The sequence below is a fragment of the Mesorhizobium sp. B2-1-3A genome, assembly GCF_006442655.1.
Classification (GTDB): Bacteria; Pseudomonadota; Alphaproteobacteria; order Rhizobiales; family Rhizobiaceae; genus Mesorhizobium.
The window spans coordinates 1-56,368 of the sequence record NZ_VFWK01000004.1 but is presented as its reverse complement, the minus strand read 5'-3'; the positions used below and the strand labels follow the sequence as shown (position 1 = coordinate 56,368).

Annotated in this window: 53 protein-coding genes and 1 riboswitch (1 of these 54 cut by a window edge); of the genes, 28 read left to right on the top strand and 25 right to left on the bottom strand. The window is 63.4% G+C overall.

The features are described 5' to 3' along the window. From FJ977_RS15945 to FJ977_RS15915, 7 genes are all read right to left on the bottom strand, one after another. Positions 1–62, bottom strand: the start of a protein-coding gene (locus FJ977_RS15945; RefSeq protein ID WP_140772937.1) for a DUF2029 domain-containing protein. It extends 1,171 nt beyond the left edge of the window; only the first 62 of its 1,233 coding nucleotides appear in the window; the start codon lies at positions 60–62; its stop codon lies beyond the left edge, outside the window. Positions 63–85: 23 nt separating this feature from the next. Further along, positions 86–1,516: an aspartate aminotransferase family protein gene (locus tag FJ977_RS15940; RefSeq protein WP_181179974.1), complete on the bottom strand. Its 1,431-nt coding sequence runs from the start codon at positions 1,514–1,516 to the stop codon at positions 86–88. Positions 1,517–1,619: 103 nt separating this feature from the next. Next, positions 1,620–2,627, bottom strand: a complete 1,008-nt coding sequence (locus FJ977_RS15935; RefSeq protein ID WP_140772933.1) for an NAD(P)-dependent oxidoreductase — start codon at positions 2,625–2,627, stop codon at positions 1,620–1,622. Beyond that, on the bottom strand, positions 2,624–3,073 hold the full coding sequence (locus tag FJ977_RS15930) for an EamA family transporter (RefSeq protein ID WP_140772931.1): 450 nt from the start codon (positions 3,071–3,073) through the stop codon (positions 2,624–2,626). Before FJ977_RS15930 ends, FJ977_RS15935 begins: the two co-directional genes overlap by 4 nt. A gap of 123 nt (positions 3,074–3,196) precedes the next feature. Further along, positions 3,197–4,546 (bottom strand): FAD-binding oxidoreductase, encoded by a 1,350-nt coding sequence (locus FJ977_RS15925; protein ID WP_140772929.1) that lies wholly within the window; start codon positions 4,544–4,546, stop codon positions 3,197–3,199. A 2-nt stretch (positions 4,547–4,548) separates the two neighbouring features. Continuing rightward, the gene (locus FJ977_RS15920) at positions 4,549–5,982 is read right to left on the bottom strand and encodes a UbiA family prenyltransferase (RefSeq protein ID WP_140772927.1); all 1,434 of its coding nucleotides are present in this window, start codon (positions 5,980–5,982) and stop codon (positions 4,549–4,551) included. A 226-nt stretch (positions 5,983–6,208) separates the two neighbouring features. Then, positions 6,209–6,472, bottom strand: a complete 264-nt coding sequence (locus FJ977_RS15915; RefSeq protein WP_032930670.1) for a hypothetical protein — start codon at positions 6,470–6,472, stop codon at positions 6,209–6,211. A 226-nt stretch (positions 6,473–6,698) separates the two neighbouring features. On the opposite strand from FJ977_RS15915, the gene FJ977_RS15910 reads away from it, so the two are divergent. Together FJ977_RS15910 and FJ977_RS15905 are read left to right on the top strand one after the other, a co-directional pair. Further along, positions 6,699–7,538 carry an AraC family transcriptional regulator gene (locus tag FJ977_RS15910; RefSeq protein ID WP_140772925.1) on the top strand — a complete coding sequence of 280 codons (840 nt, stop codon included), beginning with the start codon at positions 6,699–6,701 and terminating at the stop codon, positions 7,536–7,538. Between the two features lie 140 nt (positions 7,539–7,678). Further along, complete coding sequence (locus tag FJ977_RS15905) at positions 7,679–8,563, top strand: NAD(P)H-binding protein (protein ID WP_140772923.1); 885 nt, start codon at positions 7,679–7,681, stop codon at positions 8,561–8,563. 94 nt (positions 8,564–8,657) lie between these two features. Here FJ977_RS15905 and FJ977_RS15900 read toward each other — a convergent pair whose 3' ends face one another. Beyond that, on the bottom strand, positions 8,658–11,147 hold the full coding sequence (locus tag FJ977_RS15900) for a mechanosensitive ion channel family protein (protein ID WP_140773921.1): 2,490 nt from the start codon (positions 11,145–11,147) through the stop codon (positions 8,658–8,660). Positions 11,148–11,352: 205 nt separating this feature from the next. Here FJ977_RS15900 and FJ977_RS15895 point away from each other — a divergent pair, with 205 nt between their 5' ends. The 5 genes from FJ977_RS15895 (at position 11,353) to FJ977_RS15875 (ending at position 18,142) form a co-directional block, all read left to right on the top strand. Then, the gene (locus FJ977_RS15895; RefSeq protein WP_140772921.1) at positions 11,353–12,612 is read left to right on the top strand and encodes a sarcosine oxidase subunit beta; all 1,260 of its coding nucleotides are present in this window, start codon (positions 11,353–11,355) and stop codon (positions 12,610–12,612) included. Positions 12,613–12,622: 10 nt separating this feature from the next. Then, positions 12,623–12,919: a sarcosine oxidase subunit delta gene (locus FJ977_RS15890; protein WP_140772919.1), complete on the top strand. Its 297-nt coding sequence runs from the start codon at positions 12,623–12,625 to the stop codon at positions 12,917–12,919. After that, complete coding sequence (locus FJ977_RS15885) at positions 12,916–15,909, top strand: sarcosine oxidase subunit alpha (protein WP_140772917.1); 2,994 nt, start codon at positions 12,916–12,918, stop codon at positions 15,907–15,909. Before FJ977_RS15890 ends, FJ977_RS15885 begins: the two co-directional genes overlap by 4 nt. Continuing rightward, positions 15,902–16,489 (top strand): sarcosine oxidase subunit gamma, encoded by a 588-nt coding sequence (locus FJ977_RS15880; protein ID WP_140772915.1) that lies wholly within the window; start codon positions 15,902–15,904, stop codon positions 16,487–16,489. Before FJ977_RS15885 ends, FJ977_RS15880 begins: the two co-directional genes overlap by 8 nt. Positions 16,490–16,699: 210 nt before the next feature. Continuing rightward, positions 16,700–18,142 (top strand): MFS transporter, encoded by a 1,443-nt coding sequence (locus FJ977_RS15875; protein WP_140772913.1) that lies wholly within the window; start codon positions 16,700–16,702, stop codon positions 18,140–18,142. A 28-nt stretch (positions 18,143–18,170) separates the two neighbouring features. Here FJ977_RS15875 and FJ977_RS15870 read toward each other — a convergent pair whose 3' ends face one another. Next, positions 18,171–18,875: a nitroreductase gene (locus tag FJ977_RS15870; RefSeq protein WP_181179880.1), complete on the bottom strand. Its 705-nt coding sequence runs from the start codon at positions 18,873–18,875 to the stop codon at positions 18,171–18,173. 180 nt (positions 18,876–19,055) lie between these two features. Between FJ977_RS15870 and FJ977_RS15865 the strand changes: the two genes are divergently transcribed. The 5 genes from FJ977_RS15865 to FJ977_RS15845 all read left to right on the top strand — a co-directional run bounded on the left by FJ977_RS15865 (position 19,056) and on the right by FJ977_RS15845 (position 26,728). Beyond that, on the top strand, positions 19,056–19,643 hold the full coding sequence (locus FJ977_RS15865; RefSeq protein ID WP_246683121.1) for an XRE family transcriptional regulator: 588 nt from the start codon (positions 19,056–19,058) through the stop codon (positions 19,641–19,643). A gap of 95 nt (positions 19,644–19,738) precedes the next feature. Further along, positions 19,739–22,192, top strand: coding sequence for an FAD-dependent oxidoreductase (locus FJ977_RS15860; RefSeq protein WP_140772910.1), 2,454 nt, complete (start codon positions 19,739–19,741; stop codon positions 22,190–22,192). Further along, positions 22,189–23,088 carry a homocysteine S-methyltransferase family protein gene (locus FJ977_RS15855; protein WP_140772908.1) on the top strand — a complete coding sequence of 300 codons (900 nt, stop codon included), beginning with the start codon at positions 22,189–22,191 and terminating at the stop codon, positions 23,086–23,088. Before FJ977_RS15860 ends, FJ977_RS15855 begins: the two co-directional genes overlap by 4 nt. Continuing rightward, positions 23,088–24,269, top strand: a complete 1,182-nt coding sequence (locus FJ977_RS15850; protein ID WP_140772906.1) for a pyridoxal phosphate-dependent aminotransferase — start codon at positions 23,088–23,090, stop codon at positions 24,267–24,269. The genes FJ977_RS15855 and FJ977_RS15850 overlap by 1 nt, the downstream gene beginning before the upstream one ends. Beyond that, positions 24,266–26,728: an FAD-dependent oxidoreductase gene (locus FJ977_RS15845; RefSeq protein WP_181179878.1), complete on the top strand. Its 2,463-nt coding sequence runs from the start codon at positions 24,266–24,268 to the stop codon at positions 26,726–26,728. Before FJ977_RS15850 ends, FJ977_RS15845 begins: the two co-directional genes overlap by 4 nt. 211 nt (positions 26,729–26,939) lie before the next feature. Here FJ977_RS15845 and FJ977_RS15840 read toward each other — a convergent pair whose 3' ends face one another. Genes FJ977_RS15840 through FJ977_RS15810 form a run of 7 tightly spaced genes read right to left on the bottom strand, consistent with a single transcriptional unit; the run spans position 26,940 to position 33,493 of the window. Then, positions 26,940–27,527, bottom strand: a complete 588-nt coding sequence (locus FJ977_RS15840) for an NAD(P)H-dependent oxidoreductase (protein ID WP_140772905.1) — start codon at positions 27,525–27,527, stop codon at positions 26,940–26,942. Continuing rightward, positions 27,527–28,108 (bottom strand): NAD(P)H-dependent oxidoreductase, encoded by a 582-nt coding sequence (locus FJ977_RS15835; RefSeq protein WP_181179876.1) that lies wholly within the window; start codon positions 28,106–28,108, stop codon positions 27,527–27,529. Before FJ977_RS15835 ends, FJ977_RS15840 begins: the two co-directional genes overlap by 1 nt. Further along, complete coding sequence (locus tag FJ977_RS15830) at positions 28,108–29,511, bottom strand: FAD-binding oxidoreductase (protein ID WP_140773918.1); 1,404 nt, start codon at positions 29,509–29,511, stop codon at positions 28,108–28,110. The genes FJ977_RS15835 and FJ977_RS15830 overlap by 1 nt, the downstream gene beginning before the upstream one ends. Beyond that, on the bottom strand, positions 29,511–30,812 hold the full coding sequence (locus FJ977_RS15825) for a cytosine deaminase (protein ID WP_140772901.1): 1,302 nt from the start codon (positions 30,810–30,812) through the stop codon (positions 29,511–29,513). The genes FJ977_RS15830 and FJ977_RS15825 overlap by 1 nt, the downstream gene beginning before the upstream one ends. Positions 30,813–30,816: 4 nt before the next feature. Then, positions 30,817–31,665 (bottom strand): ABC transporter permease, encoded by an 849-nt coding sequence (locus FJ977_RS15820; protein ID WP_140772899.1) that lies wholly within the window; start codon positions 31,663–31,665, stop codon positions 30,817–30,819. Further along, positions 31,652–32,476: an ABC transporter ATP-binding protein gene (locus tag FJ977_RS15815; protein WP_140772897.1), complete on the bottom strand. Its 825-nt coding sequence runs from the start codon at positions 32,474–32,476 to the stop codon at positions 31,652–31,654. Before FJ977_RS15815 ends, FJ977_RS15820 begins: the two co-directional genes overlap by 14 nt. A 12-nt stretch (positions 32,477–32,488) precedes the next feature. Further along, positions 32,489–33,493 carry an ABC transporter substrate-binding protein gene (locus FJ977_RS15810; RefSeq protein WP_140772895.1) on the bottom strand — a complete coding sequence of 335 codons (1,005 nt, stop codon included), beginning with the start codon at positions 33,491–33,493 and terminating at the stop codon, positions 32,489–32,491. Positions 33,494–33,760: 267 nt separating this feature from the next. Between FJ977_RS15810 and FJ977_RS15805 the strand changes: the two genes are divergently transcribed. The 4 genes from FJ977_RS15805 to FJ977_RS15790 all read left to right on the top strand — a co-directional run bounded on the left by FJ977_RS15805 (position 33,761) and on the right by FJ977_RS15790 (position 35,820). Continuing rightward, on the top strand, positions 33,761–34,144 hold the full coding sequence (locus tag FJ977_RS15805; RefSeq protein ID WP_140772893.1) for a RidA family protein: 384 nt from the start codon (positions 33,761–33,763) through the stop codon (positions 34,142–34,144). 219 nt (positions 34,145–34,363) lie between these two features. Next, positions 34,364–35,167 (top strand): creatininase family protein, encoded by an 804-nt coding sequence (locus tag FJ977_RS15800; protein WP_140772891.1) that lies wholly within the window; start codon positions 34,364–34,366, stop codon positions 35,165–35,167. Positions 35,168–35,269: 102 nt separating this feature from the next. Further along, a complete protein-coding gene (locus FJ977_RS15795; protein WP_140773917.1) occupies positions 35,270–35,524 on the top strand; it encodes a type II toxin-antitoxin system ParD family antitoxin in 255 nt (84 codons plus the stop codon). After that, entirely contained in the window at positions 35,524–35,820 is a 297-nt protein-coding gene (locus FJ977_RS15790) for a type II toxin-antitoxin system RelE/ParE family toxin (protein WP_140772889.1), read from the top strand. The genes FJ977_RS15795 and FJ977_RS15790 overlap by 1 nt, the downstream gene beginning before the upstream one ends. Before the next feature lie 150 nt (positions 35,821–35,970). Here the strand turns inward: FJ977_RS15790 and FJ977_RS15785 are convergent, their stop codons facing one another. Next, positions 35,971–36,480 (bottom strand): tyrosine phosphatase family protein, encoded by a 510-nt coding sequence (locus FJ977_RS15785; protein WP_140772887.1) that lies wholly within the window; start codon positions 36,478–36,480, stop codon positions 35,971–35,973. Next, a complete protein-coding gene (cobD, locus tag FJ977_RS15780; protein WP_140772885.1) occupies positions 36,477–37,523 on the bottom strand; it encodes a threonine-phosphate decarboxylase CobD in 1,047 nt (348 codons plus the stop codon). Before cobD ends, FJ977_RS15785 begins: the two co-directional genes overlap by 4 nt. Between cobD and cbiB the strand changes: the two genes are divergently transcribed. Further along, the gene (cbiB, locus tag FJ977_RS15775) at positions 37,522–38,496 is read left to right on the top strand and encodes an adenosylcobinamide-phosphate synthase CbiB (RefSeq protein ID WP_140772883.1); all 975 of its coding nucleotides are present in this window, start codon (positions 37,522–37,524) and stop codon (positions 38,494–38,496) included. The genes cobD and cbiB overlap by 2 nt on opposite strands. Here the strand turns inward: cbiB and cobO are convergent. Genes cobO through FJ977_RS15755 form a run of 4 tightly spaced genes read right to left on the bottom strand, consistent with a single transcriptional unit; the run spans position 38,493 to position 40,630 of the window. Then, a complete protein-coding gene (cobO, locus tag FJ977_RS15770) occupies positions 38,493–39,122 on the bottom strand; it encodes a cob(I)yrinic acid a,c-diamide adenosyltransferase (RefSeq protein ID WP_140772881.1) in 630 nt (209 codons plus the stop codon). The genes cbiB and cobO overlap by 4 nt on opposite strands. Position 39,123: 1 nt before the next feature. Then, complete coding sequence (gene cobU / locus FJ977_RS15765) at positions 39,124–39,639, bottom strand: bifunctional adenosylcobinamide kinase/adenosylcobinamide-phosphate guanylyltransferase (protein ID WP_140772879.1); 516 nt, start codon at positions 39,637–39,639, stop codon at positions 39,124–39,126. Then, a complete protein-coding gene (locus tag FJ977_RS15760) occupies positions 39,632–40,435 on the bottom strand; it encodes a CbtA family protein (RefSeq protein ID WP_140772877.1) in 804 nt (267 codons plus the stop codon). The genes cobU and FJ977_RS15760 overlap by 8 nt, the downstream gene beginning before the upstream one ends. A gap of 15 nt (positions 40,436–40,450) precedes the next feature. Further along, positions 40,451–40,630, bottom strand: a complete 180-nt coding sequence (locus tag FJ977_RS15755) for a CbtB domain-containing protein (protein WP_140772875.1) — start codon at positions 40,628–40,630, stop codon at positions 40,451–40,453. 35 nt (positions 40,631–40,665) lie between these two features. Next, positions 40,666–40,864, bottom strand: a riboswitch (cobalamin riboswitch). Positions 40,865–41,008: 144 nt separating this feature from the next. Here FJ977_RS15755 and FJ977_RS15750 point away from each other — a divergent pair. After that, entirely contained in the window at positions 41,009–42,178 is a 1,170-nt protein-coding gene (locus FJ977_RS15750) for an aromatic ring-hydroxylating dioxygenase subunit alpha (RefSeq protein WP_140772873.1), read from the top strand. A 3-nt stretch (positions 42,179–42,181) separates the two neighbouring features. On the opposite strand, the gene FJ977_RS15745 is transcribed toward FJ977_RS15750, so the two are convergent. Then, positions 42,182–43,381, bottom strand: coding sequence for an MFS transporter (locus FJ977_RS15745; RefSeq protein WP_140772871.1), 1,200 nt, complete (start codon positions 43,379–43,381; stop codon positions 42,182–42,184). A 208-nt stretch (positions 43,382–43,589) separates the two neighbouring features. On the opposite strand from FJ977_RS15745, the gene FJ977_RS15740 reads away from it, so the two are divergent. Together FJ977_RS15740 and FJ977_RS15735 are read left to right on the top strand one after the other, a co-directional pair. Further along, entirely contained in the window at positions 43,590–44,588 is a 999-nt protein-coding gene (locus tag FJ977_RS15740) for a DUF1624 domain-containing protein (protein WP_140772869.1), read from the top strand. Then, positions 44,585–45,061: an isoprenylcysteine carboxylmethyltransferase family protein gene (locus tag FJ977_RS15735; protein ID WP_140772867.1), complete on the top strand. Its 477-nt coding sequence runs from the start codon at positions 44,585–44,587 to the stop codon at positions 45,059–45,061. The genes FJ977_RS15740 and FJ977_RS15735 overlap by 4 nt, the downstream gene beginning before the upstream one ends. Positions 45,062–45,067: 6 nt before the next feature. Here the strand turns inward: FJ977_RS15735 and FJ977_RS15730 are convergent, their stop codons facing one another. Both FJ977_RS15730 and mgtE read right to left on the bottom strand, forming a co-directional pair. Beyond that, positions 45,068–45,454 carry a MerR family DNA-binding transcriptional regulator gene (locus tag FJ977_RS15730; protein WP_006203215.1) on the bottom strand — a complete coding sequence of 129 codons (387 nt, stop codon included), beginning with the start codon at positions 45,452–45,454 and terminating at the stop codon, positions 45,068–45,070. A 137-nt stretch (positions 45,455–45,591) separates the two neighbouring features. Beyond that, positions 45,592–47,004: a magnesium transporter gene (gene mgtE / locus FJ977_RS15725; protein WP_140772865.1), complete on the bottom strand. Its 1,413-nt coding sequence runs from the start codon at positions 47,002–47,004 to the stop codon at positions 45,592–45,594. A gap of 415 nt (positions 47,005–47,419) precedes the next feature. Here mgtE and FJ977_RS15720 point away from each other — a divergent pair, with 415 nt between their 5' ends. From FJ977_RS15720 to FJ977_RS15685, 8 genes are all read left to right on the top strand, one after another. After that, positions 47,420–48,040, top strand: a complete 621-nt coding sequence (locus FJ977_RS15720; protein WP_140772863.1) for a response regulator transcription factor — start codon at positions 47,420–47,422, stop codon at positions 48,038–48,040. 123 nt (positions 48,041–48,163) lie between these two features. Next, positions 48,164–49,354, top strand: coding sequence for an aminotransferase class V-fold PLP-dependent enzyme (locus FJ977_RS15715; protein ID WP_140772861.1), 1,191 nt, complete (start codon positions 48,164–48,166; stop codon positions 49,352–49,354). Between the two features lie 11 nt (positions 49,355–49,365). Then, complete coding sequence (locus tag FJ977_RS15710) at positions 49,366–50,319, top strand: CoA ester lyase (RefSeq protein ID WP_140772859.1); 954 nt, start codon at positions 49,366–49,368, stop codon at positions 50,317–50,319. 38 nt (positions 50,320–50,357) lie between these two features. Further along, positions 50,358–51,542: a malate--CoA ligase subunit beta gene (locus FJ977_RS15705; protein ID WP_140772857.1), complete on the top strand. Its 1,185-nt coding sequence runs from the start codon at positions 50,358–50,360 to the stop codon at positions 51,540–51,542. A gap of 128 nt (positions 51,543–51,670) precedes the next feature. After that, positions 51,671–52,570, top strand: a complete 900-nt coding sequence (gene sucD, locus FJ977_RS15700) for a succinate--CoA ligase subunit alpha (protein ID WP_140772855.1) — start codon at positions 51,671–51,673, stop codon at positions 52,568–52,570. A gap of 649 nt (positions 52,571–53,219) precedes the next feature. Further along, positions 53,220–54,089, top strand: coding sequence for a MipA/OmpV family protein (locus FJ977_RS15695; protein ID WP_140772853.1), 870 nt, complete (start codon positions 53,220–53,222; stop codon positions 54,087–54,089). Between the two features lie 135 nt (positions 54,090–54,224). Continuing rightward, a complete protein-coding gene (locus tag FJ977_RS15690) occupies positions 54,225–54,884 on the top strand; it encodes a response regulator transcription factor (RefSeq protein WP_246683203.1) in 660 nt (219 codons plus the stop codon). Continuing rightward, positions 54,881–56,206, top strand: coding sequence for a HAMP domain-containing sensor histidine kinase (locus FJ977_RS15685; RefSeq protein WP_140772851.1), 1,326 nt, complete (start codon positions 54,881–54,883; stop codon positions 56,204–56,206). Before FJ977_RS15690 ends, FJ977_RS15685 begins: the two co-directional genes overlap by 4 nt. Positions 56,207–56,368 lie beyond the last annotated feature (162 nt).

The window sequence follows — 56,368 nt, the reverse complement described above, 5'->3', positions numbered from 1 at the left end:
GCCAGACCGGTCTCGGTGACCCGGTCTAGCGGGTTTTTCGCGGGGGGAGACTTGGTCAGCATCGTTCTGCCCAATGAGCTTTCTTCTAGCGAACCTGGCTTTTGACGAAGTCCTTCACGATCGACACGATGCCGCGCGACAGCAGGCTGTCGAAGGCATCGACGAAGCGGTCGACATGTTCGCGCTGGCAGATCAGCGGCGGTTCGAGCCTGATGACGTTGCGGTTGTACTCGGTGAAGGCGACGAGCACGTCGTAGTCGCGCAGCAAGAGCGCGCCGACAAAACCCGACAGCGAACCCTTCAGCTTGTCGTCAAGCACGCTGACGATGGGCCTGAGCACCATCGGCAAGGTCTGCGAGAAGTCGTGGAACTCCAGGCCGACCATGAGACCCTTGCCGCGCACATCCTTGATGATCTTGGGGTATTTGTCCTTGAGCGCCTGCAGCCGCTGCAGCAGATAATCGCCGGTGACAGCAGCGTTGTCGATCAGCCCCTCGTCATAGAGCACGTTGAGCGCCTCGATCGAGGTGACGCAGGCCTCGCCCATGCCGCCGAAAGTCGCCATGGCATGGATCATCGCGGTCTTCGGCGTGCCATAGGCCTTCATGTAGATTTCGCGCCTGGCGATCATCGCGCCGACCGCCGCCTTGCCGCCGCCAAGCGACTTGGCGAGCGCCGTCACATCCGGCACGACGCCGTAATGCTCGAAGGCATAGAAGCGGCCCGAACGGCCATAGCCGCATTGCACTTCGTCGGCCACCCACAGCACGCCATACTGGTCGCACAGCGCGCGCAGCTTCTGCCAGTATTCGGCAGGCGCCTGGATGATGCCGCCGCCGCCCTGGATGGTTTCAAGCACGATGACGCCGACCTCGGGATCGGAGCGGAACAGGCGCTCGACAGCCTCGATGTCGCCGAAGGGGATGCGCACCGTATTGTCAGCCATCTTGAAGTCGGCGCGGTAGAGCTGGCCGTCGGTGATGCCGAGCACGCCCTTGGTCTTGCCGTGGAAGGAATTCTCGGCGTAGACGATTTTCGGCCGCTTCGGGCCGGCGGCGCGCTCCGCGAGTTTCACCGCCGCTTCCATCGCCTCCGAGCCGGACGAGCCCAGAAACACCATGTCGAGATCGCCGGGCGAGCATTTGGCGATGTTGTGCGCCAGCGCGGCCGCATATTGCGACATGAAGGCGATTGCGATCTCCTGGCGCTTTTCCTCCTGGAACTTTTTGCGCGCCTCAAGCAGGCGCGGATGGTTGTGGCCGAAGGCCAGCGAGCCGAAGCCGCCAAAGAAATCGAGGATCTTGCGGCCGTTCTGATCGATGTAGAACATGCCTTCGGCACGCTCGATCTTGATCTTGTGGAAGCCGAGCAGCTTCATGAAATGCAACTGGCCGGGATTGAGATGCGCCTTGAACAGGTCGGTCATGCGGGCGACATCCATCGCCTTGGCCTGCTCGACGCTGATCAGATCGGGCTTGGCGATGGTGGCGGGCGACAGCGCCGGCGCGTTGACCATGGTGCGCGCATTGGTCTGTTCGGGCTTGGCCATGACGGTCATTTCAATCTCCTGTCCGCGCCACGACCAGCGTCGTGCGCCATAAAACTGTTTGGCGAGCCCGCTATTCGGCGGGCACATGTTTGGTGGCGACGGCGTGCCCGGCCTTCTTGGCGCGGTATTCGCTGTAGGCGGCGATCAGCATGTCCTCGTCGCGATATTGCGGCACCCAGCCGAGCTGGCGCTCGGCCTTGGACACGTCGAGCACGCATTCCTCGTCGGCGATCAGATATTGCTCCGGGTCCATGATCGGCATGTTCACGAGATCGAGCAGGTCGAGCGTGCGCTTGACCGCCCAGCCCGGTGTCGGGATCAGGATCGATTTCGAACCGGCATGCCGGATCAGGTCGCCGAGCAGTTTCTTCACCGGTGGCGGATTGAGCGAGCCGAGATTATAGGCCTCGTTGGGCACGCCGGCCTTCCAGGCGGCGCGCGCAGCTTCCGCGCAATCGAACACAGAGATGAACTGATAGGGGTTTTTGCCCGAGCCGATCATCGGCACCGGAAGGTTCCAGTCGATCAGCTTGAACAGTTTCTCCAATATGCCGAGCCGGCCTGGGCCGATGATCAGGCGCGGGCGAAACAATGAGATCGACATGCCGCGCTTGCGCCATTGCGCGGCGAGTTCCTCGGTCTTCTGCTTCGACCAGCCATATTCGCCGAGCGGCGCGACGGGGTGCTCCTCGGTCATGGGCTGTGTGACCGTGTGGCCGTAGATCATGTCGGTCGTGTAGTGGACGAGTTTTGGCGCACCGGCTTTGTCCATGGCCTGCATGATGTGCTCGGTGCCGTGGAAATTGACCGGGAAGAAGAAGTCGTGCCGCTTGGCCCGCACCTGGATCGGCGACAGCATCTTGGCCGACAGATTGTAGACCATGTCGTCGGCCTTGAGCCCGACAGCCGCGACCGACGCCGGATCGGTCACGTCGCACTTGATAAAGCGGACATTGCGGTAGTGCGCCAGATCGCCTTTGACGATGTCGGCGACGACAACCTCTTCGCCATCGGCCACAAGCTTCGGGGCAAGGTGACGGCCGACGAAGCCGTCACCGCCGAAAATCACATGTCTCATCGAACGGTCTCGTTTGCAGGAATCTTGTCGGGCGCGATGGAAGCGGTCTGGTCTTCATGCCCTCGCCCACCCAAGTCTCGACCACTCTGCGCGATCAGCACGGTGCCGACGCAGATGAAGGCGATGCCCGCTATACGCCAGCCATTGAGGTCTTCGCGAAAGACGAAATAGGCGAAGATGGCGACAGCGACATAGGCGAGGCTGAGGAACGGATAGGCAAAGGAAAGCTCGACCTTGGACAGCACGTAAAGATGCGAAGCCATGGAAATCACGAAGGTACAAAGGCCCAGGAACACCCAGGGGCTGAACACGATCTGCAGCAATTTGAGGAGCGGATTGACGCCTTCGAACGAGATCGGTCCAAGCGACATCATGCCTTGCTTCAGCATGAGCTGCGCGGCGGCATTGGTCATGACCGTAAAGAGAATGAAGACGATATATTTCATGCCAGCTCACCCACCCGTGTCATCGACTAATACAAATCTGAAAAGATATCGTGAACTCACAAGAATGTTTTGAGTAAACCGTGAAATTAATCGCTCACTAACCACGATTCATTCCAATTTTATCTATTCGGCTGCCTCGACTCCGCGCCGCCGCAGATCGATGCTGCCTGCCGTGCGCGTCCAGAAATCGGACATGAAGGCAGGGTCGCGCAACGCTTCCAGCCTCGGCCAGTCGGCGAAGGAGGCAGCGAAGGTCGCGGCACTCATGCGCGCATCCTTGTAAGGGTTGACCGCCCCGCCGGCCGCGGTCGTGATGCGGTCGAGCTCGCCAAGCAGGGCAAGCGTCGCCGCCCCCTTGTTGGGGAAATCCAGCGTCAGCGTGTAGCCAGGCCTAGGAAATGACAGCAGCGCCGGCGAGCGGACCCCGCCGAAACGCTTCAGCACGGTGAGGAAGGAGCCCTGCCCCGCCCGTCGGGCCGCCGTCAGCAGCTCTGGCACAACGATGCGCGCAGCCTCCTCCGGCACCACGCTCTGATGTTGGAACAGCCCTCTGGGGCCATAAAGCCGGTTCCAGTCACGCACACCGTCGAGTGGGAAGAAAAAGCCGTGGTAGCCGGTCTGGCGCGGCACGGTGGCCCGGCCCTTCTTCCATCGGTAGGCAGCGTTGAAAGTGGTCAGGAACGGCCGGCTGAGCACATTGAAGGGCGGCTGGAACGGTATCGCCAGCTTGCCGCCGGCGCGCGAGGCCGCATGCGAACCGTGTTCGGCATGGTTGCCGGTAAACAGCAGGCCACGCCCGCTGTTGCGGCCACCGGCGAGTTGATCGATCCAGGCGACGGCATATTCATTGGCTTGGTCCGCCGCTTCGGCGAGGTCAAAGAACTCGGCGAGGTCGCGAAACGGTGTCGTCTTTTCGACGATATCGAGCGAAGGCACTCGCATCAGCCGGATCGAGGCGGACAGGATGAGGCCGGTCAGGCCCATGCCTCCGATTGTCGCCCGGAACAGGCGCGGATTATCTGATGCCGAGCAGCGATGGGTCCTTCCATCGGACCGCAGCAGCGTGAGGTTTTCGACATGGCAGCCGAAGGTGCCGCGCCGGTGATGGTTCTTGCCGTGCACATCATTGGCGATGGCACCGCCGAGCGTAACGAATTGCGTGCCCGGAACGACAGCCGGGAAGAAGCCGTAGGGTGCAGCGTGCGCGATGATATCCGCCAGCAGCACGCCGGCATCCGCTTCGAGCACACCGGTCTCGGCATTGAAGGCGCGGATGCGGTTCAGCGTCCGCATGTCGACGACCGCGCCGGCGTGGTTCTGGCAGGAATCGCCGTAGGAACGCCCGTTGCCATAGGCCAGCAGCGATGCTTCCTTCGCTTGGCCGCCTTTCAGCAGCGCGATGGCGTCATCGGCGTTGATCGCGAGTGCCGCGGGCGGCGTGGCAAGGCCAAAGCTCCGGAAGCGTTCGACCATGCCTACCAGCCCCCGATGACCAGCAGCACCGCGCCGATCAGCACCACGATCTGGCTGCGCCAGTCACGGATGATGAAGACGACCGGGTCGTCATGCATCTCGTCGCGGCGCGCCAGGATCCAGACGCGCATGGTGAGGTAAAGCACGATCGGCGGCAGCGGCCAGATCAGCCATGGATGCGGATAGAGCTCGCGCACCGCGACACTGTCCATATAGAGCGCCAGCACCAGCGCCGAGGAAAAGGCCGACGCCATGCCGGCCTGGGCGACGATCTCCTGGTCTTCGGTGCGATAGCCACGGCCGGCGATGCGCTCACCAGGCGGAATGGCGGTGGTGCGCAGTTCGACAAAGCGCTTCACCAGCGCCAGCGACAGGAAGAAGAAGATCGAGAAGGCGAGCAGCCAGAACGAGACATCGACGCCGGTCGCGGCAGCACCGGCGAGCACGCGGATCGTGTAGAGGCCGGCAAGCGTCAGCACATCGACCAGCAGCATGCGCTTGAACGACAGCGAATAGGCCGTGGTGACGGCCATGTAGCCGCCAAGCACGGCCAGGAATTCAGGTGCCAGGAACAGCCCGGTGCCGACGCCGATCGCCAGCAGCACCGCGATCGCGCCAAGGCCGAACGGGATCGACAGCGCGCCGCTGGCGAACGGCCTGTTGCGCTTGGTGGCGTGTTTGCGGTCGAGCGCGAGGTCGAAGAAATCGTTGAGGATATAGATCGCCGAGGCCACCGCGCTGAACGAGATGAACGCCAGCACGCATTGCCAGATCATGTTGGTGTTGAAGTACTCGTGCGACAGCACCATCGGTACGGCGATCAGCGAGTTCTTCAGCCACTGATGCACGCGCAGCATCTTGATGATGGTCCGCAAGGTCGGCTTGGGAGCCGGCATGGTTTCGGCGCCGTTCGCCGCCTGCCAGCGTGCGGCGTGGCGGTCGGGCGCGACGACGATTGCATTGCGCGCGGCATCGAAGACCTGGAGATCGTGGCGGCTGTTGCCGGCATAGTCGAAGCCGCCATCGCCGTAGGCCGCGACCAGCGAGGCGCGCTTCTTGCCCGAGGTGAGATTGTCGAGACCATCGGTCGCCAGCACCCGGTCGAAAATGCCGAGATGGCAGGCAATGGCGTCGGCGAATTTGCGCGGCGTTCCGGTCGCCAGCACGATCTTGCGTCCCTCGGCATGTTCGGTCCGGAGCCGGTCGAGCAGCGGCGCGCGATAGGGCAGCGACGCGGGGTCGATGTCGATGCGCTGCGCGATCGACTGCTTCAGCCGCGCCGGCCCGCCGGCCGCCCAGAAAGGCACCAGGAATATATAGAGCGGGTTCTTCTTGAGGAGGAGGAACAAGCCTTCCCACAACAGGTCGGTCGCGATCAGCGTGCCGTCGAGATCGACCGCAAGCGGTATTGCGTTCCTGTCCGACCGCGCATCCATGCCCGTCCTGCCCTGCCAGCGTATGATCCGGAAAACCGGAATCCCGTTGCGCGCCGCGTTTCGGCGTCTTGAGGCTGGTATAGCGGGGGATGACGTAGCGAACGTTAAAACGCCTGGTTGCAGGCGGCTGCCGCACCGGTATTTCCGGCGTCATTGTTAAACAACGGCTACTTGAAACGATAAAAGGCCGGGCAAATACCCGGCCTTTCCAATGATACCGCCAGAATTACTTGATGCGGGCGACGCCGCCGGAGATTTCGACGGTTTCCGAACCGGTCAGGGCTTCGAGGTCACCGTTCGGCAAGGTGACGAAGCAGCCGTTCTGGCAGAATTCAACGGTTTCACCGCCGGCCAGGGCAAGGTCGGTCTTGCTGCCGCCCTCCGTCACGACCAGCGTACGGGTCTCGGCGTCCTTGTTGACCGCGCTGGCGGCATGAGCCGAGCCGCTCACGGCGAGCAAGGCGACGGCAGCGACGAGAGACTTCCACATGGTGCAATATCGGTGTTCCCACCGCCTCTGTTGCATTTCGCAAGGCATTTTCGCCCTTTGCTTGAGAGCTTATATGAGATGGAAGCTGAACCGCAACTGAATGCCGTATTCATGCCGCAATTGGTTTTGGCATTCTCCAATGCCGGTTACCGGCACACGCCCGGCCCTGTTAATTTAACCGACCGGCACAATATGATGCCGAAGGCGGCAAACGCGAAGAAAGACAATGCACGGCACCGAGACAACGCACGGCAATTGGCTGGAAACGATCGGCGTTGGGGTTGAGACGCGGAGGATTGCCGCTGGACTGACCCATTATGTGCCCGCATCCATCAACCACCGGCTTGGAATCCACGTCGGGGCGCCGGTCAACGCGTCGTGCCACTGCGATGGAAAACATCACCGGCGCGTCCAGTCGGATGGCGACATCGATATTGTCCCCGCCGGGCTCGACGGCGACTGGGAAGACGACGCGGATTGCACCATCCTGCGGCTGTGGGTCAGCCCGGCGCTGGTGCGGCGCGCGGCCGGGGATCTCGAGATCGATCCGGACCGGGTCGTCGTCCATCCCCAGTTCCAACGTCGCGATCCGAGGATCGAACATATCGCCCATGCGCTGGCGACCGGTCTCAGCCCGGACGTGCCATCCGACCGGCTGTATTTCGAAAGCCTGGCCAGGGCATTGGCGATACAGATCATCCAGGGTGCTTCGTCAAAGTCGGACGTTCCGGCAAGGCAAACGCTTTCCTTCCGCCAGAAGCGCAGGCTGGCCGATTTCATCGAAGCCAATCTCGCTCAGGACCTTTCACTGGACGAGCTGGCGCAGGTGGCTGCCATCAGCGTCTCGCATCTGAAAGTGCTGTTTCGCCGCACATTCGGCATGCCGCCCCATCAATATGTTATCCATCGACGGGTAGAGCGGGCCAAGGCCCTGCTGCACCAAGGAAAAGTGCCGCTCAGCCAGATCGCGCTGGAAGCAGGGTTCGCGCATCAGAGCCACATGGCTCAAAGCATGAAGCGCATCCTCGGCGTCACGCCTGGCGCACTGATCCGCATGCGGCGATAGCAGGCGATCCGGCATTTTCGCCGTCTTCGGCTTCGAATCCAATCATCCGTTTTTGTCTTCCGCCGTCCATATCTGGGCGACCCCAGCCCACCAATCCGGCATTCCTGGGCATCCCATTGGTCAGATCGAAGGATATGGGCATGTTTGTCGTTTTGGGTGCTGCCGGAAAGATCGGACGGGCGACGGTTGGTGCGCTCCGTCGACATGGCGTTCCGGTCAGGACCGTGGTGCGAAACCCGTCGCACGCCGACGAATTCCGCGGGCTCGGTTGCGACGCGGAAATTGCCGATCTGCGCGATGCGCCGGCTTTGGCGCGGGCAACAAGGGGCGCGACAGCGGTGCAAGTGATCTGCCCAACCGGCGTCCGCGCCGACAATGCGGCAGCCGAGATGGAATCCACCATACGATCCATCATGGACGCACTCGATCAGACCAGGCCGGAAAGCATCCTGGCGATCTCGGATTATGGCGCCCAGCTTGCCGCCGGCACCGGCATCACGCTGACCTTCCATCATCTGGAATCGCAGTTGAAGAACATCCCGGCGGCGCTGACGGTGCTGCGCTCGGCCGAGCACATGCAGAACTGGAGCCGCCTGGTTGGCAGGGCCATCAAGACCGGCGTGCTGCCGAGCCTGCATCATCCCGTGTCCAAATCCTTCCCGACCGTCTCAGCCGGCGATGTCGGCCTGATGGCGGCCGATCTGCTTCTTTCGCCCGGCGGAGAAGCGTTGCGCGTGGTTCATGCCGAGGGGCCTGATCGCTACAGCGCAACCGATGTGGCGCGGACGCTTAGCGAGATTGCCGGCGGCGAGATCGTCGCTCGCGAATTGCCGAGACAGGACTGGATTCCCGCCCTCGTCGGCGGCGGCATCGGCACGAGCTACGCCGAACTGGTCGCCGCGATGTTCGACGCCCACAACGCCGGCCGCATCGATGTGGAACACGGCGTCGGCGAGATCAGACGCGGCAAGACCGATTTGCGCACGGCACTGTCGGCGCTGGTCGCGAACCGTGAGCGGGCCTAGAGCAATTCCGGGAAAAGTGTGAACGGTCTCCGTCCGGAATTGCATTAAAACAAAGAGTTAGAGCGGTTCGCCGTTCCGGAAACGGTGAAATGCGCTAGTCGGGATCGGGCTTGCGCGGCTTGCGTCCTGATTTGGCCAGCTTTTTCGCTTCAGCCGCGGCTTCTGCCTTGGCCAGTTCCTGTTCGGCAAAGTCGGCCTCGATCTTGTCGTCGTCGGTAGGCCAGGCCTTTGCATGCTTGGTCTCGACGACAGCGCGGGGCGTCGACGGTATCTCGATATGCTGGTCGTCGAATTTTTCGAGAACGGTGAAGCGGATATCGTTTTGCACGGCGCTGCCGTTCATAATATCGGCCAGGAACACGCGGATCTCGAATTCCAGCGCGGCGGCGCCGAAATTGGAAAACAGCACGAAGGGCTCGGGGTTCTTCAGCACCAGCGGATGGCTGCGCGCGATTTCCAGCAGGATGGCATGCACCTGCTTGACGTCGCTGCCATAGGCGACGCCGACCTTGATCTCGACACGGCCGAGCTTGTTGCGGTGCGTCCAGTTGCCGACAGCGTTGTTGATCAGGTTCGAATTGGGCAGGATCACCGACTGCCGCTGGAAAGTCTCGATCTCGGTGGCGCGCACGCTGATCTTCCTGACCGTGCCGCTGACGTCGCCGGCGACGATCCAGTCGCCGACCTTGAACGGCCGCTCGGCCAGAAGGATAAGGCCGGAGACGAAATTCGACACCACATTCTGCAAGCCAAAACCGATACCCAGGGAAAGCGCGCCGGCGACCAGTGCCAGGCTGGAGAGGTCTATGCCGGCGGCCGAGATGCCAACGAGCGCCGCCAGCGCGACACCGGCATAGCCGACCGCCAGCCGGATCGAGTTTCGCACCCCGGTATCGACCTTGCCGCGCGCCATCACGGAACCGTCCAGCCAGCCCTGGAACCAGCGCGTCAGGAAATAGCCGATGACGAAGACGACGATGCCCGAAAGGATGCCGGTGACCGAAATCGTCACCGACCCGATATTGATCCCGGTTGCCAGCTTGTAGGCCCAGGCCTGGATGTCGCCGGGCTGGAAGCCCCACATCAGCAGGATCAGCGGCAGGAAAACCAGCACGATCAGCAGATTGATGGCTACACTGACGACAAGGCCGAGCTGGTCGAGTGCCGTGTCTTCGTAGCTGGAATTGGTCGACAGCCAGCGCCCGACGGTGGTGTTGGCGAACGCCCCCTCCTCGCCGATCGCCTGCGCCGAGAGGAAGCCGATATAGGCGGTGATCAGCGCCGTGCCGGTGACCACGACCTGCAGCGAGACGAACAGCGCAAGGCCGATGAAGCCGAGCAAGGCGGCGGTGATGGTGAACAGGCCGAGCGCCAGTGCCAGGTAGCGCAGCCATGCCGGCCACGGTCGCCAGCTTCCGTCACGTGCCTTGAACGGCCGCAGCATCGCCATGAGGATCAGGATGATGCCGACGACAATGGTGGCGACGAAACTGCGCGCGATGGTCAGCGACAGCGGCGATCCCATCTTGTCGTTGATAATGGACAGGAACGTGTTGGCGCTGATGACCACGGCCATGGCCGTCGCCAGGCGCACCAGCCAGCGCGCCGGCCCGGTTTCGACAGGGATGAGACGCCAGTTCGGCAGTCGCGGAGACAGTGCCGCATTGGTCAGCCGGTTGACGCAGAACACCACCCCGATGGCGGTCGCCAGTGCATTGAGGAACAGGCCAATGTCGCCACGCAACACATTGTAATAGTTGAAAAAGAAGATGGTCGAGCCGAGAAACGCGCCGACCGCCAGCGTCGGCAGCAAGGTAGACCAGAAGGCCACCGACAAGCGGCTGAGATAGGACGGGTCTTCGTTGGAAGGATCTGCCTCAAACACGCGCCCGAACAGGCGCCTGCCGCCGACCAGCAGCACCAGCGCCAGCCCGAGCGCCACGAAGGTTGCCGCCAGAATGGCCTGGAACTTGAACTTGAAAGCGAAGCTCAGCCAGGACGATACCGCCTTGTAGAAATTGGCGTATTCGTCCTGGGCGTCGGAAAACACCTGCGGGCTCAGTGCGTCCGACAGGACGTAGCGCTTGGTCAAAAGGTTGCGGAACAGCTCGCTGCGCATATTGCCGATCTTGTCGATCAGCCCGCTGATACGGATCGACAGGTTCTGCGCGCTGGCGACGACCGCGTTGATCTCGGCCTTTTCCGACGCCAGTGCCTGGCGCTCGCCGGTCACGATGTCGGGCTCCTGCGGCTGGCCCGCGGCCGGCGGCGGGCCCAGCACGTCGATGCGATTGTTGATATCGGTCAGCCGCGGACGGAACGCCAGCGCACTGGTCAATGCCGCCCGCGACAAATCCTCCAGTTGCAGGCGTATGTCCACGAGCGAGGAATCGTCGTCACTGTCCTGCTGTATTTTCTTCTCGAGATCGTCGGTCTTGGCCGTCAGGCCTTGGATGACCTTCTGTTGATCGGTGATCAATCCGGCGGAGCCCTGACCAAGCGCCTGCGCCATCGCCTCGAACGAAGGCGGCGCCGAAATAACCAGCGCGAGGATCAGAATGAGGCGGAGCAATCTCAAAAGCATGATGTATTGGCGACTCACGGGCGGCAAAGGCATTCAAAAGCCTGTCCTTGATAAAGACGGCCATATCTTGGGGCAAGCCGTCGCATCCGATCGCGTTCGGATCGCGATCCGAGCGTCGGCCAGTCGAAAGGCAATGGCGCAATATTGGCTTTGCGGATACAGCCTGCTCTATAGTCTGCCGCATCGCCCGAACCGGATGACAATGATGGCAGAGTACTCGGCCTTTTCGCTGCTCGCGAACGCGCTCAAGGGAAACAAGGACTGGAAGCCGGCCTGGCGCAAGCCCGACCCGAAGGCTTCCTATGATGTCATCATCATCGGTGGCGGCGGCCACGGGCTCGCGACCGCCTACTATCTGGCCAAGGAACATGGCATCACCAATGTCGCCGTGCTCGAAAAGGGCTGGCTCGGCTCCGGCAATGTCGGCCGCAACACCACGGCCGTGCGCTCGAACTACCTGCTGCCCGCCAACACCCGCTTCTACGAACATTCGATGAAGCTGTGGGAGGGCCTGTCGCACGAGCTCAACTACAACGTCATGTTCTCGCAGCGCGGCTGCCTGAACCTGGCGCACACGCCTGGCCAGTTCGACGACTATGCAAGGCGCGGCAACGCTATGCGCCATCTCGGCGTCGACGCCGAACTGATGACGCCTGCCGAAATCAAGCGCCTGATCCCGGCGCTCGACATTTCCAGCGATGCACGATTTCCGGTGGTCGGCGGCCTGATGCAGCGGCGCGCCGGCACCGCCCGTCACGACGCGGTGGCCTGGGGCTATGCGCGCGGCGCCGACCGGCGCGGCGTCGACATCATCGAGAATTGCGAGGTCACCGGCTTCCTGCGCGATGGCGACCGCGTCACCGGTGTCACCACGTCACGCGGCGATATCCGCGCCAGGAAAGTGGCGGTCGCGGTGGCCGGCAGCACCGGGCGCGTCATGCAGTTGGCCGGCATCGAGACGATGCCGATCGAAAGCCATGTGCTGCAGGCCTTCGTGACCGAATCGCTGAAGCCTTTCATCGACACCGTGGTGACCTTCGGCATGGGCCATTTCTACATGTCGCAGTCCGACAAGGGCGGCCTTGTCTATGGCGGCGACATCGACGGCTACAACAGCTACGCCCAGCGCGGCAACCTGCCCATCGTCGACGAGGTGATGAGCGAGATGCTGGCGCTGTTCCCGGGCCTTGCGCGTGTACGCATGCTGCGCTCCTGGGGGGGCGTATGCGACATGTCGATGGATGGCTCGCCGATCATCACCACGGGACCCCTGCCCGGCATGTATCTCAATTGCGGCTGGTGCTATGGCGGCTTCAAGGCGACGCCGGCTTCCGGCTGGACCTTCGCCTGGACCATCGCCAAGGATGAGCCGCACGATTTCAACGCGCCGTTCACCCTCGACCGCTTCCACCGCGGCCTCGTCATCGACGACAAGGGCCAGGGCGCGAACCCGCGGCTCCATTAGGAAACATCCTGTGCTCATCACTTGCCCCTATTGCGGCCCGCGCGACGTCATCGAGTTCACCTATCAGGGTGACGGCAACCGCGAGCGTCCCGACCCCGCCTCGCAGAATTTCGAGGCCTGGAACGCCTATGTCTACGACCGGCTGAACCCGGCCGGCGACCACAATGAGATCTGGCAGCATTCCGGCGGCTGCCGCGCGCATCTCAGGGTCACGCGCAACACACTGACGCATGAGATTTCGAGCGTCGCCTTCGTGCGCGGCGACCATGTCTCGACCGCGCGCCGCAAGGCGGAGGACAAGGCATGAGCCCGCGCCGCACCGACACTGGCGGCCGCGTCGACCGGCTGAAGACGATCCGTTTCACCTTCGACGGCGTCGCCTACACCGGCCATGCCGGCGACACGCTGGCGTCCGCGCTGCTGGCCAAGGGCGTCACGCTTTTCGGACGCTCGTTCAAGTACCACCGCCCACGCGGCCTGCTGACTGCTGGTGTGGAGGAACCCAACGCGCTGGTGACGGTGCTGAAGGGCGAGGTGCGCGAACCCAACATCCCGGCGACCATGGTCGAGATCCACGACGGGCTTGTGGCGATCAGCCAGAACCGCTTCCCGTCGCTGGCCTGGGACGTCAATGCCGTCAACCAGCTCGGCGGCAAGATCCTGTCCGCCGGCTTCTACTACAAGACCTTTATGGGGCCGGTGATCGGGCCGCTCAAGGGCACGCGTTTCTGGATGTTCTGCGAGCATTTCATCCGCCGTGCCGCCGGTCTCGGCAGCGCCGGTTCGGCGAAGGATTCGGCCCGCTATGAGCGCATGAACGCCTTTTGCGACGTGCTGGTGGTCGGCTCCGGTCCCGCCGGCCTGATGGCCGCCAAGGCCGCCGCCGATCAGGGGGCACGCGTCATGCTGGCCGATCTCGAGCCGCGTTTCGGCGGCTCGACCAACTGGTCCGAGGAAACCATCGATGGCGCGCCGGCCGCCGATTGGGCCCGCCGCACCGTCACTCAGCTCGAAGGCCGCGACAATGTCCGCCTTTTGCCGCGCACCACGGTCTGGGGCTACTACGACAGCAACACGCTTGCCGCGCTCGAGCGGGTCAGCGACCACAAGGAACAGCCCGCCAAGGGCGAGCCGCGCCATCGTTATTGGGCAATCCGTGCCAAATCCGTGGTGCTGGCCACCGGCGCCTTCGAGCGGCCGCTGGTCTTCCCGGGCAATGACAGGCCGGGCGTGATGCTGGCCCATGCCGCCGAGCGCTACGCCAACGAGTTTGGCGTGCTGCCGGGCGAGCGAATCGCGCTGTTCACCAACAATGACAGCGCCTATCGCGCGGCCATCTCCCTGAAGAAGGCGGGGGCGGCAATCGTCGCCATCGTCGACGTCCGGTCCGAGCTTTCGCCCGAGATGCGCAAGCTGGCCACCGAAGCCGAAGCCGAGATCTTTGCCGGTCACGCCGTCGTCGCCACCGAGGGCGGCAAGGCGCTTTCCGGCTTCAAGGTTCAGCGTTTCGACATGGTCACCGGGGCGCTCACCGGTGATGAGCGAAGCATCCATGCCGACTGCCTGCTGATGTCGGGGGGCTGGTCGCCGACCATCCAACTGGCCAGCCAGGCCGGCGCCAAAGCGGAATGGAATGCCGCGCGGCAAGCCTTCCTGCCGCCAAGGCCGACACAGAAATGGGTCGGGGCCGGCGCCTTCACCGGCAGTTTTTCGACGGTCGAGGCGATCGCCGAAGGCCGCGCCGCCGGTCTTGCCGCCGCGGGTGGAACAGGCACGCCCGCGGCATTGCCCACTGTGGAAGCCGTGGCCGGCGACCCCGATCCGGCGCCCGTCTTCGAGATCAGGGCCAAGGGCAAGAGCTTCGTCGACTTCCAGCATGACGTGACGGCTGAGGATGTAAGGCTGGCGCACCGCGAAGGTTTCGTCTCGGTCGAGCACCTGAAGCGCTACACCACGCTTGGCATGGCGACCGACCAGGGCAAGAGCTCCAACATTCCCGGCCTTGCCATCATGGCCGAGGCGCTGGGCAAGCCGATCCCGGAAGTCGGCACGACACGCTTCCGGCCGCCCTTCGCGCCGGTGTCGATCGGCTCGCTTGCGGCCGAGCGCTTCGGCGACCTGAAGCCTGAGCGGCTCACGCCGATGCATGACTGGCACCACGACAACGGCGCGACCATGTACTCCGCCGGCCTCTGGTACCGGCCGATGATCTACGGGCTTTCAGGCGAAACGATCGAGCAGGCCTATGTGCGCGAGGCCAGGGCGACGCGCGAAAGCGCCGGCATCGTCGATGTCTCGACACTGGGCAAGATCGCCGTGCAGGGACCCGACGCCGCCGCCTTCCTCGACCGCGTCTACACCAACATGTTTTCGACGCTCGCCGTCGGCAAGGCGCGCTACGGGCTGATGCTGCGCGAGGACGGCTTTGCCTTCGACGACGGCACCACCTGGCGGCTCGGCGAACAGGATTTCCTGATGACCACCACCACGGCCAACGCCGGCAAGGTGATGCAGCATCTGGAATATTTCCTCGACGTGATCTGGCCGGAGCTGAAAGTCCATGTCACCTCGGTGACCGACGAATGGGCGGGTGCCGCGATCGGCGGACCGAAGGCCAGGCAGATCCTGGCTGCTTGCGTCACCGGCACCGCCGTCGACAATGCGACCCTGCCCTTCATGGGCATCGTGCGCGGCGAGATAGCAGGCGTTCCGGTGATGATTTGCCGGCTGTCCTTCTCCGGCGAAATGGCCTTCGAGGTCTATTGTGGTGCCGGCCATGGCACCCACGTCTGGGAAGCGCTGATCGAAGCCGGCAAGCCGTTCGGGCTGGTCACCTACGGGCTCGAGGCACTGGGCACGATGCGCATCGAGAAAGGCCATGTCACCGGCGCCGAGATCGACGGCCGCACCACGGCGCGCGACCTGCATCTCGACTGGATGCTGTCGAAGAAGAAGCCGTTCATCGGCTCGGCCATGATGGACCGCGAAGGCCTGATCGCGTCCGACCGCCTGGAGCTGGTCGGCCTGATCGCACTGGACAACCGGCCGCTCAATGGCGGCGCGCACATTGTCGAGGCGTTGGACGAGGCCAATCCACACGGCTCGATCGGCCACATCACCGCCTGCTGCTATTCGCCTGCGCTCGGCAAGCATATCGCGCTGGCGCTGGTCGAGGGCGGCAAGGCGCGGCACGGCACGCGTGCCCACGTCTCCGATCCCTTGCGCAACCGCTTCGGGCCGGTCGAGATCGTCTCCAACCATTTCTACGATCCGGAAGGGACCCGCATGCATGGTTGAGCGTCAATCCCCCCTCGAGCCGGAATTCCATGTCGGCTCGCACGGTAATTTCGAACATGGCGTCGAGATCCTCCTGACCGAAACGAGGCCGGGCTCGATCGTGCAGCTCGCCGCCTGGCCGGGAGAGGAGAAGAAGTTGATCGCGGCCATACGCACCGTCACCGGGCTGGCGTTGCCCGACGGCGCCGGCGGTGGCCTGAGCGAGGGCGCGAAATCGGTGTTCGGCTTCGCACCGGGGAAATTCACCGTGGCCGACGAAGCCGAAGGGTTGGCCGCTTCCTTTGCCAAGGCGGTGACGCCGGCCATCGGCACGGTGACGGACCTGTCGCATGGCCGCACCGCCATCCGCATCGCCGGACCGAAAGCAGAGTGGGTTCTGGCGAAATTCTTCGCCATCGACTTCGCGCTGCCGGCCTTCCCCATCGGCACGGGCCGCTCGACCACCCATCACGACGTCTTCGCCCAGATCCAGCGCACCGGCGCCGACCAGTTCGACATCTATGTCTTCCGCTCCTTCGCGCGTTCGTTCTGGAAGGCGCTTTGCCATGCCAGCGAGGAAGTCGGCTACGAAGTACAATAGGCGGCGGCGACGTATGGCCGCTCGCCCGTCGCTCCTGACCTCCGTTGCTTCTGGCCTCCCCGTTGCTTCTGGCCTCAATGCCGGCCGGTTCTGCCGCTAGAGAATCCTGCCGCGGGCGCCCATGATGGAATCACGTGGCCGCCCAAACGGTCCAAGGGATACAAAATCCCGTCTTGAGAGTCGGCGCATTCGTTTGGTTCGAACATCCCCATGACCGCAGAAATATCCGCCGGCGCCACGGATCGCGCCGAGGTGTCGGCCAGAGCCTTGCTTCTGCTGCCGCTGACGGTCGCTTGCGGCGTGTTCATGACCAGCCTCGACCAGAACGTCGTGGTGACGGCGCTGCCCGGCATCGGCGAAAGCCTCGCCCGCCCGCCCAGCCAGCTTGGCCTCTTGATCACCGTCTATGTCGCCAGCCTGATCATCTCGATGCCGCTCGGCGGCTGGGCGGCCGACCGCTTCGGCCTGCGCAATGTCTATTGCTTTGCCTTGCTGGTGTTCGCCACCTCGTCGGCACTCTGCGGCCTGTCGAACGACATCTGGACACTGGTCGGTGCCCGCGCGCTGCAGGGATTTGGCGGCGCGCTGATGGGCACGCTCGGCCAGGTCGTCATCCTGTCGAGTTTTCCGCGCAACCGGACGCTGAAGATCAACATGTACATTTCCGTGGCCAGCCAGACCGGCCCGCTGGTCGGGCCGCTCGTGGGCGGCGCGCTGACCACCTACATTTCCTGGCGCTGGATCTTCTTCATCAATGTGCCGTTCGCGCTGGCGGCGGCAATCCTTGCCGCCTCACTGTTCCCGACAGTGACCAAGCCGGTGCGCACGCGCTTCGATTTTCCAGGCTTCCTGCTGGTCGGCAGCGGCATGATCCTGCTTGTCTTCGGCATGGACTCGCTCGCCGCCAAGGATGCCGCCGGCGGGATGATTGCCGGTGAACTGGCGCTGGCGGTCGTCATCCTGGCGATTGCCTCGCTCTACTGCCTGCGCGTGGCCAATCCCCTGCTCGACCTCAAGCTGCTGCGCATCCGCACCTTCCGCATCTCGTTCCTCACCGGCGGCGGCCTGGACACGATCGGGCTCAGTTCCGTCGCCTTCCTGCTGCCGCTGATGTTCCAGCTCGGCTTCGGCATGAGCGCGGTGCAGGCGGGATCGCTGACCTTCGTTGCCGCGCTCGGCTCGGTGGTCATGCGTTTCTTCATGCCACGCGTTCTCAACCGGTTCGGGTTTCGCCGCGTACTGGTCTTCAACACACCTGTTGTGGCAGTGATGGTCGCGGGCTTCGCCTTGATGCAGGCGACGACGCCGGTCTGGATCGTGCTTGGCTACATCTTTGTTTTCGGCGTCTTCCGCTCCATCCAGTGGGCCTCGACCGGAAACCTCGCCTATTCCGACATCGCCCCCGAACAGCTCGCCCGCTTCAGCGCCCTCTATTACATCCTCTGGCAGCTGGCGGTGGCCATCAGTGTCGGCCTTGCGGCGGCGATGCTGTCATTCCTGGCCGGCGGCGGCCCTGCCGTGACCAATGATTTCCGGATCCTGTTCGCGATCGAAGGCGTCATCACGCTCTGCGCGCTGCTCGCCTACCTCAAGCTGACGCCGCAGGACGGCGCCCATGTCAGCGGCCACGGCATGCAGATGAATACGGAATAGCCGACCGCCAAGTCCTTTCGGCGGCGCTCTATTCGCTGAACGTCACCCACTCTTCCAACGGCACGCGATCGGTGCGGAAGGCGTTTTCCGGCTTGGAGGTGTCTTCGTAACCAAGCGCCATGCCGCAAACGACGATCTCCTCGTCGGGAATGTTAAGCACCGGCCGGATCTGCCGGTGATAGGGCGCGAATGCGGCTTGCGGGCACGTGTGCAGGCCCCGGCCCCGCGCCGCGACCATGATGTTCTGTAGGAACATGCCGTAGTCGATCCACGAGCCCTGGTTGAGCCGGCGATCGATGGTGAAGATCATGCCGACCGGCGCGTCGAAGAAAACGAAATTGCGGTCATGCTGGGCGCGCATCTTGTCGACCTCGCGCCGACCGATGCCAAGCGCGCCATAGAGGCCGAAACCGTTCGCGCGGCGGCGGGTAAGATACGGCTCGAAGAACTGGGTGGGATAGTAGCGATACTCGTCCCAGTCGGCCTTTTCGGCGCGGATACCGGAATTCAGGATGGCATCCGATATCTGTTGCTTGGTCTCGCCCTTGGTGACGTAGACCTTCCACGGCTGCATGTTTGTGCCGGACGGCGCGCGCGCCGCAACCGCCAGAATGTCCCGGATGGTGTCGTCGTCGATCATGTCGGGCAGGAATGCGCGCACAGAACGGCGCGACATGATCGCCTCGTCGACGATCTCGGCATCACCCGCGACTCGAGCCTTCTTTTCCAGCATGGGCCGTCCCTTAGCCTTTTTGTCGATCGGACGTCCCCACTCGCCGCTCGCGGCGGAGCCTTTGCATGAACCACCAAAATCCTGCAAGCAAATCTTGAGCATTGGTGAAAATCCACTTGATTTTTTCACGAGCTTGATTTCTCATGAAATTAGGAATGAAATTTTCACGAAGAGAGCGTTTTGCCCTCCACTACCGCACGAACATTGCAGGGACCTGACGAACGCGTTCTGGCCGGCGACATCAGGGCGCTGCGCCGGGCACGCGGGCTGACGCTCGCCGAAATCGCGCTGAAGCTTGGCCGCTCGGTCGGCTGGGTCAGCCAGGTCGAGCGCGGCCTGTCGACGCCGTCGCTGAGCGATCTCAGGGCCTTTGCTGAACTGTTCGGCGTGCCGATCAGCCTGTTCTTCAGCCACGACGTGCCTGTCGAGAGTGAACGCGGCGTGGTGGTGCGCGCCGGCAGGCGCCGCACGCTTGGCACAAGCGAGACCGGCCTGGTTGAAGAACTCCTGTCGCCCGATCTCGGTGGCAGCTTCGAGATGGTGCGCTCGATCTTCGCGGCAGGCGCGGAGATGAAGACCGAGCAGCTGCGGCCGACCGAGGAAGCCGGCTATATCGCCTCGGGTATTTTCGAAATCGAGATAGCGGGCGTCTGGCACCGGCTCGGCGAAGGCGATTCCTTCCGCTTCGAAGGCAAGCCCTATCGCTGGCGCAATCCAGGCACCCAGCCCGCGGTGATCATCTGGGTGGTTTCACCACCCGTCTATTGAATGCATGTCGCCCAAAAGTGTGCCGCGGTTTTGGGATAACGACTTGCATCACAACAAAAATGGAAGCGCAACGCGCTTCAGCTTGGGAGAAGAACATGGCGGGTTTGCCGAGCACGGCGCGCGTGGTGATCATCGGAGGTGGCGTTGTCGGCACCTCCTCGCTCTATCATCTCGCCAAGTCAGGTTGGACCGATTGCGTGCTGCTGGAGAAGAACGAGCTGACGTCAGGCTCGACCTGGCATGCCGCCGGCAATGTACCGACCTTCTCCTCGTCATGGTCGCTGATGAACATGCAGCGCTATTCGACCGAGCTTTACCGGGGCCTGGCCGACGCTGTCGACTATCCCATGAACTATCACGTCACCGGTTCCCTGCGCCTCGCCCACTCCAAGGAGCGCATGCAGGAGTTCCAGCGCGCCAAGGGCATGGGCCGCTACCAGGGCATGGACATCGACGTGGTCGGTATCGACGAGATCAAGCGCCGCTATCCCTTCATCGAGACACACGATCTGGAAGGCGCGCTCTACGACCCGAGCGACGGCGACATCGACCCGGCGCAGTTGACCCAGGCGTTGGCCAAGGGCGCGCGCGACATGGGCGCCAAGATCATCCGCTTCTGCCCCGTCACCGGCGTGCGCCGTGAGAAGGATGAATGGGTGGTTGCCACGCCGCAAGGCGAGATCCGCTGCGAAATCGTCGTCAACGCCGCCGGCTACCGGGCCGCCGAGGTGGGCAAAATGTTCGGCCGCGAGGTGCCGATGATGGTGATGAGCCATCAGTATATCCTCTTCGAGGAAATCCCCGAACTGGCGGCATGGTCGAAGGAACAGGGCAAGAAGCTGCCGCTGCTGCGCGACGTCGATACGTCCTACTATCTGCGCCAGGAGAAGGCCGGCATGAATCTCGGCCCCTATGAGCGCAATTGCCGCGCGCATTGGGCCACCCTCAACGATCCGATGCCGGACGATTTTTCCTTCCAGCTCTTCCCCGACGATCTCGACCGGCTGGAACATTATCTGGCCGACGCCGTCGCCCGCGTGCCGATCCTGGGCACCGCCGGCCTGTCCAAGGTCATCAACGGGCCGATCCCCTATGCGCCGGACGGCAACCCGCTGATCGGCCCGATGCCCGGCGTGCCCAATGCCTTCGAGGCCTGCGTCTTCACCTTCGGCATTGCGCAAGGCGGCGGCGCCGGCAAGGTGCTGGCCGAATGGGTCACGCAAGGCCAGACCGAATGGGACATGTGGTCCTGCGACCCACGCCGCTTCACGTCCTTTGCCTCGGCGCCGGACTACTGTGTCGCCAAGGGCCTCGAAATCTACGGCAATGAATACGCCATCCAGTTCCCGCGCCATGCCTGGCCTGAAGGGCGCGACAGAAAACTGTCGCCGATCCACGACCGCACCAAGGCGCTCGGCGGCCGCTTCGATGCCTACAATGGCTGGGAACGCGCCACCTGGTATGCGAAAGACGGCGACGACATTTCCGAGGAAGCCACGCTGACCTTCCGCCGCGACGGGCCCTGGCAGCATCGCGTTCGTGAAGAGTGCCTGGCGGTGCGTGACGCCGCCGGCATCCTCGACCTGCCCGGCTTCTCGCGCTTCAACCTCGAAGGTCCCGGCGCCGCCGACTGGCTGAGCCTGCAGGTCACCGGACTGGTGCCGAAACCCGGCCGCATCGGCCTCGTCTATTTCGCCGACGACAAGGGCCGCATCGTCACAGAAATGTCCGTCGTGCGCCACGACGAGAATGTGATGACGCTGATCACCGCCGCGGTCGCGCAATGGCATGATTTCGAATGGCTGAAATCGCGCATGCCCAAGGACGCGCCATTCAAGCTGATCGACCGGACCGAGGAATTCTCCACTCAGATCCTGGCCGGCCCCAATTCGCGGAAAATCCTCGCCGAAGTCTGCGACGCAGACCTTACGTTGCCGTGGCTGACGCATCAGGAAACGAAGATCGCCGGCCGCTGGGCCAAGCTGGTGCGCGTCTCCTTCGCTGGCGAACTCGGCTGGGAAATCCACACCAGGGTCGACGACACATCAGCAATCTTCGACGCCGTCTGTGCGGCAGGACAACAGCATGGCCTGAGACCGTTCGGCATGTATGCGCTGGATTCGCTCAGGCTGGAAAAGGGCTACCGTACCTGGAAGGGCGATCTCTCGACCGACTATTCGATCTTGCAGGGTGGGCTCGAGCGCTTCGTCAAATGGGAAAAGCCCGACTTCCGTGGCAAGGCCGCACTGCAGAACGAGAAGCAGCAAGGCGTGAAGAAGCGTTTCGTCACCCTGGTCGTCGAGAACCCCGGCGATTGCGACGCGCCCTACATGTCGACGCTGTGGCACGGCGGACAGATCGTCGGCGAGACCACGTCGGGCGGCTGGGGCCATCGCATCGACAAGTCCATCGCGCTCGGCATGTTGCGCGTCGATTTGACCGAGCCCGGCACATCGGTCGAGGTCGAAATCTTCGGCGACCGTTTCAAGGCGGTCGTGCAGAAGGATGAACCGCTCTGGGATCCCAGGAACGAAAGACTGCGCGCATGAAGGCGGTCACCCTCACAGACGGCGGCATGGGCCAGGAACTGGTCCGGCGCAGCAAATCCGAGCCGACGCCGCTGTGGTCGGCCAGGGTGCTGATCGACGAACCCGATCTGGTGCGCGACCTGCACGCCGAATTCATCCGCGCCGGCGCCCGCGTGATCACCATCAACACCTATTCGGCGACACCCGAACGCCTGGCGCGCGAGGGCGCCGAGGACCTGTTCAAGCCGCTGCAGAAGCGCGGCATCGAACTGGCCAGGCAAGCTTGCGACGAAGCCGGCGACGCGGCGATCGCCGGCTGCCTGTCGCCGCTTTTCGGCAGCTACGCACCGGCGCTGACCATTTCCTACCAGGAGACGCTCGACATCTACCGCCGCATCGTCGCCGAGCAGGCGGATGGCGTCGATCTCTTCCTGTGCGAAACCATGGCGTCGGCCGATGAAGCGCGCGCGGCCGTCACCGCGGCATCGGAAAGCGGCAAGCCCGTCTGGGTGTCCTGGACGCTCGCCGACCACGGCACGCCAAGGCTGCGCAGTGGCGAAGCCCTCGCCGCCGCGTCCGCAGCGCTAGGCGACCTGCCGATCGCCGCACGGCTGGTCAATTGCTGCCGGCCCGAAGCCGTCAGCGCGGCACTGCCGGAACTGATCGCGCTCGGCGGGCCGGTTGGCGCCTATGCCAACGGCTTCACCTCGGTCGAGGCGCTCAAGCATGGCGGCACGGTCGAGGTGCTGCATGCCCGCCACGATCTCGATCCACCGGCCTATGCCGATCAGGCCATCGGCTGGGTCGAAGCCGGCGCAGAAATCGTCGGCGGTTGCTGCGAGGTCGGCCCTGCCCATATCGCGGCGCTGCGTGGCCGGCTCGAACAGGCCGGCTACCAGATCTCGGGAGTTCAATGATGCCAAAACCATCATCGCGCATTTCCGGCATCGTGCCTTCGGGCAAGGATGGCTGGGAAGTCCATTCCGCCGCCTGGGCCCGCAAGGAAGCCGGCGAGGACATCATCATGCTGTCGGTCGGCGACCACGATTTCGACACGCCTTCCCAAACGATCGAGGCCTGCGTCGCCGCGGTCCGCGGCAGCAATCACCACTACACACCGCTGCCTGGCCTGCCGCGCCTGCGCCAGGCGATGGCGGCAGCCTCCAGCGCCTGCACCGGCGTCGAGACGACACCGGATCAAGTGATCGCGACGCCGGGCGGCCAGGCGGCCCTCTACGCGGCCGTGCAGGCCGTGCTCGACCAGGGCGACCACGCCATCGTCGTTGCCCCCTACTACGCCACCTACCCCAACACGTTCAGTGCCGCGGGTGCCAGTTTCACCGTCGTCGAGACGCCGGCCGAGGATGGTTTCCAGCCGCACGTCGACATGATCCGCGCTGCACTCAAGCCCAACACGCGCGCCATCCTGATCAACACGCCGAACAACCCCACCGGTGCGGTCTATTCGCGAGAGCGGCTCGAACAGCTGGCCGAAATCTGCAGGGAGCACGACCTCTGGCTGCTGTCGGACGAGGTCTACTGGACGCTGGGCGGCGGCGAGCACATCTCGCCGCGCTCATTGCCCGGCATGGCCGAACGCACGCTGGTCATCAATTCCATGTCCAAGAGCCATGGCATGACCGGCTGGCGCATGGGCTGGCTGACCGGTCCTGAAGCGATGATCACGCTGCTCATCAATCTCAATCTGGTGACGACCTACGGCCTCCCGGCCTTCATCTCGGTCGCCTGCGCCGAGGCGCTGGAGAACCATTACGGCGTGAAGGACATTGCCGAGCGCTACGCGGCGCGCCGCACCGTCCTCCTCGATGCCGTGCGCGGCATGAATGACGTCAGCGTGCGCGGCTCCGAAGGCGGCATGTATGTCATGCTCGACATATCCGCGGTCGAACCCGACGACGAGAAATTCGCCTTCGCCTTCCTCGACAAGGAGAAGGTCGGCGTGATGCCGGGTTCCAGCTTCGGCGAAGCCGCCGCCGGCCACATCCGCATCAGCCTCTGCCAGCCGGAGCCCGTGCTGCAAGAAGCAGCAGCCCGGCTACGCCGTTTTGCTTCCACATATCGCCGCGAGGCCGCATGACCAAGACCATTCCCACCAAAACCATCCCCACCAAGGCCCGCGCGGTTATCATCGGCGGCGGCGTTTCCGGCTGTTCGGTCGCCTACCACCTGGCCAAGCTTGGCTGGACCGACATCGTGTTGCTTGAGCGCAAGCAGCTGACCTCGGGCACGACATGGCACGCCGCCGGCCTGATCGGCCAGTTGCGCGGTTCGCAGAACATGACTCGGCTGGCGAAATATTCGGCCGACCTCTACGTCAAGCTGGAAGCCGAGACCGAAGTCGGCACCGGCATGCGCCAGGTGGGCTCGATCACCGTGGCGCTGACCGAGGAGCGCAAGCACGAGATCTACCGGCAGGCGTCTCTGGCCCGTGCCTTCGATGTCGATGTGCGCGAGATTTCGCCCAACGAGGTCAAGGAGATGTATCCGCATCTCAACGTGTCCGACGTCGTCGGTGCGGTGCATCTGCCGCTCGACGGCCAGTGCGACCCCGCCAACATCGCCATGGCGCTGGCCAAGGGCGCGCGCCAGCGCGGCGCCACCATCGTTGAGAATGTGAAGGTGACCAAGGTCCACACCAAAGCCGGCCGTGTCACCGGCGTGTCGTGGGCGCAAGGTGAAGACCAAGGCACGATCGAGGCCGATATCGTCGTCAACTGCGCCGGCATGTGGGCCCGGGAACTCGGGCGTCAGAACGGCGTCACCATCCCGCTGCACGCCTGCGAGCATTTCTATCTCGTCACCGAGCCGATCCCCAGCCTCTCCCGCCTGCCGGTGCTGCGCGTTCCCGACGAGTGCGCTTACTACAAGGAAGATGCCGGCAAGATGATGCTCGGCGCCTTCGAGCCGGTAGCCAAGCCCTGGGGCATGGACGGCATCCGCGAGGATTTCTGCTTCGACCAATTGCCCGAGGACATGGACCATTTCGAGCCGATCCTCGAAATGGGCGTCAACCGCATGCCGATGCTGGCGACCGCCGGCATCCACACCTTCTTCAACGGCCCCGAAAGCTTCACGCCTGACGACCGCTACTATCTCGGCGAGGCGCCGGAACTTCGGGGCTACTGGATGGCGACCGGCTACAATTCTATCGGCATCGTCTCTTCGGGCGGCGCCGGCATGGCGCTGGCGCAGTGGATCAACGATGGCGAAGCGCCCTTTGACCTGTGGGAAGTCGACATCCGCCGCGCCCAGCCCTTCCAGAAGAACCGCCGCTACCTCAAGGAGCGCGTCTCAGAAACGCTCGGCCTCCTCTATGCCGACCATTTCCCCTACCGGCAGATGGCGACGTCGCGCAACGTTAGGCGCTCGCCCCTGCATGAGCATCTGAAAGCGCGCGGCGCCGTGTTCGGCGAAGTCGCCGGCTGGGAGCGCGCCAACTGGTTCGCCCGCGAAGGCCAGGAGCGCGAATACCGCTATTCCTGGAAGCGGCAGAACTGGTTCGACAACCAGCGCGACGAGCATCTAGCTGTCAGGAACAAGGTCGGGCTGTTCGACATGACCTCGTTCGGCAAGATCCGCGTCGAGGGCCGCGATGCCTGTGCCTTCCTGCAAAGACTCTGCGCCAACGACATGGACGTGGCGCCGGGCAAGATCGTCTACACACAGATGCTAAACCAGCGCGGCGGCATCGAGAGCGATCTCACCGTCTCGCGCCTGTCGGATACGGCCTATTTCCTCGTCGTCCCGGGTGCCACGCTGCAGCGCGACCTCGCCTGGCTGCGCCGGCATGTCGGCGACGAATTCGTCGTCATCACGGACGTCACTGCTGCTGAAAGCGTGCTCTGCCTGATGGGCCCGGATGCGCGAAAGCTGATCCAGAAAGTCAGCCCCAACGATTTCTCCAACGAGAACAATCCGTTCGGCACGTTCCAGGAGATCGAGATCGGCATGGGCCTGGCCCGCGCCCACCGCGTCACCTATGTCGGTGAACTCGGCTGGGAACTCTATGTCTCGACCGAACAAGCGGCCCATGTCTTCGAGGCGATCGACGAGGCCGGCGCGGATGTCGGCCTGAAACTCTGCGGCCTGCATACGCTCGATTCCTGCCGCATCGAAAAGGCTTTTCGGCATTTCGGCCACGACATCACCGACGAGGACAATGTGCTGGAAGCAGGCCTCGGCTTCGCGGTGAAGACGGCCAAGGGCGAGTTCATCGGCCGTGATGCGGTGCTGAAGAAGAAGGAAGCCGGCCTGTCACGCCGGCTGGTCCAGTTTCGCCTGAAGGACCCGCAGCCCCTGCTCTTCCACAACGAAGCGATCCTGCGCGACGGCAAGATCGTCGGCCCGATCACCTCAGGCAATTACGGCCACCATCTCGGCGGCGCCATCGGGCTGGGCTATGTGCCCTGCCCGGGCGAGAGCGAGGCGGATGTGCTGGCCTCGTCCTACGAGATCGAGATCGCCGGCGAGCGTTTCGCGGCGGAAGCCTCGCTGAAGCCGATGTATGATCCGAAGGCGGAACGGGTGAAGATGTAGCGCCTCTTTCTTCTCCCCTTGTGGGAGAAGGTGGATCGGCGCGCAGCGCCGAGACGGATGAGGGGTGCGTGACGAAGCGCGGCGTGAAAAGATCGAAGGATCTCAAGCGCTTACTTCTGCAAAGCAGAGATCCTTCGCGCACCCCTCATCCGACCTCGCTTCGCGAGGCCACCTTCTCCCACAAGGGGGAGAAGGGAAAGTCGCGCATCCTTCAAAACCTTTCCAGCTTCGCCCGCACCTTTGCCAGAAACGCCGCTCTCGTTGCCGGCGTCGAGGCATCCATCAGATAATGCGCCAGGAAAAACGTCTTGCAGCGTGTCGCGCACAGCGCCCGCATGCCGCGCAACAAGGTCTTGCGTCCGGGCTGCCCGACGACGACGCTCCACCAGGTCGGCGCGCCGCAGGTGGTGATGACGCCGACCTTGGTCACATGCCTCATCAGCGATGTGATCCGCCCCTTGCCCGCCGGCAGCTTGAAGGCGACATCGGTCGCCCACACCCGGTCAAGCCAGCCCTTCAGCATCGCCGGCAGCCCGTACCACCAGGTCGGATAGACGAACAGGATCGCTTCAGCCCAGGCGAGCAGTTCGAAATACGGCTTCAGCGCGGGATCGCGCGGCGCCTGGTCATTATAGGTACGCCGCTCGTCGCAACCCATCACCGGATCGAATTTCTCGGCGTAGAGATCGAGCAGCCGCACCTCCCAGCCCCTTGCCTTCAGCACGTCGAGAGCGGTGTCGCGGACCGCTGCGCAAAAACTCTCCGGCACCGGATGGCAATAGACCACGAGGACCCGCATCAGAACGCATCCATGCTCGCCGCGACCTTCGTCATGAACGACTTCCGTGTTTCATCGGTCGACAGGTTCATCGCGTAATGCGCGAGGTAAGTCACCGGCGCGCCGGGCTTTACCGTCGCGCGCAGCATGCGCTTGATCAGCCTGCGCGGCGGATCGCCCATCAGCACGGCGCGAAACCGGCTGCCGCCATAGGTGGTGACGGCCGCGACCTTCCTGATGTTGTGCAGCGACGGCTGCACTTTGCCGTCGACCAGCCTGAACGACACGCCAGGCAGGAAGACGCGATCGAAGAAGCCCTTCAGGATCGCCGGGAAGCCGTAGTTCCACACCGGATAGGAAAGCACCAGCGCATCGGCCCGCAGCAGACGTTCGACATAGGGCGCCGCGGGGTCCGCGGAGCCGCGCTGGTCGTGATAGTCCAGCCTCTCCTGACGCGTCAGCCTTGGATCGAAATTCTCGGCGTAGAGGTCGCAATCATCGATCGTATGGCCCGCCGCCATCAGCCGCTCGACGACCAACCGGTGCAGGCCGGCATTGAAGCTGGTCTCGACCGGATGGGCGTAGAGGACGAGGATGTTCATCAGCCTGCCTTTTGCAGCCCCTTGAACAAGAAGGTTCGCCCCGAACGATAGTCGTAGTCCGGATTTTCCCAGGCGATCATCTTGCCGGGGTTGAGCAGGCCTTGCGGGTCCGTCTCGCGCTTGAAGGCGAGCTGCACGGCATCCGTCTGCTTCATGCCGCCCTCCTCCAGTGTGTAGCGGTGCGGATTGAAGATCGGGCAGCCATTCTCCTCATGCAGCCGCACGATCTCGTCGAGCCGCGCCTCGGTGGTGAATTTCACCAATGGCAGGCCGAAACAGGTGATGTTGCCGTCGAGCCGCACGAATTCGAGATGCGAAAATACTTCGTCCGGAAACATCGCATCCATTTTCTCGACCAGCGCCAACTGGTTGGGAAAGGGATAGAGCGATTGCAGATAGGTGATATCGGGATCGACACGCAGTGCCCTGAGCGTGGTGTGGTTCCAGGCCAGCTCATAGGCCGGCGGCAGGCCTCTTTTCTCCTCCGGCGTCGCTGTGGCCGCGTTGAAGATGACCTCACCGCCGGCGCGCCGGGTGAAGGCAAGGAAGGCATCCAGCCCATGCTGCGCCACCATGACGACGCAGATGCTTTGACCCTCCCTGAAAAACTTCTGGTGCCGCTTGAAATAGAGCTGCGGCACGGGTGCGGCAATCGGGGTGATCAGCTTGGTCAGGATCCCGTCCTGGCACGCCAGCGCATTGCCGTAGCGCGCCGCGTCCATGAATGCATCGAAGCCGACAATGACATCGACCCACTCATAGGCCGCGGTCAGCGGCATCTCGACCTCCGTGATGATGCCATTGGTGCCGTAGGCATGGGTCACCTTGTGCAAATCCTCGCCGGTGAGTTCGAGCGCTTTCGGCTCGGCCTCCATCGTCACCACGCGCAGGCGAAGCACATTGCCGAAATCGCGCAACCCGCCGAAATTGATCGAGCCGACGCCGCCCGAACCGCCGGCGATGAAGCCGCCGATCGAAGCCGTGTTGTAGGTCGAGGGCGAGAGCCTGAGTTCCTGGCCGGAATGCGCCCGCGTCGCCTTGTCGATATCGGCCAGCACCGCGCCCGGCCCCGTCACCACGCGCCCCGGCGCGATCGACTTGATCTCGTTCATCTCTGCGAGGTTGAGCACGACACCGCCCGACAGCGGCATTGCCTGGCCGTAATTGCCGGTGCCGCTGCCGCGCGGCGTCACCGGAATGCCATGCCGATGACAGGCGGCCAGCACGCGGATCAGTTCGGCCTCGGTTTTCGGCGTCACAATCAGGTCGCCGGTGACATGGTCGAGCTGCCGCTTCAGCACCGGGCTGTACCAGTAGAAGTCGCGGCTCTTCTGCTGGACGATGGCCGGATTATCGTCGAGCTTTATCCCGTCGAGATCGCGTTTAAGCGCCGAAACGTCCATCATTCCACCATCAGTTCGTCGAGCTCGGCATAGTCGGGCAATTGCCGCTCGATCGCGCGTCCGGCACGCACGACGATGCGATCCGATTCGGGCCGCGACAGCAATTCCGTCCAGCTACGACCTTTGAACAGAATGAAATCGGCACCGCCGCCGGCGGCAAGCGTGCTTAAGCCATCAAGCCGCATCACCTTGGCCGGCGTCGAGGTGACCGCTTGCGGCCAGTCGGCGACGGGATGATCGAAATGCAGGATGCGCGTCGCCATCCGGTAGACCTCCAGCATGTCGAGGTCGCCATAGGCATAGAAAGGATCGCGTGTGTTGTCGGATGCGACCGCTACCGGAATGCCCCTCACCTTCATCTCATGCAGCAGCGTGACACCGCGCCAGCGCGGCGTGGTGGCGTCGCCACGCCGGTCCTGCAGATAGAGATTGCACATCGGCAGAGAAACGATCGCCAACCCGGCCTTCGCCACCTTGTCCAGCGTGTCCAGAACCTCGAGATCGGGCTGCCGTGCCAGCGAGCAGCAATGGCCGACGAGGATATTGCCCTCGAAGCCGCTCCAAAGCGCTGCCTCGGCGATCTTCTTCAGCGAGATGGCGGCAATGTCGTCGGTCTCGTCGGCATGGAAATCGAGGTCGAGCCCATGCTTGATCGCCTGCGCGAAAACATGGTCGAGCAGCTCTTCCAGGTCCGGTACCATATAGGTGACGACGCCGAGCACGCCCTTGGCGGCGGCCACCCGCTTCGCCAGCCTGTCGAACCATTTCTTGTCGCGCACGCCCTCGATGCCGAGCAGGCAGGCGCCCTGCAACTCGATGCGGCCGCGCCATGTCTCGCGCATCGTCTCGAACACCGGCCAGGAGATTTCCTCCTGCGGCGCGACGCTGTCGAGATGGGTGCGCAGTGCCCTGGTGCCATGCGCATAGGCCGAGCGCAGTGAAAAATCCATGCGCCGCGCCACGTCCTGCGCGCTCCAGCGCGCGACGCGGTCGGCGCCGGTGGCGTTCAGGGCTCCCATGAAAGTGCCGTCGGGATTGGGTTTTCGCGGCCAGATATGGCCCTTGTCGATATGCGTATGGCAGTCGACGAAACAGGGCAGGATGATGCGGCCGTGAAGGTCGATCGCATCGGCGGGCGCCTTCGATCGGCCATGCGCGGCGATGCTGGAAATCTTGTCGTCGGCGACAGAAATATCGGCGAGCGCAAAGCCATCGCCGTCGAAGGCCGCGACAAGTCCGGGCGTCAGCGACGCATGAACGCGAGCGTCGGCGAGATGGTATGAACCTGTGTTCGGAATCAAGGACCTACCGCTCCTGCTTCAGCGCGCTTTCGTGCCAGCGCCGCAGAATGAGATGCGAAATCAGCGACAGCACGAGGAAGATCAGGATGCCGGTCAGCGAGATCAGGAACAGTGCCGCGAACAGCCTTGGCGCGTTCAGCCGGTAGCCGGCCTCGATGATGCGCGAGGCAAGTCCCGACGACTGGCCGGTGGTGCCGGCGACGAACTCGGCCACCACGGCGCCGATCAGCGACAGGCCGCCGGCGATCTTCAGCCCACCGAGGAAATATGGCATTGCCGCCGGCAGCCTGAGATAGCGCAATTGCTGCCAGCGCGTCGCGCCGTTGAGCTTGAACAGGTCGCGCAGATTGCGGTCGACGGAGTTCAGGCCAAGCGTGGTGTTGGACAGGATCGGGAAGAAGGCGACGATCCAGGCGCAGAGCAGAAGCTTGGTCGTCTGGTTGTTCACATAGATGTTGATCAGCGGAAAGATCGCCACGATCGGCGTCACCTGCAACACGATGGCAAAGGGGAAGAACGACATCTCCACCCATTTCGACTGCGCGAACAGCACCGACAATCCAACACCGCCGATGACGGCCAGGGCAAGGCTGAGGAAGGTGATGCGCAACGTGACCAGCAACGAGGAGAACAGCAGGCCGGCATCGTTGTAGAGCGTCTGCAGTACCACGCCGGGGCGCGGCAGGATATATTGCGGGATCTCCTTCCAGACGCAGATGCGGTCCCACAGCCAGATCGCCAGGACCATGATCGCCAGCGGCAGTACCCAACGGCCGACCCGCTCGAGCCGCTCCTGGCGCACCCGGCGCGCTTCCTCGGGGTCGAGTTTCAACGTGCCGTCAATGACCGTCATGATGCGAGCCCGCTGTTGAATTTATGGCGCTGACCAGCACGTCGGAGGCTTGCCGGCAAAGGGCCGCATAGTCGGGCGAGGTGCGAAACGCCTCATCGCGCGGATAAGAGGCCTCGATGGCAAGTTCGTCGAAGACCCGGCCCGGCCGCGCCGCCATCACGACGACGCGGTTGGAAAGGAACACGCTCTCAAAGACGCTGTGGGTGACGAAGACGACGGTGAAGCGTTCGTCCTGCCACAGCTCCAGCAGATCGTTGTTGAGCTTGAAGCGGGTGATCTCGTCCAGTGCCGCGAACGGTTCGTCCATCAAAAGCACGCGCGGCTTGGTCACCATGGCCCGCGCGATGGACACACGCATCTTCATGCCACCGGACAGTTCGCGCGGCACGGCATTCTCGAAGCCGGTCAGGTGAACCCGCGCCAGCATCTCATGTATCGCCGGGGCAGCCTTGGCGCGGGAAACGCCTTTCAGCCTCAGCGGCAGCCAGACATTGTCGAAGACGCTGGCCCAGGGCAGCAGCGTCGGCTCCTGGAAGACGAAGCCGATATTGGCGCGGTCGAGCGAACCGCCGCCGCGCCAGTCGAGCACGCCGGAGGTCGGTGTCGACAGGCCGGCGATCAGCCGCAGCGCCGTCGACTTGCCGCAGCCGGACGGGCCGAGCAGGCTGAGGAAATCGCCTTCCCGGATCGTCAGGCCGACATCGCTCAGCGCCGTCACGCCGTTGGAAAACACCTTGCCGACGCCGCGCAGCGCCAGCAAGGTCGGAGCGATATCCGATGCCGGCACTTGCGCCACCTTTTCCCCTATCATGCCCAGGCTGGCCTATTTCTTCAGCTCGAGCCCGACGCCTTTGTTGACGAAGGCCAGCGTGTAGCCCTTGGTGATGTCGATGCCTTCAGGCGTGACCTTGGCCTTGACCATCTTGTCGTAGAAACTCTTGATGCGCGCGTCGGTCATGGCGCCGATGCCGAGCTTTTCAGTATCGCCGGAATCGGCGAGGCCGAACTTCTTCATCTGCTCGATCGAGAAGGCGATCTGCTCGTCGCTCATGTCAGGATTGTCTTTCTTGATCATGTCGTTGGCGGCCTTGTTGTCGCCGTAGAGGTACTTGTACCAGCCCTTGGCCGAGCCATCGACGAAGCACTGGACCACTTCCGGCTTCTTGTCGATCGTGTCCTGCATCACCTCGATCGTCGTCGAGTAGGTGTCCCAGCCATAGTCGGCGAGCAGGAACTGGTTCGGCACGAAGCCGCCTTCCTTCTTGACGGCGAACGGTTCCGAGGTGACGTAGCCCTGCTGGATCGACTTCTTGTTGGCGATGAAAGGAGCAGTGTTGTAGGTGTAGGGTGCGCGCTTGGCGGCGTCGAAGCCGAGCGCCGTGACCATCCACTGGAAGAAGGTCTGCACGCCTTCGTCGCCAAGAATATACTGGTCGGCGTTCTTCAGGTCCTCCCATTTGTCCAGCCCCTCGCCGGGGTGGGACATGATGACCTGCGGATCCTTCTGGAAATCGGCGGCCACGACGCGCATCGGGATGCCTTGCTGGACGGCATCGAAGGCCGACAGCAGATTGCCGCCCATGTAGAAATCGAGCTTGCCGGCCAGCAGCATCGGCCGGCCAGCGACCTGCGGACCACCCTGCATGATGGTGACGTCGAGGCCGCAAGCGGCATAGGTGCCGTCCGCCACGGCCTGGTAATATCCGCCATGTTCCGGCTCGGCCAGCCAGTTGGTGCCGAAGGTCACCTTTTCATTCGCCGCGGCCCCCAGTGTGCTAGCGGCAAGCAAGGCCACCACCGCCACCGAGGTCTTCTGTTTTGCGTACATCGACAACCACCCTTTGTTTGCTCCGGCGCGCCTCGCGCCAGGCTCGACACCAAAGATTCAAGAAGCAAGACACATGCCACCGGCGTCTCGCGCCGGGACCCGCCCGCCTGCACCACAGCCATCTGCGAAAGCCGGAAAGGTCGTGCTGCACCGGAGGCATCGTGCCTATTTTTTGAACGCCTGTCCACAATTGCACCGGCGCCATCCCGGGCCATCTTGAAGCTGTAGTGAATACGGCCTTAGGCTGGCGGTATCCAGGAGATTGCCATGTTCAGATTCCTCACACCCAAGTCGATCAAGCCTCCCTTTGCCCGCTACAGCCACGGCGTTGAAGTGCCCGCCGGCAAGCGGCTGGTGCTGTGCTCGGGCCAGGTCGCCATCACGGCGGACGACCAGATCCCCGAGGATGCCGGCGCCCAGGCCGAGCTCTGCTTCCGCAACATCGAGGCGATTCTTGGAGAGGCCGGGATGGGACTTGGGGATATCGTGCGCATCAACGCCTACGTCACCGACCGCGCGCACCTGCGGCCCTATATGGATGTCCGCGACCGGCTGTTTTCAAGCCCAGCACCGGCCTCGACGCTGATGATCGTTTCCGGATTTGCCCGCCCCGAATTCAAGGTCGAGGTCGAAGCCATCGCCGCCGGGTAAGAAGCGCTAGTGAAACCCTACGAATCGACAGTCCAATAGTCTAAAGTCACGCGAAGTTGGCGCTGCCCCTCATCCGCCTGCCGGCACCTTCTCCCCGTATAGAGACGGGGAGAAGGGAAGCGCTCCGACGCTGGCGATCCCCCTCTCCCCGTTCTTCACGGGGAGAGGGTAAGGGTGAGGGGCAGCGCCGACGCCAAATCAGTTCCGTCGAGGCACAAAATGAACGATACAAAAAGACGCGTCTGGTGGGGTGACTACCGGACCACAGAATACGCCTCGATCGATCCGGAGGCGACGATCGCCGTCCTGCCGGTGGCGGCGATCGAGCAGCACGGCCCGCATCTGCCTGTCTCGACCGATACCTCGATCATGAACGGTATGCTCGACACGGTGATCGCCCGCCTGCCCGGCGATCTGGACATCCGCATCCTGCCGGTCCAGGCGGTGGGCAAATCGAACGAGCATCTGCATGCGCTGGGCACGCTCACTTTGCCGGCAACGACACTGGTCGAGGCCTGGACCGAACTTGGCGCGTCGATCGCGCGCGCCGGCGTGCGCAAGCTCATCGTCGTCAATTCGCATGGCGGCAATGAAGAGATCATGGGCATCATCACGCGCGAATTGCGGGTGCGCGAAAAGATGCTGGCGGTGAAGACGAGCTGGCAGCGTTTTGGCCGGCCGGCCGGCATGTATGCCGAGCTCGAGGATCGTCACGGAATCCATGGCGGCGATGTCGAGACCTCGCTGATGCTGCACTTCCGGCCGGATCTCGTCGACATGGCCAAGGCCGAGAATTTCGTTTCCAACGTCGCCAGGGCCGAGAAGGAATTCTCGCTGCTGCGCCATACCGGCACCCATGCCTTTGCCTGGATCGCAGGCGATCTCAACCCGAACGGCGTGGTCGGCAATGCCAGCATCGCCACGGCGAAAAAAGGCCGGCTGACCGCGGAGCATCAGGCCGACGGCTTCATCAGCCTGGTCAGGGATGTGCGCAAGGCAAAGCTCGCCGATTGGCTGAAGTAGCCGCCTGGTCACAATCGCGCCTTCGCAAAAAAGACTCCCGCTTATGAGATTTTGACAAACTTTGCCAAAATAGATCATACTGGACGGGATATGGAGGCCAATATGGCAACAATGAACGTATCATTGCCCGATCCGATGAAGGATTGGGTTGAGGCGCAAACCGAAACGGGTCGCTACGCCAACGCGAGCGACTATGTGCGCGATTTGATCCGTCGGGATCAGGAGCGCAACGACAAGATTGCCGCCATGCAGCGCTTTGTCGATGACGGCTTGAAGAGTGGCATCGGCAATCGATCCAAGGACGCGCTTTTTACCGAGGCGGTCAAACGCGCTGGAAAGTCACCCGGCAACGGGTAATGGGGTTTCGCCTTTCTTTAGCAGCGGAAGAGGACATCGTCGGTATTGCCGAGCAAGGGGTGCGCCTGTTTGGTGCTGTGCAGGCCAGACAGTATCATGACGAGTTGTTCGCGATCTTCGACCTGATCGCTGCCAGTCCCCGAATGGCGCGGGAGCGGCTTGAATTGTCGCCACCAATGCGCGTCCATCCCTTCAAGGCCCATCTTATCGTTTACCAGATCGAAGCCGACGGCGACGTGTTCATTGTTCGGGTACGCCACGGGCACGAAGATTGGGCGCATGAAGGCACTCGATAATCCAGCAACGATGCATGGGCACGGCTAGGGCAATTCCAGGAAAAGTGTGTAACGGTTTTCCCGGGACAAGCGCGTAGCGCTTGCCCTTGGGAATTGCGTAAAAACAAATAGTTAGAGCGGTTCTGCGATTTCGTGAAACGCTGAACCGCTCTAGCTGTCGATCTTCAGCTCGAACGGCGTGCCCTCAAACGCGTCGGCGCCGCGCCCGATCGACTGGATCGCCTCGATCATTCGGCCATCGCGCTCCAGCAGCGCGTCGGCCACCGCAATCAAGCGCGGATTGGGTGTCGCCGAGGGCGACAGTGTCCGCAGCGTCCTGGCCAGTTCGACCTCGTCGCGCTTCGGCGCGAGCGCGGCGGCGATGATGTAGGCCGAAGCCGTCGAGCGGCTGATGCCGGCATAGCAATGCACGACCATGGGCTTCGCCCGGTCCCAGCGGCGTGCAAAATCGAGCAGGGTGCGGACATGCTCCTCGCCCGGCATGGTCATGTCGTCCTGAGCCACCGCGATATCGTGCATGACCAGATGCAGATGATTTTCCCTCGATATCGACGCCGGACGCGTCACATCCGTCCCGATGGAGAGCAGCGATAGCATGCGCTCGGCACCGGTCCTGGCCACCGTTTCCTCGATCTTCGACAGCGAACAGACATGGATCATGGTGTTAAACCCCTTGATCGATCCTCGCGCAGCGTCGCCCAATCGGCAAGGGCCGATTCGAGCCGCAGCCATTCCTCCTGACTTCCCGGCAGGCCGGCGCGCAGGACATGCGGCCGGCCGGAGAAATGCCGAAGCAGGACGCCACGCTCGCCAAGCGCTGAAAACAGGCCGGCGGCATCCGGCAGGCTGAGATAGCGGAACAACGTGGTGCCGCCCGCGACAGGCACGCCGAAACGGTCGAACAATGAGTCCAGCCGCGCCGCCGCGTCCGCCAGGGAGGCCCGCATCGTTTCCTGCCAACCGAGATCGGCAAGCGCGCGGATGCCGTATTCCAGCGCCGGGCCGGCAACAGCCCATGGCCCGAATTGCGATTCCAGGGATTCCACCGTCGCTGCATCCGAAAGCGCGAAGCCGAGCCGCAGGCCGGCGAGACCGAAGAACTTGCCGAACGAACGCAGCACGACGATGCCGCCTTGATCGACATCACCGGCGAGGCTGTGCTGGCGCGGGCCGACATCCATGAACGCTTCGTCGACGACCAGCAGCCCGCCTTTTGCACGCAGCCCGGCGGCCAGCGCCAGCAGCCGGTCGCGCTCGATGACGCGACCGTCGGGATTGTTGGGATTGACGATGATGGCAAGGTCGGCCTTCGCCAGCGCCGCGAAATCGCTGACTTCGCCCACCTCGTGACCGGCGATCGCCGCGGCACGCGCATGTTCGGCATAGGTCGGCCCCAGCACCAACGCCTTGCCGGGCCTGACCCGCGACGCCACGCGCGGCAACAGGATCTGCGTGCCGGGCGCAGCGACGACGTTGGCCGGCGACGGCGCGCCGTAGGTCCTGGCCGCTATCTCTGTCAGCTCCCGCGCCCGCCCGGCTTCCGGCAATCGCCACAGCGAGGTGGCGGGCAGGTCGAAAAGCGGGTAGGAGAGCGGATTGATACCGGTAGAGAGGTCGACGAAAGGCAATACGGCGTTGGGGAAAAGCACCCTCGCCCGGCCGAGACTTCCACCATGGTCCACCGCTCCTTCAAGAAGCTTCATGTCAGTCCTGATCGCTTTCCTGTCATTGGCCGTCGAATTCGCCCTCGGTTACCCGGATTGGCTGTTTCGCGCCATCGGCCATCCCGTGACGTGGTTCGGCAGGCTGATATCCTTTCTCGATCGCAGGCTCAACCGCGCCACTGATCCCGACGCACTACGTCGCCAACGCGGTGTCCAGGCACTTCTGGTCATCGTGCTGGTGCCGGCGGTGATCGGCCTTTGCGTACAGCTTGTCCTGCTCTGGTTCGTTCCCCTGGGACTGGTCGTTGCCGCCCTTCTGGCGACATCGCTTCTGTCGCAGAAGAGCCTTTACGAACATGTCGAATCCGTCGCCGACGCGCTCGATACAGGCGGGCTGGCCATGGGCCGTGTCGCCGTCTCGCGAATCGTTGGCCGCGATCCCGAGGCGCTCGACCGCGCCGCCGTCTGCCGTGCGGCGATCGAAAGCCTGGCGGAGAATTTTTCCGACGGCATCGTCGCTCCCGCCTTCTGGACCGGTGTCGGCGGGCTGGCCGGCGGAGCCGCCTACAAGGCCGCCAACACCGCCGATTCGATGATCGGCCACCGCACCCCGCGCCACGAGGCCTTCGGCTGGGCGGCGGCGCGCTTCGACGACTGGATCAACCTGCCGGCCTCTCGGCTGACGGCGCTGCTGATCGTGCTGGCGGCTTTCCTGGTCAGGGACGCCGATCCCCGCGGCGCCTGGCATGCGGTGTGGCGCGACGCGAAAAAACACCGCTCGCCCAACGCCGGCTGGCCGGAAGCGGCAATGGCGGGCGCGCTCGGTCTGGCACTGGCCGGACCGCGCAGCTATGGCGGCGTGCTGGTCGAGGATGTCTTCATGGGTGAAGGCGGCCGCCGCGACGTCGACAGCGGTGACATCAGGCGGGCGCTGAAACTCTACCGCGTCGCCGACTATCTGCTGATCGCGCTGTTCGGCTTGGTCTCGGTGATCGCGGTTCTGGCGTTCTAGAACTCGATCCCTTGCTGGGCTTTCACGCCCGCCGAAAAATGGTGCTTGGTCACACCCATTTCGGTGACCAGGTCGGCCGCTTCGACAAGCGCCGGCTTGGCATTGCGGCCAGTGACGACAACATGCAGGCCCTCGCGACGCGCTTTCAGCGCTGCAACCACCTTGTCGAGATCGAGATAGTCGTAGCGCAATGCTATATTGAGCTCATCGAGCACGACAAGGCTGATCGACGGATCGGCGATCAGCTCCAGCGCCTTGGCCCAGGCGGCTTCGGCAGCGGCGATATCGCGCTTCAGATCCTGCGTCTCCCAGGTGAAGCCCTCGCCCATTGCGTGCCAGACGACGCGGTCGCCGAAGGCCGCGAAAGCGTCCTTCTCGCCCGTGTGCCACTTGCCCTTGATGAACTGGACGACGCCGACGCGCTTGCCATAGCCGAGCATGCGGAGCGCCAAACCGAACGCTGCTGTCGTCTTGCCCTTGCCCGGGCCGGTGTTGACGATCAGCAGACCCTTCTCGATCGTCTTGGCCGCCACCTCGGCGTCCTGCACCGCCTTGCGCTTGGCCATCTTGGCGCGGTGGCGCTCTTCGTCCCTGTCTTCGGTGGTCTTGCCATCGATATCGGTCATTTCATTTCACCTTGAGCGGCAGCCCCGCCACCATCAGCAGCACCGTATCGGCGATCGCCGCGATCTGCTGGTTGAGCCGACCGGCCTCATCACGAAACCGGCGCGCCAGTGCGTTGTCCGGCACGATGCCTTGCCCGACTTCGTTGGATACCACGAACCACGGCCCGCGCGGCCGCGACAACACATCCGCCAGCCGCCGGCATTCAAACCCAAGGTCATGGTCAGCCAGCATGTGATTGGTCAGCCACAGCGTCAGGCAGTCGACCAGCACAGGCCGGCTATCTGGCAAAGCCTCGAGCGCGCCGGCGAGGTCGAGCGGCGCATCGATGGTCGTCCAGCCCGCGCCGCGCCGCGCCCGATGCAGCGCGATGCGCTCGCGCATCTCGTCGTCATAGGCTTGCGCGGTGGCGATGTAGGTCCATGGCGAGGGCAACGCCGTCACCAGGGTTTCGGCATGCGCGCTCTTTCCCGAGCGCGCACCACCGATGATGAAGGTCAGCCTGCCGCGATCAGGCAAAGCTGTCGCGCAGGCTGGTCGCGGTGCCGGTGAAGCGTCCGCGCACCACGCCGACGACGGCGCCAAGCACCAGCCAGAACACCAGACTGGTCAGCGTCACCGCCACCACGAACTGGTGGTGCAGGCCTTCCGGGATCGGTGTCTCGAAGCTGTCGGGCTGCGGCGCGCCGACAATGTGCGGCGCCACGATCAGCAGCACGGCAAGGATGGCGAGCGGCAGCGACTTGCGGAACGCGATCAGGCCAAGCCCGATGGCGGTCGCGACCACCGTTGCCACCCACCAGATCTGCCGCTGCGTGAGGTCGGCCGCCGGCATGGCGGGCAGTTCCGGCGGCAGGCCGAGGCCGGGCGCCAGCGTGAACACGGCAAAGCCGGCCAGGCCCCAGAACACGCCCTGGCGCCAGTTGCCGATGCCGCCGGCGAATTCCGAAACAGCGACCAGGATCAGCGCGAAACCGATGCCGGTGACGACGTTGGAAACCACGTTGAAGGCAAAACGCTCGAAGCCGTCGGCCGGCGCCCAGCCTTCGTCTTCGGCCGGAGCAGCCGCTGCGGCCGGAGCCGGGGTGGCAGCGCTCATGGCATTCGATGCCGCCGGCGCGGCGGAACTCATTGCGTTGCCGCTGGCGGCATCAGCCGGCGCCGCGGCATGGTCATGGCCGCCTTCGGCCTGTTCGTAGACTTCCGCCTTGAGGATCAGCGGCACGGTGGCATAGGCCTGCATGCAGGCGAGGACGACGCCGGCCACGAGCCCTGCGATCGCCGCGATGAACACGACGTTGCGAAACAGATTCATGATGTCAGATCCTCGTCAGTGGCAGGGAAACGCCATCGAATGCCGGTTGTCATGACCAGCATTGTGGACCGCATCAATGTGCGAGAAGCCGACGAAGCCGATGATGAAGGTGCCGAGCAGCGCGGCGAACGCCAGCTGCATGAAGCGCGACTGCGAGGAGACGGAGGCGCCGCGGGAGACGGAAGCGGTAGTCATGTCTTGTCCTTTCACCCTCCACCCGAGGGCATCGAAGTCAGTTTCCTGTCGCCGGCAGGTCTCCTGGCTCACGGATCAGCGCCCTTCCCCACCTTCCCGAAGACAAATCTTCAGTGGCATATGGAGAGGACTACCGCACACAGTTGCGGGGGCAGCAACGGCATTGGGCAACAAGTCAGCCCGCACCGCATTCCCTCTTGGCTCCAAAATGGAACCGACGACATCAGCGACTATAGGCAGAATCATTGCCTCCGGCAAACCAAATTCCGCCGGTAACCAGCGCGATTACGCCATGCCGGCCACATCAGCCGTCATCGGCGCAACAATTGACAATTGTGCCGGCCGGGTGTCGGCTGGCCACTTCACAGGAAGCCAGCCATGCAACCCATTGCCAGCGAGCGCGATCCCTATAACGGCTTGACCCAGGCCGAACCCACCCTGCCCTCATCGGCGTATTGGGATGAAGCGGCTTATCAGCTGGACCTCGATGCCATCTGGTACAAGAACTGGCTGCTGGTCTGCCGCGAGGCCGATCTGGCCCAGCCGCTGGCCTTCCGCCGATTCCGCATCGGCACGCAGGACATCATCGTGCTGCGCGACGACACCGGCGCGCTGCGTGCCTTCCACAACACGTGCCGGCATCGCGGCTCGCAGCTTTGCCAGGAGAGCGAGGGCCGGCTGAAGGCGCGGCTGATCACCTGCCCCTATCATGCCTGGTCCTATTCGCTTCGCGGCGACCTCGTGCGCGTGCCGTCGAAATCATTGCCGGACGGCTTCGACAAGGCCGACCATCCGCTCTATCGCGTCGCACTCTCGGTATGGCGCGGCTTCGTGTTCATCAATTTGCAGGAGGATGCGGCCGGCTCGGCGCAGGCATCCTTCGACCCTGCCTCCGGCAATCTCGGCAACTGGCCTCTGGAAACGCTGGTGACGGGCCATGTGCTGCGCAAGGTGATGCACTGCAACTGGAAGATCTTTTGGGAGAACTTCAACGAGTGCCTGCATTGTCCGGGCGTCCACAAGGACCTGTCGCGGCTGGTGCCGATCTATGGCCGCGGCCTGATGAGCCGGCATGACGACCCCGAATGGACCCGCCACGCCGACAATGACGCGCCGGAGTTTTCCGGTGGTCTGCGGACGGGCGCCGAAACCTGGTCGAGCGACGGCAAGACCCATGGGCCGATCTTCCCGGGATTGACACCGGCCGAACGCGCCGCTGGCCAGACCTACGCCACCAGCCTGCCCTCGATGTTCATCGTCGGCCATGTCGACTATGTCAGGACCGTCCGGCTGGTACCGCTCGGGCCGGAACAGACGGAACTTGTCGCCGAATGGCTGTTCGCCCCCGAGGCGCTGGCCGCAACCGACATCGACAACATCATCGCCTTCGGCACACAGGTGCTGGAGGAGGATGCGGCGATCTGCGAGGTCAACCAGAAAGGCCTGCGCTCGATGCGCCACGCCGCCGGCGTGCTGATGCCCGAGGAATATGAACTGCACCGCTTCCACAACTGGGTGCGCGAGCGCCACGCGGCACTTTCACCGTGATCCTCACAGCGACTTCGGCAGGTAGCGCCAGGTCACGAAGCCGCACGCCGCCGCCAGCAGGCTGAGCGTGACGAACACCGAGCCCAGCCCGAAGAAGATCAGCACCACCGAATAGACCAGCGGCGGCGTCAGTTCCGAAAAATCGAGATAGGTGCGATAGACCGCAGCCATCTGCGGCCGTTCATAAGATCGTACAGAACGCATGAAGGCGGTCGAGCCCAGGGCATCGAGCGCGATGGTGAAGAACGCGCCACCAAGCAGGAAAGCGCCGGTCAGCAATGGCGCGGTCGCTCCCACCGTGCCCGCGGCCAGCAGCATGGCCGACATGGCGAAATAGGCAAATGTCATGGTGCGCCGGCCGCCAAAGCGCTTTCCAGCCTTGCCCCAGAAGATCGCCATGAACAAAAGCGCGTTGCCGGCCGAAACAAGGAGGCCGCCGGCGATATCGCCCTGACCGGTGATGACCATGAACAGCGGCCCATAGACGAAGAACGTCGTCCAGAAGCAGGAGCGGCCGAAGGCGATCAGCCAGGCGAGCCTCAATCTGGGCTGCGCGACGAAGCGGCCGATATTGGCGAGCGGATTGGCCGGCCGGGTCTTGCCGGGCCGGATAGACTGGTTGTCGCCCAGCCGATAGGTCCAGAACAGCGCCAGCAAGGCCAGCGCGAACACCGCCACCGCCCCATGCGCCGCATAGATGCCGAAGCGTGTATAGAGGAAGATGCCGAGCGTCGGCCCGCCGGTCCAGGCGACCATCGACCACGCCATGCGCAGCGATTCGGCCTGCATGAAGTCGGTCTTGCGGATGTGGTCCATGATGTAGAGATTGAGGGTGATCGACAGCGCGCTGGCGCCCATCACCCGGCACAGCATCCCGGCCAGTTGCCCGGCAAGCGTATGGGTGACGAAGAACAGCGAGCCGATGGCAAGCAGGCAGGCGCCAGCCGTATAGACCCAGCGCCGGGCAAAGCGGCGGATCAGCATCGGCATGAACAAGGTCACCGATAGGCCGAGCAGCGCCACGATGGTGTAGAGGATCGAGACGATCTGCTCGTTGTGCAGGATCTCGTAGGCCTGGATCGGGATGACGCTCGACACCGTGGCGCGGGCAAAGGACTCCACCGCGTAGAGCGAGGCGAAGGTGCGCGCATCCGCGGCCTTGAGGGCCGGGAGCCAGATCGGATGGCGCACATGGGTGGACATTGCTTCCCCAAAGCAGAATCACCAGCCAAATCTGCCTTGGTCATTCCCGGGCGATTAAGAGGAAACCGACCCGTTACCGGCCAAAAGCGAAGCCGGTCAAAGGCTTCCCGGCTCTGGCCTAAAGCGTCGCTTGATCCACCCCCTGGCCTTCTTCTGTCCGGTCCAACCGTGATAGTCCTCAGGCGGGGCTGAATCAGATCGCGAGACCATGACCATCCATACGCCGACCGTACCCGTTCCGGAGCCATCCAGGCGCATCGTCGCCATCGACATCGTGCGCGGCGTCGCGCTGCTGGCCATGGCGAGCTACCATTTCACCTGGGACCTAGAGTTTTTCGGCTACACCGATCCGGGCCTCACCGCCTTCGGCTGGTGGAAGATCTATGCGCGCTGCATCGCCTCGACCTTCCTGTTCCTGGTCGGCGTCAGCCTGTACCTCGCCCATGGCCGGCAAATCCGCTGGAACGGTTTCTGGAAGCGGTTCGCCATGGTTGCCGGAGCGGCGATCGCCATTTCGGTCGTCACGCGGATCGCCACGCCTGACGGCTTCATATTCTTCGGCATCCTGCACCAGATCGCGCTCGCCAGCCTGCTCGGCCTCGCCTTCCTGCGCCTGCCCGCACTGCTGACGCTTGTCATTGCCGCGCTCGTCATCGCGGCGCCCATCTACCTGCGCTTCGAGGCGCTGGATCATCCCTGGCTGTGGTGGATCGGCCTGTCGGCGATCAATCCGCGATCCAACGATTATGTGCCCCTGTTTCCTTGGTTCGGCGCGGTGCTTGTCGGCATCGGCGTGGCGAAACTCGCCTCCGCATCCGGCATGCGAGCCCGCCTTGCGAGCCTCAAACCCGGCCGCTGGGCCAATCCGCTGGTCTTCATCGGCCGCCACAGCCTCGCCTTCTACCTGATCCACCAGCCCCTGCTGATCGGCTGCGTCTGGTTGTTCTCGCAAGTGATGCCGGCCCAGATCGAAACCCCGCAGGTCAATTTCCTCAAAACCTGCCAGCGCTCGTGCGAGCAGACGCGCAACGCAACCTTCTGTTCGAGCTATTGCGGCTGCATGCTGACGACGCTCGAGGGCGAAGCCTCGCTTGATCGGCTCGAGAACAACGACCAGACTGCGGAATTCCGGGCGCATCTGGGCGATCTGGCCGGCAGCTGCACGGCCCAGACCGAAGACAAGATGGATGAGGGAGGAACGCAATGACCGAAACCCAGCCGAAGCCCGGAGTGATACCGTGGCCGCCGGTTATCTACACCGCGGCGATCGCCATCAGCATCATCCTCGGCATGCTCTATCCCCTGCCCTGGATCGGCGATCTCCTGGGCGACATCCTGTTCGCGGCAGGCTGGGTGGCATTGTTCGGCGTCGCCGTGCTCTGGTTCACCGCCATCCGCACCATGATGCGGGCCAGGACAACGCTCAATCCCAATGCCGTGCCCGACCATCTCGTCACGACCGGCCCCTTCGGCGTCACCCGCAACCCGATGTATCTCGCCAACACACTGCTGTTGATCGGCGTCGCCTTTGTCTCGGGGATAGCCTGGTTCCTGCTCTTTGCCTTCATCGCCGCCTTCCTCACCCAGAAACTGGCGATCGAGGGCGAGGAAAAGATACTGGCGGCGAAATTCGGCAAGAAATACCGCGACTACGCGAAGCGGGTGCGGCGCTGGATTTGAGCAGCGTCAGGTGTTGACGCCAAGCTCCACGAGCCGCTCGACGCAGGATTCCTCGGCCTGGTCGAGCTCGGCCAGCGTCTCCTCGAGGTCGCGGCGCTTCTGCCTCAGATCCTCGCGCTTTTCCTCGATGCGCTTGATCATCAGCTTGAGCTGCCCGACCTCGCCCGGCGGCTCCTTGTACATCTGGATGATTTCGCGGATCTCGTTGATCGAGAAGCCGAGCCTTTTGCCGCGCATGATCTGCCGGATGAGATGGCGGTCCGAGGGACGAAACAGCCGCGTGCGGCCACGCCGCACCGGCTGCACCAGCCCCTCGTCCTCGTAGAAACGCAGCGTCCGCGTCGACACGTCGAATTCGCGGGTCAGTTCGGTGATCGAATAATATTCCCGCATTGTCACTCCAAGTCGGAATTCCGGGCGACCGCCACGCGGCGCCGCCTTCTGTCCCGAACCAAACCCTTGGCCGCCGGAATCGACATGGCCCCCACGCGAGCCTCGCACGGCATTTACGTAAAAGTCAATTGAGGTGGCTACCTGACGCCGAACCACCAGCTTGCAAGGCCAAGGAACGCGAAAAAGCCGACGCAGTCGGTGACGGTGGTGACGAAAACCGCCGACGCGACGGCCGGGTCTATCTTGAACCGGTCGAGCAGCAGCGGGATCAGGATGCCGGCAAGCGCGGCCGCGAACATATTGATGATCATCGCCGCTCCGATGATCCCGCCCAGGTTAGGATCACGAAACCAGACGGCGGCGACGATGCCGATCAGAACGGCAAAGACGATGCCGTTGATGAAGCCCACACCCATTTCGCGGCGGATGATGCGGGCGGCATTGTAGATGTCGAGGTCCTTCGTCGCCAGCGCCCGCACGGTGACGGTCATGGTCTGCGATCCGGCATTGCCGCCCATGCCGGCCACGATTGGCATCAGCACGGCAAGCGCCACGATCCGCTCGATCGTGTGGTCGAACAGGCCGATCACCGATGCCGCCAGAAATGCCGTGACAAGGTTGACCAGCAGCCAGGGAACGCGCGAGCGCGAGGTCGCAAACACTGTGTCGGAGAGTTCCTCGTCGCCGACGCCGCCCATGCGCAGCAGATCTTCCTCCGCTTCCTGCTGGATGACGTCGACGACATCGTCGATGGTCAGCACGCCGACCAGCCGCTCATTCTCGTCGACGACCGCGGCTGACAAAAGATCGTACTGCTCGAACTCCCGCGCCGCCTCTTCCTGGTCCATGGTGGCCGGAATGGCGTGGCGCGTCTCGTGCATGACATCCTCGACCTTGACCGCGCGCTTGGTGCGCAGGATCTGGTCGAGGTCGATGGCCCCCAGCAGCTTGAAAGTCGGATCGATGACGAAGATCTGGCTGAAGCGCTCAGGCAGGTTCTTGTCCTCGCGCATGTAGTCGATGGTCTGGCCGATGGTCCAGAACGGCGGCACCGCGACGAACTCGGTCTGCATGCGTCGCCCGGCGGTCTCTTCGGGATAGTCGAGCGAGCGGCGCAGCCTGATCCGTTCGGTGAAAGGCAGCTGCGACAGGATCTCGTCCTGGTCCTCCTTTTCGAGATCTTCGAGAATGTAGACCGCGTCATCGGAATCGAGTTCCTGCACCGCCTGCGCGATCTGCGCATTGGGCAGATGATCGACGATCTCCATGCGGATCGCCTCGTCGACCTCGGTCAGGGCGGAAAAGTCGAAATCGGCGCCCAGCAGCTCGACCAGGGCCTGCCGCTGTTCGGGATGCAGCGCCTCGATCAGGTCGCCGAGTTCCGACTGGTGCAGATGGTCGACTTCATGCTTGAGGGTCGGCGTATCGCGATCGGCGATCGCGGCCCCGATCTGGGCAAGGAAGGACGGGAGGACCGCACCGTCCTCGCCATAGATATCGGCGCGGGCATCGTCAGCCGCCTTGGCGGAGGTCGTCTGCTTGTCCTCCACCAGCGCCTCCCGCCATCCCGGAAAAATTGTGCCTCAGGTCTAGAGCATCGGCCCCTAAAGCGGAAACCGGTTTCGCGGAAATCCGATGCATCTCGCTCACAGACGCGATTCGATTCAAGAACTTATCGCTCTAAGACACGGAATATCAAACGAAACGCCTGCTCCACATCGCCCGGTGAGTGTATCGCGGATGCCTGACCTGGCAATGCCTATCCCATCAAGAACCAGCCAATCCCGGCTTCAGACGGCGCGACAGCCGATGTCGCTGGGGAAAGAGCACCCCGGCGCGATTGGGGCAGAATTGTCATCATACGGGTCCAGGCCTGAAGCCTGACCTCGGAGTTGCAGCCCAGGACAAAAACGGCCCTTGAACAGCAAGCCCGGGAAAACGAGCAAGGCAGTTGGCGACCGGCGCATGCGCATTGTCGTCGCCGAGCGCAATCCATTCGTCATATCGGCGCTGCGCGAAATGCTCGAATGCGACGGCCGTTTCGAATTGTTGAGCACCGTGCAGAGCGGCAGGCAATTCCTGGATCTGGCTGATAAGGGCGGGTTCGACGTCGCCGTCATCGGCTGGAAGCTCGCCGACATGGACGGCGCCGATGTGCTGGCCGAGGTCCAGAGCCGCAAGCTCGACGTGCGCATCACCGTCTTTTCCAACGACCATGACATCGGCATCCTGAAGCAATGCGTGCGGCTCGGCGCCCAGGGCTACTGTTTCCAGTTCGACGACCCAGCCATCATCTTCGACACGATCCTGGCGGTCGCGCATGGACGCATCTGCATCCCCTATATCGACATCAACAAGGTCAACGACACGCCGCTGGCGCAGCTCACCGTGCGTGAACGCGAGCTGCTGGCGGTGCTTTCCGACGGCTGGACCAATCTGCAGATCGCCACGCGGACCGGCATTTCCGAGAACACGGTGAAGTATCACCTCAAGAATCTCTACGACAAGCTCGACGTCCGCAACCGGGCGATGGCTGTCGCGCTCTATGCGCGAGAGAGGCGTACCCAGAAGCAGCCTTTCGGGTAGGCTGAGCGGGTAGGCTTCCCCCACCCGCGCGCGGCGAGATCTTACCCGCCAAGGTGTTGTTGGCTTTAGCCGTCGAAACGAAACTCCCCCCACCGCTTTGCTGGATCAGGAGGAGTTCGCACCATGGCCGGTTTCACCCATCTTTTCATTCCCGGGCCGACCAACATCCCCGAACAGGTCCGGCAGGCGATGAACCTGCCGATGGAGGACATGCGCGCCGCGTCCTTCCCCGATCTCACCTTGCCGCTGTTCGAGGACATCAAACGCGTTTTCAAGAACGAGACCGGCCGCGTCTTCATCTACCCGTCCTCCGGCACCGGCGCCTGGGAAGCGGCGATGACCAATGTGCTCAGCCCCGGAGACCGCGTGCTGATGTCGCGCTTCGGCCAGTTCTCGCATCTGTGGGTGGACATGGCCGAGCGCCTCGGCTTCGAGGTCGACGTCATCGACTGCGAATGGGGAACCGGCGTCCCGCTCGAGTTCTATGCCGAGAGGCTGAAGGCGGACAAGACGCACCGCATCAAGGCAATCTTCTGCACGCAGAACGAAACGGCGACCGGCGTGACCAGCGACGTCGCCGGCTGCCGTGCCATTCTCGACGACGCAAACCACCCTGCCCTGCTCTTTGTCGACGGCGTGTCGTCGATCGGCTCGATCGACTTCCGCCAGGAGGAATGGGGCGTCGACTGCGCCGTCAGCGGTTCGCAGAAGGGCTTCATGCTGCCCGCCGGCCTCGGCTTCCTCTCGGTCAGCAAAAAGGCGCTAGTGGCTTCGCGAAGCGCCACCCACCGGCGCTGCTTCTTCTCCTTCGAGGACATGATCCGCGCCAACGATGCCGGTTATTTCCCCTACACGCCGGCCACGCAGCTTTTGCGCGGCCTGCGCGCCTCGCTCGACCTGATCGCCGAGGAAGGGCTGGACACCATCTTCGCCCGCCACCATCGCCTCGCCGAAGGCGTGCGCAAGGCGGTCGATGCCTGGGGCCTGAAGCTGTGCGCCAAGGCGCCGAAATGGCATTCCGATACGGTGAGCGCCATTCTGGTTCCTGAAGGCATCGACAGCGGCGACGTCGTCAAGCGCGCCTACCGCACCTACCAGACCTCGCTCGGCGGCGGCCTCAACAAGGTGATGGGCAAGGTCTTCCGCATCGGCCATCTCGGCTGGCTGAACGAGGTGATGGTGCTCGCCTCGCTGTCGGCGGCCGAAATGGCGCTGCTCGATTGCGGCGTGCGCCTGGCGCCTGGTTCCGGCGTCGGCGCCGCCATCCAGCATTTCCGCGCCTCGGCCGCCGTGCCGGTCGCCGAAGCCGCCTGAGGGAGCCGACGATGAGCCACACCATCAACCACCTCAGGAAATTGAGGCTCCAGCGCAGTGAACTGGCGGTTCCCGGCTCCAGCCCGGAGATGATCGACAAGGCGGCCAACAGCGCCGCCGACTTCGTCTTCCTCGACATCGAGGACGCGGTCGCCCCGCCCGACAAGGAACGCGCCCGCAAGAACATCATCCAGGCGCTCAACGACATCGACTGGCGCGCCAAGGGCAAGACCGTCTCGGTGCGCATCAACGGGCTGGACACCCATTACATGTACCGCGACGTGGTCGATGTGATGGAACAGGCCGGCGACCGGCTGGACACCATCCTGGTGCCGAAGGTCGGCGTGCCGGCTGATCTCTACATGGTCGAGGCCATGATCAACCAGATCGAGATGGCCAGGGGTTTCAAGACCCGTGTCGGCTTGGAAGCCCTGATCGAGACCGCGCTCGGCATGGCCAATGTCGAGGCGATTGCCGCGACGCCCGGCAGGCTCGAGGCGATGCATTTCGGCGTCGCCGACTATGCGGCAAGCTGCAAGGCACGCACCGTCAACATTGGCGGCCTCAACCCCGACTATCCCGGCGACCAGTGGCATTTCGCGCTGTCGCGCATGACCGTCGCCTGCCGCGCTTACGGCCTGCGCGCCATCGACGGACCGTTCGGCGATTTCTCCGATCCGGAGGGCTACATCGCCGGTGCGAAGCGCGCGGCGGCGCTCGGCATCGAAGGCAAATGGGCGATCCACCCCTCGCAGATCACGCTTGCCAACGACGTCTTCTCGCCGCCGGAAAAGGAAGTCGCGCGGGCCAGGCGCATCCTTGAGGTGCTCAAGGAAGCCGAGGCCCTGGGAAAAGGCGCCGCCGCACTCGACGGCAAGATGATCGACGCCGCGTCGGAACGCATGGCGCGCAATGTTCTGGTGGTCAACGAGGCCATCGAACGCGCCGGCCAACCGACCAGCTAACGACCGCGCCACGCATTGACGGTTCAGGGAGGACAACAATGGACATCCACGAATATCAGGCAAAGGAACTGCTCGCCCGCCACGGCGTGCATGTGCCGCGCGGCGGGCTGGCCTACAGCCCCGAACAGGCGACCTACCGGGCGCGTGAGATCGGCGGCGGCAAATGGGTCTTGAAGGCGCAGGTTCACTCAGGCGCCCGCGGCAAGGCCGGCGGTATAAAACTGTGCGCCAATGACGAAGAGATCTCCAGCGCCGCCGAAGCCATGCTCGGGCGCAAGCTTGTGACCCAGCAGACCGGCCCGCGCGGCAAGCTGATCTCCAGGCTCTATCTCGAGGAAGCCGTCGACATCGCGCAGGAGCTCTATGTCGGCTTCGTCCTCGACCGCAAGGAAGAACGCGTGATGATCGTGGCCTCGGCCGCCGGCGGCATGGAGATCGAGGACATTGTCGAGAAGGCCCCCGATTCCATCCTACGCACCTCGGTCGATCCCGGCGTCGGCATGCAGCGTTTCCAGGCCCGCGAGATCGCCTTTGGGCTCGGCCTCGATCACGACCTGATCGGCAAGGCGACCGAGACCATTTTCAGCTGCTACCAGGTGTTCCGCGACTACGACGCCTCGATGCTGGAGATCAATCCGCTGGTGGTGACCCGCGACGGCAATCTGATCGCGCTCGACGCCAAGATGTCGTTCGACGAGAACGCGCTGTTCCGGCGGCCGGAAATCTCCGAACTGCGCGACAAGAGCCAGGAAGACCCGCGCGAAACCTTTGCCAGCGACCGTGGTCTCTCCTATGTCGGCCTCGACGGCAACATCGGCTGCATTATCAATGGCGCCGGGCTCGCCATGGCGACCATGGACATGATCAAGATCGCCGGCGGCGAGCCGGCCAATTTCCTCGACATTGGCGGCGGCGCCTCGCCCGAGCGGGTGGCGAAATCCTTCCGCGCCGTGCTCGGCGACAAGAATGTCGAGACCATCCTGGTCAACATCTTCGCCGGCATCAACCGCTGCGACTGGGTCGCGGAAGGCGTCATCAAGGCGATACGCGAGGTCGGTGTGACCGTACCGCTGGTGGTGCGGCTCTCCGGCACCAAGGCCGAGGAAGGACGCCGCATCCTGGCCGATTCCGGCGAGGCCGTGATCGTCGCCGACACGCTGGCCGAAGCCGCCGAAAAAGCCGTCGCCGCCTGGCAAACGGCCGCCAAGAAAAAAGCAGCCTAGAGCCGGATGATTTCAGGTCGAATCGACCTGAAATCTGAATCCGTCTCTAAAATCAAACAGATAGAGCATGATGTCGTCCGAAAACCGCTTCACACTTTTCGGCATCATGCCCTAGGGAGGTCGAAAAAATGGCAATCCTGCTCAACCGCAGCACCCGGGTCATCGTCCAGGGTTTCACCGGCAAGATCGGCAGTTTCCATGCCGAGGACATGAAACGCTACGGCACCAAGCTTGTCGGCGGCGTCACCCCCGGCAAGGGCGGCCAGACGCATCTCGGCCTGCCCGTCTTCAACACCGTCAAGGGCGCGGTGCGCGAGACCCGCGCCGAGGCGAGCATCGTCTTCGTGCCGCCGCCCTTCGCCGCCGATTCGATCATGGAAGCCGCCGACGCGGGGATAAAACTCTGCGTCTGCATCACCGACGGCATCCCCTCGCAGGATATGATGCAGGTCAAGCGGTACATGCGCCGCTACCGCTTCGAGGACCGCATGCGGCTGATCGGCCCGAACTGCGCCGGCATGATCACGCCCGCGCAAGCACTGATGGGCATCATGCCCGGCTCGATCTACCTGCCCGGCCGCGTCGGCATCGTCGGCCGTTCCGGCACGCTCGGCTACGAAGCGGCCTCGCAGATGAAGGCGCTCGGCATTGGCGTGTCGACCAGCGTCGGCATCGGCGGCGACCCGATCAACGGCTCCTCCTTCAAGGACATGCTGAAACTGTTCGAGCAGGACGACGAGACCGACGCCGTGGTGATGATCGGCGAGATCGGCGGACCGCAGGAAGCCGAAGCCGCGATCTGGGCACGCGATAACATGCGCAAGCCGCTCATCGCCTACATCGCCGGCCTCTCCGCCCCGAAAGGCCGCCGCATGGGCCACGCCGGCGCCATCATCTCCGCCTTCGGCGAGTCGGCGCAGGAGAAGGTCGAAATCCTGAAGGAGGCAGGCGTCATCATCGTGCCGACGCCGTCGTCATTTGGCGAGGTGGTGGCCGCTACGCTGGCACGGATGAAGAAGGCGGCATAACCTCTGGGAACAGGCTGCCTAAGGGCAGTTGCCAAAACACGAGGCGGCGCGATCTGAATGCGCCGCCCAGCGGTCCCTTCCAAACAGTCGAACAGCCCACGCCACGATGGGAGCCCGCCCGCTTTCGACGGCGGGGAATCTGGCAGAAGCCGGTTTGGCCCAGCCCTTAGGTCGGGCAGCCGAAGCTAGGACAAGCTATCGCCGTCACGGCGGACAGCTTTTCGCGCCTTACGAACACCGGCTTCACATAAGTCTTCTTCATGGTATCTCCCCTCTGCCAAAACCCACGAAGCGACCCTTGCCGTGGCCTGGATCGCATTGTCAAGCGAGCAGTCAGCAACCACCAATAACAAAACAGTGACAGCCTTGTTTGGCAGCTCAGTTGAGGAAGCAGCCCGCCGCTGATGAACTTTAATTGGCCGACAAATAATCCTTCGACAGCGGTCAGGCCGGCCCATCGTCCTGAAGAGCGGGACTATCAACACTCCCGAATCTGACGCTTCGCCGTTTCAGAGGCGCGCGCGCATGGAGCCAAGATCAGGCCAAGATTGCGCAACAAAACTTAACATCACTTCATGCATGCAGCCATTTTCACCTGAAATAGTCCGGGCATCGGAGGCTCTTACTGCCTCCCTGCTCTGGAGCATGCATGTACAAAACGGTTTCTGGACTCTTCGCCGGCCGGGCCTCCCTCGCGGCGATGGCAATCCTGTTTTCAACACATTCTGAGATCGTGCTGGCAGCGGATGCCATTGCCGTCGACACCGACGCCGACGATACCGGGGATCCGATCACGCCGCCCAATCCCACGCGTTTTGGGCGCTTCGAACAGAAACTGGCCGACTGGCATGTCGTCCTTGGCGGCGGCGCCATCATCGTTCCCAAATACGAGGGCAGCAACGAGTTCAAGGTCATGCCGGTGCCTTTCATATCGGCGACATTCCTCGACACGGTGACGATCGATCCGACGGGCGCCAACATCGCCGTCTATGAGCAAGGGCCGTTCGAGCTCAGTGCGCGGCTTGGCTACGACATGGGCCGCAAGGAAGACGATGCCGATCACCTGCGCGGCCTGGGGGATGTCGACATGGGCGCGGTCGTCGGCGCCAAGGCGGCGGTGAAATTCGGTCCGGCGGAAATCTTCGCGCAACTGGACAAGACCATCGGCGGCAGCGACGGCCTGGAGGGCACGCTTGGCATTGAGGTGACCCAGCCTCTGTCCCAGTCATTGATGGTCGGCGCCGCCGCATCGGTCGTCTTCGCCGACGAAAAATACATGCAGGCCTATTTTGGCGTCACGCCGGAGCAATCGGCCCGCTCGGGGCTGGCGCGTTACGATGCCGGCGCCGGGTTGAAGCGCGCCGATTTTTCGATTTCCGCCACATATATGCTCAATCGCAACTGGATGGTGCGTGGCCAGGCGGGGGTCGGCATTCTTGTGGGGGACGCTGCCGACAGCCCTGTTGTCGTCGACAAGATCCAGCCCTCGGGAATGCTTCTCGTCGGATATCGGTTTTGATGCCAACACACAGTGCAATGCAGGCTGCGGCAGGCTGCGGCAGGCTCCGGCCGGATCGATCTGAACGCCGAGTTCAAATCGCCGAGGCAAGGCCCGCAGATCCTCATTGTCGAAGACGATATCGAGATCGCGCGCATGCTGGGCGAGACGCTCACGGAAAACGGCATGATCGTGGAAATCGCCGCCAACGGCGTGCGCATGAACGCCGCGCTTCGCAGCCAGAAATTCGATCTCATCGTGCTCGATATCATGCTGCCTGGTGAAAACGGCCTCAGCATCTGCCGCCGGCTTCGTGCGCAAACGAACGTTCCTATCCTGATGCTGACCGCGCTTGGCGAGGAAATCGACCGTATCTTCGGACTGGAGATCGGCGCCGACGACTATGTGACGAAACCGTTCAGCGCGCGTGAACTGACGGCAAGGATACGCGCTTTGCTGCGCCGCACGGCTTACGCTCCCGACGAACGGGACCGGACAAAGGTGCTTCGCTTCAACGGCTGGCGCCTCGATCCCGTTCGCCGGCAATTGCATGATCCCAGCAATGCACGGGTCGCGACCACCACGCATGAATTTGATCTGCTGCTTGCGTTCTGCCGTAATGCGGGTCGGGTTCTGTCGCGCGAGGAACTTCTCAGCGTCACCCATGCGGGGCTTGCCGGCCCGATCGAGCGAAGCGTCGATGTCCATGTCAGCCGGATCCGCCAGAAGATCGAAAAGGACGCGCGCGATCCGGTTCTTCTCAGGACTGTCCGGCTGGGTGGCTACATCTTCACCGCCACGGTGGAGGAAGCGTGAGGCGCTTGGTCCGTCGCTTCCTGCCGCAGTCGGTGCGTGGGCAGTTCGCGGCAATTATTTTCATCGCCGTGATCGTGATCATGTCCTCCGGATCGGCCTTCGAGGATTTGATCGAAAATGCCGACCTTCCCGTCGTGGAAGACAGCGCCAGGCAGGCTGCCGTTGTCGCTGCCTTGTTGCGCCAGACATCGGTCGAAGCCCGCAGCGCTGTTCTGGCCGCGGCGACACGCGCCGGCTTTGATTTCAAGATCCTGCCCAGGGAGCAGATCAGCAATATTCCAGATTCCTATCTGCAATGGCGAAGCATCACATGGCTTCTCCAGATCGAGAGCAGCTCGATCGCCGGGCGCTGGATAAGGACCGGCGGCAGGTACGCGTTTGTCATCGATCTGGACCAGCAGAGCGTCCTGGCGCATTTCGGCATGCCCGATTCCTGGCTGACATCAGGCTTCGTCCGTGTCTCATTCTACAGGTTCATGGCTTTCGTCGCCTTGCCCATCCTGATCTGGCTGTTTGCCGTATGGGCCGTGACCGACCCGCTAAGGCGCATCTCGGCGGCAGTGGGGGAAGCCGAGATCGAGAATGGCAATGAGCTCTTCGCCGAACACGGCTCCATCGAAATGGTCGGTCTGGCGCGCGCGCTGAACAGGATGCGGGAGCGTATCCGCACGATGATCGAAAACCGCACTCGCATGTTGCGCAGCGTCAGTCATGATCTGCGCACGCCTTTGACGCGGCTGCGGCTTCGCGCCGAGCGCATGGATGATGGTCTCCTTCGAACCGCCATACTGTCCGACGTCCGGCACATCGAAGATCTGATCGACGAGACCCTGACCTATCTGCGTAACGACGTGTCGACGGAAAAGCTGCAGCGGGCCGATATTGCCAGCGTGCTGCAAACCGTCTGTGCCGAATTCTCCGATGTCGGGTTTTCGGTTTCCTATTCCGGACCGGACAGGCTTCTGGGCTGGTGCAAACCCAATGCGCTGGCGCGTGCGATCACCAACCTATGCGACAATGGGGTCAAATTCGCCGGCAATGTCACCGTCGCATTGACGCAGACCGGCACGACGGCGCGCATTGCGGTCGGCGACGACGGGCCGGGCATTTCGATGACGGCGCGCTCCCGCGTTTTCGAACCCTTCTTCAAGGAGGACATGTCACGTGGCGTCGCCTCGAAGCACGGCTTTGGCCTCGGCCTTTCGATCGTAGCGGACATCATCCAGGGCCATGGCGGCAAGATCGAGTTGCACGACAACCAGCCAACCGGCCTCGTCGTTACCGTCGATCTGCCGAACGGACCAAAGGTCCAGCCGCTATAGGGCGGCGGCGCGGTACTCGGAGTCTGATGATCGCCGGATTGCCGGAGGTGATTTCACGAGATCCGAAGGCCCGCTTCGGGAAATTTTGGTGCGGTCGAGAAGACTCGTAAAAACGCTGCAAACCGCAGAAATCCGGGGCAAATGTGTCCCATGCGCTGCAAC

Coding starts and splice junctions, on each gene's coding strand:
- FJ977_RS15940 (WP_181179974.1), bottom strand. CDS start 1,516: ATGGTCAACGCGCCGGCGCTGTCGCCCGCCACCATCGCCAAGCCCGAT.
- FJ977_RS15935 (WP_140772933.1), bottom strand. CDS start 2,627: ATGAGACATGTGATTTTCGGCGGTGACGGCTTCGTCGGCCGTCACCTT.
- FJ977_RS15930 (WP_140772931.1), bottom strand. CDS start 3,073: ATGAAATATATCGTCTTCATTCTCTTTACGGTCATGACCAATGCCGCC.
- FJ977_RS15925 (WP_140772929.1), bottom strand. CDS start 4,546: ATGGTCGAACGCTTCCGGAGCTTTGGCCTTGCCACGCCGCCCGCGGCA.
- FJ977_RS15920 (WP_140772927.1), bottom strand. CDS start 5,982: ATGGATGCGCGGTCGGACAGGAACGCAATACCGCTTGCGGTCGATCTC.
- FJ977_RS15915 (WP_032930670.1), bottom strand. CDS start 6,472: ATGTGGAAGTCTCTCGTCGCTGCCGTCGCCTTGCTCGCCGTGAGCGGC.
- FJ977_RS15910 (WP_140772925.1), top strand. CDS start 6,699: ATGCACGGCACCGAGACAACGCACGGCAATTGGCTGGAAACGATCGGC.
- FJ977_RS15905 (WP_140772923.1), top strand. CDS start 7,679: ATGTTTGTCGTTTTGGGTGCTGCCGGAAAGATCGGACGGGCGACGGTT.
- FJ977_RS15900 (WP_140773921.1), bottom strand. CDS start 11,147: ATGCTTTTGAGATTGCTCCGCCTCATTCTGATCCTCGCGCTGGTTATT.
- FJ977_RS15895 (WP_140772921.1), top strand. CDS start 11,353: ATGGCAGAGTACTCGGCCTTTTCGCTGCTCGCGAACGCGCTCAAGGGA.
- FJ977_RS15885 (WP_140772917.1), top strand. CDS start 12,916: ATGAGCCCGCGCCGCACCGACACTGGCGGCCGCGTCGACCGGCTGAAG.
- FJ977_RS15880 (WP_140772915.1), top strand. CDS start 15,902: ATGGTTGAGCGTCAATCCCCCCTCGAGCCGGAATTCCATGTCGGCTCG.
- FJ977_RS15875 (WP_140772913.1), top strand. CDS start 16,700: ATGACCGCAGAAATATCCGCCGGCGCCACGGATCGCGCCGAGGTGTCG.
- FJ977_RS15870 (WP_181179880.1), bottom strand. CDS start 18,875: ATGCTGGAAAAGAAGGCTCGAGTCGCGGGTGATGCCGAGATCGTCGAC.
- FJ977_RS15860 (WP_140772910.1), top strand. CDS start 19,739: ATGGCGGGTTTGCCGAGCACGGCGCGCGTGGTGATCATCGGAGGTGGC.
- FJ977_RS15855 (WP_140772908.1), top strand. CDS start 22,189: ATGAAGGCGGTCACCCTCACAGACGGCGGCATGGGCCAGGAACTGGTC.
- FJ977_RS15850 (WP_140772906.1), top strand. CDS start 23,088: ATGCCAAAACCATCATCGCGCATTTCCGGCATCGTGCCTTCGGGCAAG.
- FJ977_RS15845 (WP_181179878.1), top strand. CDS start 24,266: ATGACCAAGACCATTCCCACCAAAACCATCCCCACCAAGGCCCGCGCG.
- FJ977_RS15840 (WP_140772905.1), bottom strand. CDS start 27,527: ATGCGGGTCCTCGTGGTCTATTGCCATCCGGTGCCGGAGAGTTTTTGC.
- FJ977_RS15835 (WP_181179876.1), bottom strand. CDS start 28,108: ATGAACATCCTCGTCCTCTACGCCCATCCGGTCGAGACCAGCTTCAAT.
- FJ977_RS15830 (WP_140773918.1), bottom strand. CDS start 29,511: ATGGACGTTTCGGCGCTTAAACGCGATCTCGACGGGATAAAGCTCGAC.
- FJ977_RS15820 (WP_140772899.1), bottom strand. CDS start 31,665: ATGACGGTCATTGACGGCACGTTGAAACTCGACCCCGAGGAAGCGCGC.
- FJ977_RS15815 (WP_140772897.1), bottom strand. CDS start 32,476: ATGATAGGGGAAAAGGTGGCGCAAGTGCCGGCATCGGATATCGCTCCG.
- FJ977_RS15810 (WP_140772895.1), bottom strand. CDS start 33,493: ATGTACGCAAAACAGAAGACCTCGGTGGCGGTGGTGGCCTTGCTTGCC.
- FJ977_RS15805 (WP_140772893.1), top strand. CDS start 33,761: ATGTTCAGATTCCTCACACCCAAGTCGATCAAGCCTCCCTTTGCCCGC.
- FJ977_RS15800 (WP_140772891.1), top strand. CDS start 34,364: ATGAACGATACAAAAAGACGCGTCTGGTGGGGTGACTACCGGACCACA.
- FJ977_RS15795 (WP_140773917.1), top strand. CDS start 35,270: ATGGCAACAATGAACGTATCATTGCCCGATCCGATGAAGGATTGGGTT.
- FJ977_RS15790 (WP_140772889.1), top strand. CDS start 35,524: ATGGGGTTTCGCCTTTCTTTAGCAGCGGAAGAGGACATCGTCGGTATT.
- FJ977_RS15785 (WP_140772887.1), bottom strand. CDS start 36,480: ATGATCCATGTCTGTTCGCTGTCGAAGATCGAGGAAACGGTGGCCAGG.
- cbiB (WP_140772883.1), top strand. CDS start 37,522: ATGTCAGTCCTGATCGCTTTCCTGTCATTGGCCGTCGAATTCGCCCTC.
- cobD (WP_140772885.1), bottom strand. CDS start 37,523: ATGAAGCTTCTTGAAGGAGCGGTGGACCATGGTGGAAGTCTCGGCCGG.
- cobO (WP_140772881.1), bottom strand. CDS start 39,122: ATGACCGATATCGATGGCAAGACCACCGAAGACAGGGACGAAGAGCGC.
- FJ977_RS15760 (WP_140772877.1), bottom strand. CDS start 40,435: ATGAATCTGTTTCGCAACGTCGTGTTCATCGCGGCGATCGCAGGGCTC.
- FJ977_RS15755 (WP_140772875.1), bottom strand. CDS start 40,630: ATGACTACCGCTTCCGTCTCCCGCGGCGCCTCCGTCTCCTCGCAGTCG.
- FJ977_RS15750 (WP_140772873.1), top strand. CDS start 41,009: ATGCAACCCATTGCCAGCGAGCGCGATCCCTATAACGGCTTGACCCAG.
- FJ977_RS15745 (WP_140772871.1), bottom strand. CDS start 43,381: ATGTCCACCCATGTGCGCCATCCGATCTGGCTCCCGGCCCTCAAGGCC.
- FJ977_RS15740 (WP_140772869.1), top strand. CDS start 43,590: ATGACCATCCATACGCCGACCGTACCCGTTCCGGAGCCATCCAGGCGC.
- FJ977_RS15735 (WP_140772867.1), top strand. CDS start 44,585: ATGACCGAAACCCAGCCGAAGCCCGGAGTGATACCGTGGCCGCCGGTT.
- FJ977_RS15730 (WP_006203215.1), bottom strand. CDS start 45,454: ATGCGGGAATATTATTCGATCACCGAACTGACCCGCGAATTCGACGTG.
- FJ977_RS15720 (WP_140772863.1), top strand. CDS start 47,420: ATGCGCATTGTCGTCGCCGAGCGCAATCCATTCGTCATATCGGCGCTG.
- FJ977_RS15715 (WP_140772861.1), top strand. CDS start 48,164: ATGGCCGGTTTCACCCATCTTTTCATTCCCGGGCCGACCAACATCCCC.
- FJ977_RS15710 (WP_140772859.1), top strand. CDS start 49,366: ATGAGCCACACCATCAACCACCTCAGGAAATTGAGGCTCCAGCGCAGT.
- FJ977_RS15705 (WP_140772857.1), top strand. CDS start 50,358: ATGGACATCCACGAATATCAGGCAAAGGAACTGCTCGCCCGCCACGGC.
- sucD (WP_140772855.1), top strand. CDS start 51,671: ATGGCAATCCTGCTCAACCGCAGCACCCGGGTCATCGTCCAGGGTTTC.
- FJ977_RS15695 (WP_140772853.1), top strand. CDS start 53,220: ATGTACAAAACGGTTTCTGGACTCTTCGCCGGCCGGGCCTCCCTCGCG.
- FJ977_RS15690 (WP_246683203.1), top strand. CDS start 54,225: ATGCTGGGCGAGACGCTCACGGAAAACGGCATGATCGTGGAAATCGCC.